47 protein-coding genes and 1 pseudogene (2 of these 48 only partly in view) are annotated in these 56,823 nt (G+C 69.8%); 19 read left to right on the top strand and 29 right to left on the bottom strand.

What is annotated here, in order from left to right; translation table 11 throughout:
* Positions 1-482: the 3' portion of a hypothetical protein gene (locus ACZ5MC_RS09005; protein ID WP_464517572.1), read on the top strand. 94 nt of this gene lie to the left of the window's left edge; the window shows 482 of its 576 coding nt (coding positions 95-576); its start codon lies beyond the left edge, outside the window; the stop codon is at positions 480-482.
* A 209-nt stretch (positions 483-691) separates the two neighbouring features.
* Here the strand turns inward: ACZ5MC_RS09005 and mddA are convergent, their stop codons facing one another.
* Entirely contained in the window at positions 692-1,432 is a 741-nt protein-coding gene (mddA, locus tag ACZ5MC_RS09000; protein WP_373432539.1) for a methanethiol S-methyltransferase, read from the bottom strand.
* 124 nt (positions 1,433-1,556) lie between these two features.
* Between mddA and ACZ5MC_RS08995 the strand changes: the two genes are divergently transcribed.
* From ACZ5MC_RS08995 to ACZ5MC_RS08975, 5 genes are all read left to right on the top strand, one after another.
* A complete protein-coding gene (locus tag ACZ5MC_RS08995; RefSeq protein ID WP_464517571.1) occupies positions 1,557-2,390 on the top strand; it encodes an SDR family oxidoreductase in 834 nt (277 codons plus the stop codon).
* A 44-nt stretch (positions 2,391-2,434) separates the two neighbouring features.
* Complete coding sequence (gene polA / locus ACZ5MC_RS08990; RefSeq protein WP_306599993.1) at positions 2,435-5,239, top strand: DNA polymerase I; 2,805 nt, start codon at positions 2,435-2,437, stop codon at positions 5,237-5,239.
* Between the two features lie 26 nt (positions 5,240-5,265).
* Positions 5,266-6,420, top strand: coding sequence for an iron-containing alcohol dehydrogenase (locus tag ACZ5MC_RS08985; RefSeq protein ID WP_306599992.1), 1,155 nt, complete (start codon positions 5,266-5,268; stop codon positions 6,418-6,420).
* Positions 6,421-6,603: 183 nt separating this feature from the next.
* Positions 6,604-9,582, top strand: a complete 2,979-nt coding sequence (locus ACZ5MC_RS08980; protein ID WP_464517570.1) for a ligand-binding sensor domain-containing diguanylate cyclase — start codon at positions 6,604-6,606, stop codon at positions 9,580-9,582.
* Between the two features lie 300 nt (positions 9,583-9,882).
* Complete coding sequence (locus tag ACZ5MC_RS08975; protein WP_464517569.1) at positions 9,883-10,356, top strand: transposase; 474 nt, start codon at positions 9,883-9,885, stop codon at positions 10,354-10,356.
* Positions 10,357-10,806: 450 nt separating this feature from the next.
* Here ACZ5MC_RS08975 and ACZ5MC_RS08970 read toward each other — a convergent pair whose 3' ends face one another.
* Entirely contained in the window at positions 10,807-12,018 is a 1,212-nt protein-coding gene (locus ACZ5MC_RS08970) for a pseudouridine synthase (protein ID WP_464517568.1), read from the bottom strand.
* A 195-nt stretch (positions 12,019-12,213) separates the two neighbouring features.
* Here ACZ5MC_RS08970 and ppdK point away from each other — a divergent pair, with 195 nt between their 5' ends.
* Together ppdK and ACZ5MC_RS08960 are read left to right on the top strand one after the other, a co-directional pair.
* Positions 12,214-14,937, top strand: coding sequence for a pyruvate, phosphate dikinase (gene ppdK / locus ACZ5MC_RS08965; RefSeq protein WP_464517567.1), 2,724 nt, complete (start codon positions 12,214-12,216; stop codon positions 14,935-14,937).
* A gap of 101 nt (positions 14,938-15,038) precedes the next feature.
* Positions 15,039-15,638 (top strand): 5'-methylthioadenosine/S-adenosylhomocysteine nucleosidase family protein, encoded by a 600-nt coding sequence (locus tag ACZ5MC_RS08960; RefSeq protein WP_306602322.1) that lies wholly within the window; start codon positions 15,039-15,041, stop codon positions 15,636-15,638.
* Positions 15,639-15,806: 168 nt separating this feature from the next.
* Here the strand turns inward: ACZ5MC_RS08960 and ACZ5MC_RS08955 are convergent.
* Positions 15,807-17,936, bottom strand: a pseudogene (locus tag ACZ5MC_RS08955) (ComEC/Rec2 family competence protein); the annotation flags it as partial.
* A gap of 61 nt (positions 17,937-17,997) precedes the next feature.
* On the opposite strand from ACZ5MC_RS08955, the gene ACZ5MC_RS08950 reads away from it, so the two are divergent.
* Both ACZ5MC_RS08950 and ACZ5MC_RS08945 read left to right on the top strand, forming a co-directional pair.
* Positions 17,998-18,687, top strand: a complete 690-nt coding sequence (locus tag ACZ5MC_RS08950; protein WP_306599987.1) for a hypothetical protein — start codon at positions 17,998-18,000, stop codon at positions 18,685-18,687.
* 39 nt (positions 18,688-18,726) lie between these two features.
* A complete protein-coding gene (locus ACZ5MC_RS08945) occupies positions 18,727-20,517 on the top strand; it encodes a hypothetical protein (RefSeq protein WP_306599986.1) in 1,791 nt (596 codons plus the stop codon).
* Here the strand turns inward: ACZ5MC_RS08945 and ACZ5MC_RS08940 are convergent, their stop codons facing one another.
* The 19 genes from ACZ5MC_RS08940 to ACZ5MC_RS08850 all read right to left on the bottom strand — a co-directional run bounded on the left by ACZ5MC_RS08940 (position 20,518) and on the right by ACZ5MC_RS08850 (position 40,390).
* On the bottom strand, positions 20,518-21,501 hold the full coding sequence (locus ACZ5MC_RS08940) for a DUF2344 domain-containing protein (protein ID WP_464517566.1): 984 nt from the start codon (positions 21,499-21,501) through the stop codon (positions 20,518-20,520).
* Between the two features lie 336 nt (positions 21,502-21,837).
* Positions 21,838-22,902 carry a hypothetical protein gene (locus ACZ5MC_RS08935; RefSeq protein WP_306599984.1) on the bottom strand — a complete coding sequence of 355 codons (1,065 nt, stop codon included), beginning with the start codon at positions 22,900-22,902 and terminating at the stop codon, positions 21,838-21,840.
* A gap of 1 nt (position 22,903) precedes the next feature.
* Positions 22,904-23,719, bottom strand: a complete 816-nt coding sequence (locus tag ACZ5MC_RS08930) for a helix-turn-helix domain-containing protein (RefSeq protein ID WP_306599983.1) — start codon at positions 23,717-23,719, stop codon at positions 22,904-22,906.
* Entirely contained in the window at positions 23,716-24,654 is a 939-nt protein-coding gene (locus tag ACZ5MC_RS08925) for an AAA family ATPase (RefSeq protein WP_464517565.1), read from the bottom strand. Before ACZ5MC_RS08925 ends, ACZ5MC_RS08930 begins: the two co-directional genes overlap by 4 nt.
* Positions 24,654-25,865, bottom strand: coding sequence for a sigma-54-dependent transcriptional regulator (locus ACZ5MC_RS08920; RefSeq protein WP_306599981.1), 1,212 nt, complete (start codon positions 25,863-25,865; stop codon positions 24,654-24,656). Before ACZ5MC_RS08920 ends, ACZ5MC_RS08925 begins: the two co-directional genes overlap by 1 nt.
* A gap of 3 nt (positions 25,866-25,868) precedes the next feature.
* Positions 25,869-27,230 carry a bifunctional type I 3-dehydroquinate dehydratase/shikimate dehydrogenase gene (locus ACZ5MC_RS08915; protein ID WP_306599980.1) on the bottom strand — a complete coding sequence of 454 codons (1,362 nt, stop codon included), beginning with the start codon at positions 27,228-27,230 and terminating at the stop codon, positions 25,869-25,871.
* Complete coding sequence (gene mazG, locus ACZ5MC_RS08910) at positions 27,230-28,027, bottom strand: nucleoside triphosphate pyrophosphohydrolase (RefSeq protein WP_306599979.1); 798 nt, start codon at positions 28,025-28,027, stop codon at positions 27,230-27,232. The genes ACZ5MC_RS08915 and mazG overlap by 1 nt, the downstream gene beginning before the upstream one ends.
* 28 nt (positions 28,028-28,055) lie before the next feature.
* Positions 28,056-30,188 (bottom strand): TonB-dependent receptor, encoded by a 2,133-nt coding sequence (locus ACZ5MC_RS08905; protein ID WP_464517564.1) that lies wholly within the window; start codon positions 30,186-30,188, stop codon positions 28,056-28,058.
* A complete protein-coding gene (locus tag ACZ5MC_RS08900; protein WP_306599977.1) occupies positions 30,185-30,880 on the bottom strand; it encodes a tetratricopeptide repeat protein in 696 nt (231 codons plus the stop codon). The genes ACZ5MC_RS08905 and ACZ5MC_RS08900 overlap by 4 nt, the downstream gene beginning before the upstream one ends.
* Positions 30,881-30,967: 87 nt before the next feature.
* Positions 30,968-31,720, bottom strand: coding sequence for a LytR/AlgR family response regulator transcription factor (locus tag ACZ5MC_RS08895; protein ID WP_306599976.1), 753 nt, complete (start codon positions 31,718-31,720; stop codon positions 30,968-30,970).
* Positions 31,711-32,697, bottom strand: coding sequence for a sensor histidine kinase (locus ACZ5MC_RS08890; RefSeq protein WP_464517563.1), 987 nt, complete (start codon positions 32,695-32,697; stop codon positions 31,711-31,713). The genes ACZ5MC_RS08895 and ACZ5MC_RS08890 overlap by 10 nt, the downstream gene beginning before the upstream one ends.
* A 77-nt stretch (positions 32,698-32,774) precedes the next feature.
* Entirely contained in the window at positions 32,775-34,163 is a 1,389-nt protein-coding gene (locus tag ACZ5MC_RS08885) for an FAD-binding oxidoreductase (RefSeq protein WP_464517562.1), read from the bottom strand.
* Positions 34,164-34,175: 12 nt separating this feature from the next.
* Positions 34,176-35,189: a DUF1338 domain-containing protein gene (locus tag ACZ5MC_RS08880; protein WP_306599973.1), complete on the bottom strand. Its 1,014-nt coding sequence runs from the start codon at positions 35,187-35,189 to the stop codon at positions 34,176-34,178.
* A gap of 61 nt (positions 35,190-35,250) precedes the next feature.
* Positions 35,251-37,170: an aconitase family protein gene (locus tag ACZ5MC_RS08875; protein ID WP_306599972.1), complete on the bottom strand. Its 1,920-nt coding sequence runs from the start codon at positions 37,168-37,170 to the stop codon at positions 35,251-35,253.
* A gap of 69 nt (positions 37,171-37,239) precedes the next feature.
* Complete coding sequence (locus tag ACZ5MC_RS08870; RefSeq protein WP_306599971.1) at positions 37,240-37,611, bottom strand: hypothetical protein; 372 nt, start codon at positions 37,609-37,611, stop codon at positions 37,240-37,242.
* 52 nt (positions 37,612-37,663) lie between these two features.
* Complete coding sequence (locus ACZ5MC_RS08865) at positions 37,664-38,365, bottom strand: flagella basal body P-ring formation protein FlgA (RefSeq protein WP_464517561.1); 702 nt, start codon at positions 38,363-38,365, stop codon at positions 37,664-37,666.
* 2 nt (positions 38,366-38,367) lie between these two features.
* Positions 38,368-39,156: a flagellar basal-body rod protein FlgG gene (gene flgG / locus ACZ5MC_RS08860; protein WP_306599969.1), complete on the bottom strand. Its 789-nt coding sequence runs from the start codon at positions 39,154-39,156 to the stop codon at positions 38,368-38,370.
* A gap of 25 nt (positions 39,157-39,181) precedes the next feature.
* On the bottom strand, positions 39,182-39,922 hold the full coding sequence (locus tag ACZ5MC_RS08855) for a flagellar hook-basal body protein (RefSeq protein WP_306599968.1): 741 nt from the start codon (positions 39,920-39,922) through the stop codon (positions 39,182-39,184).
* A gap of 48 nt (positions 39,923-39,970) precedes the next feature.
* Entirely contained in the window at positions 39,971-40,390 is a 420-nt protein-coding gene (locus tag ACZ5MC_RS08850) for a molybdenum cofactor biosynthesis protein MoaE (protein WP_464517560.1), read from the bottom strand.
* A 59-nt stretch (positions 40,391-40,449) separates the two neighbouring features.
* Between ACZ5MC_RS08850 and lat the strand changes: the two genes are divergently transcribed.
* Positions 40,450-41,814 carry an L-lysine 6-transaminase gene (lat, locus tag ACZ5MC_RS08845; protein ID WP_464517559.1) on the top strand — a complete coding sequence of 455 codons (1,365 nt, stop codon included), beginning with the start codon at positions 40,450-40,452 and terminating at the stop codon, positions 41,812-41,814.
* Positions 41,814-42,257 carry a ribonuclease HI gene (gene rnhA / locus ACZ5MC_RS08840; protein WP_464517558.1) on the top strand — a complete coding sequence of 148 codons (444 nt, stop codon included), beginning with the start codon at positions 41,814-41,816 and terminating at the stop codon, positions 42,255-42,257. Before lat ends, rnhA begins: the two co-directional genes overlap by 1 nt.
* Here the strand turns inward: rnhA and ACZ5MC_RS08835 are convergent.
* Together ACZ5MC_RS08835 and ACZ5MC_RS08830 are read right to left on the bottom strand one after the other, a co-directional pair.
* Positions 42,254-42,862, bottom strand: coding sequence for a DUF5655 domain-containing protein (locus tag ACZ5MC_RS08835; protein ID WP_306599963.1), 609 nt, complete (start codon positions 42,860-42,862; stop codon positions 42,254-42,256). The genes rnhA and ACZ5MC_RS08835 overlap by 4 nt on opposite strands.
* A 2-nt stretch (positions 42,863-42,864) precedes the next feature.
* Entirely contained in the window at positions 42,865-43,335 is a 471-nt protein-coding gene (locus tag ACZ5MC_RS08830; RefSeq protein ID WP_306599962.1) for a YqgE/AlgH family protein, read from the bottom strand.
* A gap of 115 nt (positions 43,336-43,450) precedes the next feature.
* On the opposite strand from ACZ5MC_RS08830, the gene ACZ5MC_RS08825 reads away from it, so the two are divergent.
* From ACZ5MC_RS08825 to ACZ5MC_RS08815, 3 genes are all read left to right on the top strand, one after another.
* The gene (locus ACZ5MC_RS08825; protein ID WP_464517557.1) at positions 43,451-44,134 is read left to right on the top strand and encodes a hypothetical protein; all 684 of its coding nucleotides are present in this window, start codon (positions 43,451-43,453) and stop codon (positions 44,132-44,134) included.
* A 91-nt stretch (positions 44,135-44,225) separates the two neighbouring features.
* Complete coding sequence (locus ACZ5MC_RS08820; RefSeq protein WP_464517556.1) at positions 44,226-46,244, top strand: PAS domain-containing hybrid sensor histidine kinase/response regulator; 2,019 nt, start codon at positions 44,226-44,228, stop codon at positions 46,242-46,244.
* Positions 46,245-46,732: 488 nt separating this feature from the next.
* Positions 46,733-46,996: a FlxA-like family protein gene (locus ACZ5MC_RS08815; protein WP_464517555.1), complete on the top strand. Its 264-nt coding sequence runs from the start codon at positions 46,733-46,735 to the stop codon at positions 46,994-46,996.
* Positions 46,997-46,999: 3 nt separating this feature from the next.
* Here the strand turns inward: ACZ5MC_RS08815 and ACZ5MC_RS08810 are convergent, their stop codons facing one another.
* A complete protein-coding gene (locus tag ACZ5MC_RS08810) occupies positions 47,000-48,157 on the bottom strand; it encodes an NAD(P)/FAD-dependent oxidoreductase (RefSeq protein WP_464517554.1) in 1,158 nt (385 codons plus the stop codon).
* Complete coding sequence (locus ACZ5MC_RS08805) at positions 48,157-50,292, bottom strand: FAD-dependent oxidoreductase (RefSeq protein ID WP_464517553.1); 2,136 nt, start codon at positions 50,290-50,292, stop codon at positions 48,157-48,159. Before ACZ5MC_RS08805 ends, ACZ5MC_RS08810 begins: the two co-directional genes overlap by 1 nt.
* A 137-nt stretch (positions 50,293-50,429) precedes the next feature.
* Here ACZ5MC_RS08805 and ACZ5MC_RS08800 point away from each other — a divergent pair, with 137 nt between their 5' ends.
* From ACZ5MC_RS08800 to hydE, 3 genes are read left to right on the top strand one after another with little or no spacing between them, the layout of a single operon-like run.
* Entirely contained in the window at positions 50,430-51,833 is a 1,404-nt protein-coding gene (locus tag ACZ5MC_RS08800) for an aspartate ammonia-lyase (protein ID WP_464517552.1), read from the top strand.
* The gene (gene hydF, locus ACZ5MC_RS08795; RefSeq protein ID WP_306599955.1) at positions 51,830-53,056 is read left to right on the top strand and encodes a [FeFe] hydrogenase H-cluster maturation GTPase HydF; all 1,227 of its coding nucleotides are present in this window, start codon (positions 51,830-51,832) and stop codon (positions 53,054-53,056) included. The genes ACZ5MC_RS08800 and hydF overlap by 4 nt, the downstream gene beginning before the upstream one ends.
* Complete coding sequence (gene hydE, locus ACZ5MC_RS08790) at positions 53,043-54,080, top strand: [FeFe] hydrogenase H-cluster radical SAM maturase HydE (protein WP_464517551.1); 1,038 nt, start codon at positions 53,043-53,045, stop codon at positions 54,078-54,080. The genes hydF and hydE overlap by 14 nt, the downstream gene beginning before the upstream one ends.
* Before the next feature lie 285 nt (positions 54,081-54,365).
* Here hydE and ACZ5MC_RS08785 read toward each other — a convergent pair whose 3' ends face one another.
* The 3 genes from ACZ5MC_RS08785 to ACZ5MC_RS08775 form a co-directional block, all read right to left on the bottom strand.
* Positions 54,366-54,875 (bottom strand): GNAT family N-acetyltransferase, encoded by a 510-nt coding sequence (locus ACZ5MC_RS08785; RefSeq protein WP_464517550.1) that lies wholly within the window; start codon positions 54,873-54,875, stop codon positions 54,366-54,368.
* Entirely contained in the window at positions 54,863-55,384 is a 522-nt protein-coding gene (locus ACZ5MC_RS08780; RefSeq protein WP_464517549.1) for a hypothetical protein, read from the bottom strand. Before ACZ5MC_RS08780 ends, ACZ5MC_RS08785 begins: the two co-directional genes overlap by 13 nt.
* Positions 55,385-55,462: 78 nt before the next feature.
* Positions 55,463-55,939: a hypothetical protein gene (locus ACZ5MC_RS08775; protein WP_464517548.1), complete on the bottom strand. Its 477-nt coding sequence runs from the start codon at positions 55,937-55,939 to the stop codon at positions 55,463-55,465.
* Between the two features lie 478 nt (positions 55,940-56,417).
* Between ACZ5MC_RS08775 and ACZ5MC_RS08770 the strand changes: the two genes are divergently transcribed.
* Positions 56,418-56,823: the start of an amino acid permease gene (locus ACZ5MC_RS08770; RefSeq protein ID WP_464517547.1), read on the top strand. The gene runs 1,166 nt beyond the window's last position; only the first 406 of its 1,572 coding nucleotides appear in the window; its start codon is at positions 56,418-56,420; the stop codon falls past the right edge of the window.

The raw sequence follows: 56,823 nt of genomic DNA, 5'->3' as shown, positions 1-56,823 counted from the left end.
CGTTCCAGGTCCTCGTCACGGTCCTCCTCGCGTCCACCCTCTTCATCGCGTGGCGGCGCCGCCCCTACGACCGGGCCCGCCTGGGCTTCCTCCTGACCCACCTCGGCCCCGCGCTGCTGCTGGCGGGCCTCGCCGGCCCCCGCTGGGCGGTGGTTCCGGGCCTGGCCTGCCTGGCCGTGGGCATCCCCTGGATGTTCTGGATCAAGCCGCTCCTGAGGCCGAAGAAGGACAAGGCTCCGCCTCCGGCCTGGGAGCGCCTCACCCTCCAGGGCACGCGCATCCTCTTCCTGGCCTGCGGCGCCGCGCTGGCGGTCCCCGCCCTGCGCAAAGCCGCGCCGGCGCCGTGGCTCCTGACCTCCTGGCTCATCCTCGCCGTGGCCCTGCACCTGCACCATGTAAAGGCGCTCAAGGGCCGCAAGGCCCAGTTGGCAGGGTTGGCGGGGTGGGTGCTCTGCATGGCCGCTTTTCTGACCCTTCGCTGATAGGTTTTGGCCCGTCGAGGGTGGGCAGCCGTCTATTAATTGCCTTTCTCGGCGATCCTCGGTTCCTCGGCGGCTCGGCGATAGGTTTTTTGCTAAATTTGCCTCAACGATTGGGCAATGAACAAACGGTTCGGCCGCTCATAAAAAGTGCTTATCGCCAAGGAACCGAGGATCGCAGAGGAAGAAAATCATACCCTATGTTGTTCGGTTCATTCCTTCCCCGCCCGGCGCCAGGGCACCGGAAAGAATCGGGGCACTTCGCGCCTGTAGGCCGCGTAACGGGACCCCAGGGACCGGAGGAGGTCCTTCTCCTCCAGGGCCGTGCCCACGAGGATGTAGACGGTCATGGCCCAGGCGAAGACCAGGTGGCCCACGGTCATGCGGGGGGTGGCCCAGAAGGTCGCCAGGAAGCCGAGCATCAGGGGATGGCGGACCCGGGCATAGAAGGCCGTGAGGCGGAAGGCCGCCTCCTGGTGGGGGACCCCCCGGAACCGCGCCCAGACCTGGCGCAGCCCGAAGAGGTCGCCGTGGCTGATCAGGAAGGTGCTCGTCACCACGAGGGCGGCTCCGGCGCCGAATCCCGCCTGGACCGCCAGGCGAAGGACAGGCTGCCGCAGGTGCCAGACCTCCGCGGGCAGGGGCCGCCACAGCCAGAAAAGCAGCGCCAGGGCGGCGCTGGAGAGAAGAACGTAGGTGCTCCGCTCCAGGTGGGGCGGCACGAGCCGCAGCCAGGCCCGCTTGAAGCCCGGGCGGGCCATGAGGCTGTGCTGGCAGCCGAAGACCGCCACCAGGGCGAAGTCCACGGCCAGGGCCTGCCACCAAGGGCCCGCAGGGCCTACCGAGACGGATCTTGGAACGCCGAAGTCCCCAACGAAGGCCATGAGATAAAAAAAAGAACCCAAAAATACCAAATAACAGAATAATCCATAAATAAGTGACGCAAAACCCATCCGCCCTCCAGAACGAAGCCATTCTAGGTCCTCCCGGGGGGCCTCGCCAGGGGTCCCGCACCGGGTTCATGCGGAACCCGTCCGCAAATCCACGCTACCCTGGCCGCATCTCCTTGGAGGACGCATGCGGCGCTGGGTGCTGATCACGGGTTGTTCCACCGGCATCGGCCGGGCGCTGGTGGAGGCCTGCCGGCGGACCGGCTGGAGCGTGGTGGCCACGGCCCGGCGCCTGGAAAGCCTGGCGGACCTCCCGGACGGGGAGGACCTGCTGCGCCTGCCCCTGGACATCACCGACGCCGCCAGCCTCGCCTCGGCGGCGGAGGCCTGCAGGCCCCTGCGGCTCACGGCCCTCATCAACAATGCCGGCTACGGGCAGATGGGGCCCCTGGAGCTGCTTCGGGCGGATGAGATGCGGGCCCAGTTCGAGACCAATGTGGTGGGCCTGCACGCGGCCACGTGCGCCTTCCTGCCCCTGATCCGGGCCGCCGCGGACCCCGGGGAGGGCCGCATCGTCCACGTGGCCTCCATCCTGGGCCGCATGAGCGTGCCCATGGCGGGGGCCTACAGCGCCTCCAAGCACGCGGTGGTGGCCCTGGCCGAGACCCTCAGGCTGGAGGTGGCCCCGGCGGTCCGGGTGATCCTGGTCGAACCGGGGGCGGTGCGGTCCGGGTTCCGGGAGACCCTCGCCCGGGCCATGGGCGACCTGCCCGCGAGGATCAAGGGGACGCCCTTCGCGCCCGCCATGGAGGCCTACCTGGACCGCCAGCGCACCCACGCCGCCAGCCACGGCCTCAGCGCCCAGGCCTGCGCGGCCCGCATCGTCTCGGCCATGGAGCGGGCGGATCCGCCCCGCCGGATCCTCATCGGCAGGGACGCCTTCTGGGCGACCCTGGGCAAGGCGCTCCTGCCCGGCGCCGCCTGGGACTGGGCGGTGCGCAAGGCCTTCGGCCTTTCCTGACCAATCCAGGTGACAGGCCGGGGCCGCGCGACCAAACTATCCCCATGTCCGAAGACCGCCTCTACCTGATCGACGCCTTCGCCCTGATCTTCCGTGCGTACTACGGCAACCTCCGCATGAAGAACGGCGCGGCCCTGACCATGGCCCGCATGCTCCTGGCGCTGGTGGCCCAGCACAAGCCCACCCACATCGCCGCCGTCTTCGACCGGCCCGAGCCCACCTTCCGCCACGACATCTACCCGGAATACAAGGCCAACCGGGCCGAGATGCCCGAGGACCTGCGGCCCCAGGTGCCGCTCATCCGGGACCTCATCAAGGCCCTGAACATTCCCATCGTGGAGCTTTCGGGCTTCGAGGCCGACGACGTCATGGGCACGCTGGCCCGCCAGGCCTGCGCGGCGGGGCTTCCGTCGGTGATCGTGAGCCCGGACAAGGACCTCCTGCAGCTGGTGGACGACGCGGGCTGCATCCAGGTCCTCAACAACCGCGACGGCGAGGTGTGGATCGACCGCGCCGGGGTGAAGGAGCGCTTCGGCGTGTGGCCCGAGCAGGTGGTGGACGTGCTCACCCTCATGGGCGACGCGAGCGACAACGTCAAGGGCGTGGAGGGCATCGGCGAGAAGGGCGCCCGGGACCTCGTGGAGCAGTACGGGAACCTGGACGCCATCGTGGAGCACCGCGCCGAACTCAAGCGCAAGGCCCACCGGGAGGGCCTGGAGGCCGCCCTGCCCCGCCTGGAGCTGGTGCGCCGCCTGGTGACGGTGGTCACGGACCTCGTCCTGCCGGTGACCCTGGAGGACCTCGCCTACAAGGGCGTGGACCAGGCCCAGGCCCGGGCCGCCTTCAAGGCCCTGGGCTTCGAGCAGCTCACCAAGGAGTTCACGGAGGTGGGCAGCGCCAGCGCGCCGTCGGCGGCCCGCGCCTACCGCGCCGCGGCCACGAAGGCCGACCTGGTGGAGGCCGTGGCCCGGTGCCGGGAGGCCGGCACCTTCGGGCTGGACACCGAGACCACCTCCATCGACCCCACGCGGGGCCACATCGTGGGCCTGAGCCTCGCCTGGAAGCCCAATGACGGCCTCTACGTGCCCCTGGCGCACCTCAAGCCCGGCTCCGAGGACACCGCCGGGTCCCTGCCGGGGCTCCTGCCGGACTCGGGCCTCCCGGAGGGCCTGCTGGACCTGCGGGGCGAGCCCGGCGCCTTCTTCCGTGAACTGGCCCCCTACCTGGACCCCCGCAACATCCCCTTCGAGGAGGCCCTGGAGGTGCTGGGGCCCCTCTTCCTGGACGTGTCGGTGGGCAAGGCCGGCCAGAACCTGAAGTACGACCTGCAGGTGCTCAAGCGCCATGGCATGCCGGTGCGGGGGCTGGCCGACGACAGCATGGTGCTCAGCTTCCTGGTGGACTCCCGCCTGCGCCACAACCTGGACGACCTCTCCTCCCGCCACCTGGACCTGCGCCCCATCCCCTTCGAGGCGGTGGTGGGCAAGGGCAAGGCCCAGAAGCGCTTCGACGAGGCCGACTTCGGCCAGGCGGTGCAGTACGCCGCCGAGGACGCCGACCTGGCCCTGCAGCTCTGCCGCAAGCTCAAGCCGCTCCTGACCCCCGACATCCTGAGGCTCTACGAACAGGTGGACCTGCCCCTGGTGGAGGCCCTGGCGGACCTGGAGCTTGACGGGGTGCGCCTGGACGTCGGGGTCCTCGAACACCTGGCCAAGGCCATGCGCGTGGACCGGGACGCGGCCGCGGACCGCGCCTTCGAGCTCGCCGGCGAGGCCTTCAACCTCAACAGCCCGACGCAGCTGGGGAAGATCCTCTACGAGAAGCTGAACCTGCCGGTGCTCAAGCGCACCGACAAGACCAAGGCCCCGGCCACGGACGAGGACGTGCTGACCGAACTGGCCCTGCGGGAGGACGGGGAGATCGCCCGGGTGCTGCTGCGCCACCGCCAGACCCAGAAGCTCCTCTCCACCTACGTGGAGGCCCTGCCGCTGATGGTGAGCCCGGTCACGGGCCGCCTCCACACCCGGCTCCACCAGGCCGCGGTGGCCACGGGGCGCCTGGCCTCCTCCGACCCCAACCTCCAGAACATCCCCGTGCGCACCGAGGAGGGCCGGGCCATCCGCGGCGCCTTCGTGCCCAGGAAGGGCTGGGTCTTCCTGGACGCCGACTACAGCCAGATCGAACTGCGGGTGGTGGCGGCCCTGGCCGGGGACCCCGTGCTCCTGGGGGCCTTCTCCCGGGGCGAGGACATCCACCGCCGCACGGCCTCGGAAGTGATGGGGGTCGACATGGAGGCCGTCACCTCCGGGCAGCGCAGCGCCGCCAAGGCCGTGAACTTCGGCCTGCTCTACGGCCAGGGCGCCTATGCCCTGTCGGCGAGCCTGGGCATCAGCTTCAAGGAGGCCAAGGCCTTCATCGAGCGCTACTTCGAGCGCATGCCCAAGGTCGCCGAATGGATCGAGGCCACCAAGGCCAGGGCCGTGGAGGAGGGCCTGGTGCGCACCCTCTGGGGCCGCGTCCGGCGCATCCCCGACCTGCAGTCCCCCAACCAGGGCCTCAAGGCCCAGGCCCTGCGGGAGGCGGTGAACACCGTGGTGCAGGGCACCGCCGCCGACCTCATGCGCCGGGCCATGGTGCGCCTGCACCGGTCCCTGGAAGCCGGGGGCCTGGAGTCGCGGCTCCTGCTGCAGGTGCACGACGAGCTCCTGGTGGAGGCGCCCCCTGCCGAAGCCGATGCCGTCTCCGCCCTGCTCAAGGACGCGATGGAGGGCGCCGACGACCTGGGCCCCCTGGGCGTGAAGCTCGCGGCCGAAGTCCGGCGCGGAAACAGCTGGCTGGAGTGCAAGTGAACCGTTGAACCCATTCGCGAGGCACCATGCAGAACTTCACCTTCCACAACCCCACCCGCATCCTCTTCGGAGCCGGCCAGATCGGCTCGTTGCGCCGCGAGGTGCCCCACGGCGCCCGCGTCCTCATGACCTACGGGGGCGGCAGCATCAAGGCCAACGGCGTCTACGACCAGGTCCGCAAGGCCCTGGAGGGCTTCGAACTGCTTGAATTCGGCGGCATCGAGCCCAACCCCACCTTCGAATACCTCATGAAGGGCGTGGAGCTGGCCCGGGCGGAGAAGGTGGACTTCCTGCTGGCCGTGGGCGGCGGTTCCGTCATCGACGGCACCAAGTTCATGGCCGCCGCCGTGCCCTGGCAGGGCAATGAGTGGGACATCGTGAGCCGCCACATGGCCCCCCGCGCCACCCTGCCCCTGGGGACCGTCCTCACCCTCCCCGCAACCGGCACCGAGTCCAACTGCTTCGCCGTGGTGACCCGGGCCGCCACCCGGGACAAGATCGCCTTCTCCTCGCCCCTGCTCTTCCCGAAGTTCTCCATCCTGGACCCCGAGACCACCTTCACCCTCTCCCCGCGCCAGATCGCCAACGGGGTGGTGGACGCCTTCGTGCACACCGTGGAGCAGTACCTCACCTACCCGGCCGACGCGCCCCTCCAGGACCGTTTCGCCGAGGCCATCCTGCGCACCCTCATCGAGGAGGGGCCCCGGACCCTGGCCGACCCCACGGACTACGCGGCCCGGTCCAACGTCATGTGGTGCGCCACGCTCGCCCTCAACGGCCTCATCGGCTCCGGGGTGCCCCAGGACTGGGCCACCCACACCATCGGGCACGAGCTCACCGCCTTCCACGGCCTGGATCACGCCCAGACCCTGGCCATCGTCCTTCCGAACCTCCTGTGGGTCCAGCGGACGGTCAAGCGGGAGAAGCTCGTCCAGTACGCCACCCGGGTGTGGGACTTCCACGACGGCAACGAGGCCGTCCGGCTGGAAAAGGGCATCATCGCCACCCGGACCTTCTTCGAGGCCATGGGCAATCCCACCCACCTGAACGCCTATGCGGTGGGGGAGGAGCGATTCGGGGAGATCGTCGACCGCCTCCAGGCCCGCAAGGCCCTGCCCATGGGCGAACGGAAGGACATCACCAGCGAGAAGGTCCTGGAGATCCTCGCCCTGGCCCGGTAGGCCCACTTGAACATCCCGCTGAAGGCAAGTATGTTCTTCTTGAACAATATCCCAACCGATCCCGCCCTCCCGCCACGCAACTGAACCCCAAGGAGGTCATCCATCCGTACGGTCCTGGGCCGCGCAGTCGCAGGCTCGATCCTCCTGCTGCCCCTCCTCGGAGCACCCGCCGCCGGGCGAAAGGTGCCGCCGGGGGTCTTCTCGTTCCAGAGCTATGGGGTCGAGGACGGGCTCACCAACCTCAGCGTCTACAGTTTCACCCAGGACGCCGAAGGCTACCTGTGGGCCGGCACCGAGGACGGGCTCTACCGCTACGACGGACACCACTTCCAGCTCTGGGGCCAGAGTCTCAAGTCGAGCATCATCTGGGAGATGGCCGCATCTCCCACCGGGGGCCTGTGGGTCGGCACGGATGACGGCATCTTCCGGCTGGAAGGCCGGGACCTCAAGCCCGTGGAGGGCCTGCCCCGCCAGCGGTCCCCGTTCCTGGCCCTGGGCTCCAACGGGAATGCCGTGGCCGTCCAGGGCAAGGCCGTGTTCGGAAGGCACGGGAACGAGCCCATGGCCGTGGTGAAGACCCTGCCCGACCAGATCACGTCCGGATGGGCCTCCCGGGACCTGCGGACCCTGCTCCTCACCACGGAGACCCAGCTCTGGCGCCGGCTCGCGGGCGCGTGGAGCAGCCTGGACCTGCCGCCCACCTTCCACGGCACCGGCTGCCGGATCCTCCAGGACCGCTCGGGCCGGATCTTCCTCCGGGACCGCAAGAGCCTCTGGCGCCGGAACGGCTGGGACGCCTCCTGGGTCGACCTCTCCTCCAAGCTGCCCAGCAACACCTACAACCCCTACCCCCCCATCGAGGACAGCGCGGGCCGGATCTGGGTGGGCACCTCCAAGGGACTGGTGTGCTTCGACGGGGACGAGGCCTGGACCCTGGGCGAGTCCAAGGGCCTTCCCGGCGGCTGGGCCTCCCTCACGTACCTGGACCGGGAGGGCAACCTCTGGGTGACCAGCGAGGGTATCCACAAGCTCAAGGGGCGCTCCCTCTGGACGAACTTCGGCCTCCACCAGGGCCTGCCCTCCCCTTCGGTGTGGGACATCGGCCACAGCGCCGACGGAAGGGTCTTCGCCTGCACCGACAGCGGCGTGGCCGTGCTCAAGGGCGAGACCTGGAGCGTGCTGCACGGCACGGAGGGCCGCACCCTCCTGTCCGGGGGCGGCAACGGCCGCGAAGCCCTCTGGTTCGGCGGATCCGGAAAGAACGAGGACTTCAACACCGTCTTCCGCCTGGACCTCAAGACGGACCGCGTGGAGAAGATCTCGATCAAACCCTGCAAGACCAGCAACCTGATCCTCACCATCGCCAGCGCCCCGGAGGGCGGGGCCTACCTGGGTTCGCGCACCGACGGCGTCTACCAGGTCTCCCGGGACAGGTGGGGCTGGAAGACGGAGCACCTGCCCTTCCCAGGCCACCAGGCCGAGGAGAGGGTGAATTCCCTCCGCAAGGACCTGGGCGGGGGCCTCTGGGCCGCCGGCGAGCACGGCCTGTATTTCCTGGAGAACCGCAAATGGACCCGCCTGGGCCGGGAGCAGGGCCTGCTCGGCACCAACTGCGCCAGCCTGGCCCGGGACCCCCGGGGCTTCATGTGGGTCTCGTACCTCGACGCCAAGGGCATCAGCCGCCTGGCCCGCGTGAACGGCGCCTGGCAGGTGGCGGAGTCCCGCACCCAGCCCGAAGGCCTTTTCAGGGACAGCATCCTGAGCATGGGCTTCGACCCCAAGGGCATCCTCTGGCTCGGCACCGGCGGGGGCATGAAACGCTGGGACGGCAAGGACCTCGATGTCTTCAGCAAGAGCGACGGCCTCATCAGCCAGGACCCCATGGCCAACGGCCTCACCATCGACCCCGACGGAGGCCTCTGGCAGGGGTTCGCCAACGGCATCTCCTACTTCCAGCCCCGGGCCTACCAGGGCCCGCCCCCGCCCCCCGTGGCCAAGATCCAGGAGATCACCGACCTGCGCCGCGAGCACGCCGTGGACGAAGCCAGCCCCCGGATCCCCTACGCGAACCGCACGCTCTCCTTCCACTTCTCCGGCCTCTCCTTCCAGAACGAGAGCCGCATCAGCCACGAGGTGCGTCTGGTCGGCCTGGAGAACGAGTGGCGCGAGACGCGGATCTACGAGGCGCGCTATCCCGCCCTGCCGGCCGGCAACTACCGGTTCGAGGTGCGCAGCCGCTTCAATGACGGCCCCCCCGGGCCGGTGGCCGGGTTCTCCTTCCGGATCCTCCCGCCCTGGTGGGGAACCTGGTGGTTCCGCACCCTCTCGGCCCTCGCGGCCGGAGGCGTGGTCCTCCTGGGCTTCCGCCGGCGCACCGCCCAGCTCCACCGGCGCAACGCCGCCCTGGAGGCCATGGTCGCCACCCGCACCGAGGCCCTGGAGGCCTCCAAGAAGCAGCTGGAAAAAGCCAACCGGGCCCTGGAGGAGGCGTCCCTGGTGGACCCCCTCACCGGCCTCCACAACCGCCGCTTCCTGGACCTCTCCCTGCCCACCGACGCCCTCCAGGCCCAGCGGGCCTTCCGGGAACACCTGGACACCGGCCAGGACCCCCTCCTCAACAAGGAGGACATCCTCCTGTTCCTGATGGACATCGATCACTTCAAGTCCGTCAACGACACCCACGGCCATCTGGCCGGGGACCTGGTGCTCAAGCAGCTCTCCGAGATCCTCAGGGCCAACACCCGGGCCACCGATTCCCTGGTGCGCTGGGGCGGCGAGGAATTCCTGCTGGTGGCCCGGCGCACCCGGCGCAGCGGCGCCCCCGCCATCGCCAACGGACTGCTGGAGGCCATCCGTGCCTGCACCTTCGTGCTCCCCGGCGGGGTGGAATTCCAGAAGAGCTGGTCCATCGGCTTCACCGCCCTCCCCGTCCACCCCCACCACCCCGAGCTCGCCGACTGGCAGCAGGCCCTGAAGCTGGCCGACCAGTGCCTCTACGCCGCCAAGAACACCGGCCGCGACCGCTGGGTGGGGGCCCTCATGCCCCCCGACGGCGATGTCTCGCTCCTGGAGGGCATGAAGACCTGGGATGTGGGCTGGGCCGCGTCAAAGGGCCTGATGGACGTGACCAGCTCGGAGCCCGGCTTCGTGTGGCCTGGCTAGTTCGACTGTGGCGTCCGGAAGCCGGGTGGGCCGGGTCCCCCCATTTCGCCCGGTTTCGTTGTCGCCGGCAAGCCGGCGCCGACGGAGAGATCCCGACCTGGGACGCGAGGAGCATGTTCACACCCACCAACTCCGATGGGTGCCTCTGGCCGCTGCATGAGCGTTGGCTCCCCGGGCTGGCCTATGGTTTTGAACGCCAGCTGCGAGTGGAGCAGGGTTCAGTCCGGGTCGCGCCGACGCTGATTTGGATTTGGGCGCCCGGTCTCTCTCCTGTCGCTGAGCCGGCCCCATGGGGAACCCATGGGGTTGGGTTCACCCAGAAGGTCCACCACGGAGGGGATGATGGAGGCACTGGACCCTGAAAGCGAGGCCCGGTTCGACGCCTTTTCGAACCAAGTGGCCGAAGCCTTGCGCTTGTCCGGATGGTCCGGTTCGCAAGGAGCTTTGTGCGGGTATTGCAGTGGGCTCCTGCTTCCCGGGGAGCGCAAAAGCATGGAGCCCATCGCGGCCAGACTGGATCCGGGGCGCACTGAAGCCTGCTATGCCTCCATCCAGCGGCTCATCACCGACTCAGAGTGGGATGCCCAGGTCGTGCTGGATTTTAGCCGGGCTTATGCCCTGCCATTCATCTCCTCCAGGGGCCGAATCGAGGCGTGGATTGTCGATGACACGTCCTTTCCCAGGCAAGGCCGACATTCCGTGGGTGTGGCCCACCCATACTGCGGCTGCCGGGGAAACCATCAGAACTGCCAAGTGGCGAAAACGTTTCGCTGACCAATCACGTCGCGGCGCTGCCCGTGGCCTATCGACTCTACCTGCCTGAGGCCTGGACGCGAGATCCCTCCCGATGTCGCAAGACTGGCGCACCTCATCCGAATGCTGATCCTGCGGTTACCCCGATGCCCTTTCTCCGGCCGCACCGGCACACCCCGTTCACCACCTCGATCCTGGACCGTCGCTTAGTTCGGCATGGCCATGGCCTAATCAGCGTCGGCGCCTTTGGCATTCGCCAGACTCAACTCGCAGCAGGCCCTCCGAGCCATAGGCCGGCCCGGGGAGCCTGTGCCGGCAGGGCTGCTTCGGCAATCCATCGGAGTTGGCAGGTGCCAACACAGGCCTCCAACCTGGTCGATGGCTTTCCGTTGGCGCCGGCTTGCCGGCGACAACGAATCGGGGCGCGATGGGGGGACCCGGCCCACCCGGCTTCCAGACGCCACAGTCGAACTAGAGGGCCTTCAGCGCCGCGAGTTCCTGGGGATTCAAGAACTTCCACTCGCCGGGCTTGATCGCGGGATCGTCCAGGGGACCGAACTGGATGCGGCGCAGCTTGGACACCGGGTGCCCCACTGCGGCAAACATCTTGCGGATCTGCTGGTTCTTGCCTTCGATGAGGGTGACGCGCAGCCAGGGGTTGTCCGCCTTCTCGGCGATCTCGATGCCGCAGGGCTTGAGCCGCCGCCCGTCCAGGCGGAACCCCTCCCGGAACTCGTCCAGGGTCTCGGGCTTGGGCATGCGGTGGATCTTCACCAGGTAGACCTTGGGCACATGGAACTCGGGCGCCATGAGCCGCTGCGCCAGGGCCCCGTCGTTGGTGAGCAGGAGCAGCCCTTCGGAATTGAAATCCAGTCGCCCGACGGGATACACCCGCGCGTCAACCCCGTGGATGAGCGCCATGACCGTGGGCCGCCCCTGGTCGTCCTTCACGCTCGTGACGTAGCCCTTGGGCTTGTTCAGAAGGATGTAGACCAGGTTCTCCCGGGTGATGGGCTGGAGGTCCACCGTGATCTCGTCCCGGCGGGCATCCGCTCGGGTGCCCAGCTCCGTGACGGTGACCCCGTTCACCTGGACGCGCCCGTCCAGGATGATCTGCTCGCAGGCCCGCCGGGAGTCCACCCCCGCCGCGGCGAGGATCTTCTGAAGGCGGTCGCCCGATTGGACGGTTTTGGGCTTGGCGCCCGGCTGGGCCTTGGCGCGGGGCTTGAGGCCGGATTTGGCCGGGGCGCCGCTGCGCGAGGCAGGCCGCTCGCCGGTGCGGGTCGCAGGCCGCTCGCCGGTGCGGTTCGCAGGCCGCTCGCCAGTGCGGGTCGCAGGCCGCTCGCCAGTGCGGGTCGCAGGCCGCTCGCCGGTGCGGTTCGCAGAACGCTCGCCGGTCCGGTTCGCAGAACGCTCGCCGGTCCGGGAGGAGGGCTTGCCCTCGGGGCGGGATGCGGGGGTCTCGTCAGGCCAGTAGGCAGGGTTCACTTCGTTCCGGAAGTCGGGTTTGGCGGCGGTCCGGGGGGCCGGCCTGGAACCGGTCCTGGGCGCGGGCTTGGCCCCCGTCCGGGAAGGGGGCTTGGAACCGGCCCGGGATACGGGCTTGCCACCGGTGCGAACCGGTCCCCCAGGCTTCTTTGCGCTCACTCGCTTCTTCGAGTCCTTGCGGGGGGGGGTCGCCATGGGTGTGCCTCCAGCGTCATCACGACGCGAATCGATCATCATCTCACATCCAGCGCCTTCCTCAAAGCGTTATTTACCAACCTAACCCTGCTGTTCGGAGCAGTTATGACGACTGCCCGGTCCGGAATTAAGGCAGGACTTTTCCCGTCAGTCGGCTAGACTGGAGCCTAATTTGGTTTTTTCTCCGAGGAGCTTATGACAAAACACGTATACACCTTTGGCGGAGACCGGAACGAGGGCAACGCGACCATGCGTAACCTCCTCGGCGGGAAGGGCTGCAACCTCGCCGAAATGGCCGGCCTCGAGATCCCCGTGCCCCCCGGTTTCACCGTCACCACCGAGGTCTGCACCCTCTACATCGCGGGCGGCCAGACGCTTCCCCAGGACGTCAAGGCGCAGGTCCTGGAGTCCCTCAAGTGGCTCGAAGGCAACCGCGGCCGCAAGCTGGGCGACGTCGAGAACCCCCTCCTCCTTTCCGTGCGTTCGGGCGCCCGCGTCTCCATGCCCGGCATGATGGACACCGTCCTGAACCTGGGCCTCAACGACCAGACCGTCGAAGGCCTGGCCAAGGCCAGCAACAACCCCCGCTTCGCCTACGATTCCTACCGCCGCTTCATCATGATGTACTCCGACGTGGTCCTGGGCGTTCACAAGGACCTCTTCGAGCATGAGATCGAGAAGCTCAAGGCCAGGACCGGCAAGAAGCTCGACACCGCCATCACCGCCGAGGAGTGGAAGGACCTGACCGTCGTCTTCAAGGCGATCGTCCAGAAGGAACTCGGCAAGCCCTTCCCCCAGGATCCCATCGAGCAGCTCTTCGGCGGCATCTGCGCCGTGTTCGACAGCTGGGAGACCGACCGCGCCAAGATCTACCGCCGCCTGAACCGCATCCCCGACGACTGGGGCACCGCCGTCAACGTCCAGACCATGGTGTTCGGCAACATGGGCGACGACTGCGGCACCGGCGTGGCCTTCACCCGCGACCCCGGCACCGGCGAGCCCTACTTCTACGGCGAATACCTGATCAACGCCCAGGGCGAGGACGTGGTCGCCGGCGTGCGTACCCCCCAGCCCATCACCAAGGCCCAGGCCGAGGGCACCGGCCACACGTCCTTGGAAGTGGCCATGCCCGCGGCATTCACTGAACTGCTGGCCACCTGCAACCGCCTTGAGCGCCACTTCAAGGATATGCAGGACATCGAGTTCACCATCGAGCGCGGCAAGCTGTTCATGCTGCAGACCCGCATCGGCAAGCGCACCGCCCTGGCCTCCATCCGCATCGCCATCGACCTGGTGGACGAGGGGATGATCGACAGCAACACCGCCCTGACCCGCATCGATCCCGACAGCCTCAACCAGCTGCTGGCCCCCGTGTTCGATCCCAAGGAGAAGGCCTCCTTCAAGAAGGACGGCAAGCTGATGGCCAAGGGCCTGAATGCCGGCCCCGGCGCCGCCGCCGGCCGCATCGCCCTGAGCGCCGAGCAGGCCGAAGAGCTGGCCAAGACCGGTCCCGTCGTCCTGGTCCGCATCGAGACCTCCCCCGAGGATCTGGCCGGCATGGTCGCCGCCAACGGCATCCTCACCGCCCGCGGCGGCATGACCAGCCACGCGGCCGTGGTCGCCCGCGGCATGGGCAAGCCCTGCGTCTGCGGCGCCTCCGCCCTGAACATCGACGTCAAGGCCGGCACGGTCAACGTCGGCGACATCACCCTCAAGGCCGGCACCGACTTCATCTCCATCGACGGCTCCACCGGCGAGATCTTCGCCGGCCAGCTGAGCGCCTTCCCCTCCGAAGTGAACCAGGTGCTCGTCGAGAAGAAGCTCAAGGCCGAGGACAGCGAGCTGTTCGGCCGGTTCATGAAGATCATGACCTGGTCCAACGCCGTCCGTAAGCTCAAGGTCCGCACCAACGCCGACACCCCGCACGACTCCGACGTGGCCCGCGCCTTCGGCGCCGAGGGCATCGGCCTGTGCCGCACCGAGCACATGTTCTTCGAGGGCGAGCGCATCATCGCCGTGCGCGAGTTCATCCTCGCCAAGGACCTGGAGGCCCGCAAGGAAGCCCTCAAGAAGCTCCTGCCCATCCAGCGCCAGGACTTCGAAGGCATCTTCGAGGCCATGAACGGCCTGCCCGTCACCGTGCGCCTCCTGGATCCCCCCCTCCACGAGTTCGTGCCCCACGACGAGGCCGGCCAGCTCGAAATGGCCAAGGTCATCGGCGTCAGTGCCGCCGAGGTCAAGCACCGCGTGGAGAAGCTGCACGAGTTCAACCCCATGATGGGCCACCGCGGCTGCCGCCTGGGCATCACCTACCCCGAGCTCATCCGCATGCAGATGCGCGCCATCAGCGAGGCCGCCATCGCCGTGGGCCGGAAGGGCATCGTCGCCCTGCCCGAGGTCATGGTTCCCCTCATCGGCACCGTCAAGGAGCTGGCCTTCACCAAGGCCGAGATGCTGGACGAGCTGGCCGCGGTGAACAAGGAGCAGGGAACCGATTTCAGCTGCCCCATCGGCACCATGATCGAGATCCCCCGCGCCGCCATCACCGCCGACAAGGTCGCCACCGAGGCCGAGTTCTTCTCCTTCGGCACCAACGACCTCACCCAGATGGGCTTCGGCTACTCCCGCGACGATTCCGGCTCCTTCCTGCCCGAGTACGTCTCCAAGAAGATCCTCGAGGACGACCCCTTCCAGAGCCTCGACCAGGAAGGCATCGGCGAGCTGGTCCGCATCGCCTGCGAAAAGGGCCGCTCCACCCGCCCCGGCATCAAGCTGGGCGTCTGCGGCGAGCACGGCGGCGACCCCCGTTCGGTGAAGTTCTTCCACCGCGTGGGCCTGAACTACGTCAGCTGCAGCCCCTACCGCGTGCCCATCGCGATCCTGGCCGCCGCCCAGGCCGTCCTGGAAGAGAAGAAGTAGTTCCTGCGGCAGACAGATGAAAAGGGGCGCCCAGGCGCCCCTTTTCATTTGGGGGCCAGGAGACCGGAGCAACCCGCAAGGCCCTGTCGTACCATGGGCCCATGCCCCCCCGCCCCTCCCTCCTCCTCGCAGCCTTCCCCCCCGAACTCGCCGGGTGGGACGCCACCCCTCCCGCCGGCTGGCGGGTGGCCTGCACCGGCGTCGGGGCGCTCACGGCCGCGGTGGCGACCGTTCGGTTGCTGTCGGAGCTGGATCCGGAACGCGTCCTGTTCGTGGGCACCTGCGGGTCCTACGACGCGCGGCTCCAGCCGGGGGACGCCGTCTGGGCCTCGGAGGCCCTGGCCATCTCCCTGGATGAGCTGGAGGGGCGGGCCTACCGGCCGGCCATCGAAGTCGTCCGGTGGCCCGCGACCCTCGTGCCGGCCCTGCCCTTCCCGGCCCATTCCGTGGCGGTGCCGCCGGGAATTACGCGCACGGAGGAGGGGGCGCGGCGCCTGGGGGAGCTGGCGGCCGTGGAGCACCTGGAGCTCACGGGGGTCTTTGCGGCCTGCGCGGAGGCGGGCGTGCCCTGCGGGGCCGTGCTGGCGGTGGCGAACCGCGTGGGGCCCGAGGCGCACCGGGAGTGGCGGGAGAACCATGAGCGGGTGAGCCGGGAGCTGATGGCGCGCCTGGCTGGGCTGGGGGTCTTCGGGGGGCGGTGAGGCCAGGAGGAGGCTCCGGCCCCTGCCCGTCTCCACGAGCCAGCCCGCGGGCACGGCCTCGGCGCGGATGCCCAGGCAGTCCCCGGTGACGAACAGGTGGGCGCCGGCCAGGGCTTCCAGGGCCTCGGGGTGGGGGTGGCCGAAGACGTTGCCGCGGCCGGCGCACACCAGGGCCAGCCGCGGGTCCAGGGCCGCGGTCCAGGCGGATCCGGAGGCGCTGCGGCTGCCGTGGTGGCCGGCCTTCAGGAGCCGTCCGGGGGCGGGGGGACCGGGGTCCCCCAGGTCCAGGAGGTCGCGCTCCTGGGTGGCCAGGGCGTCGCCCATGAGCCAGAGTTCCCGGCCGCGCCAGGCCACGCGCAGGACGAGGGAGTTCATGTTCACGTCCCGCAGGGCCATGGGGCCCGGCGGCCACCGCACGGAGAAGGAGGCCCCGCCGCGGTTCCACGCGTCGCCGCGGCGCAACGGGAGGGCGCGTAGCCGGGAGGGCGCGGCGCCGAAGGGCTCCCACTTCGCCGGGGCCATGGCCGGCCGGCTCACCGAGGCCAGGGGCCAGAGGCTCTCCAGGGCCTCCCACCCGCCGGCGTGGTCCTGATGGGGATGGGTGAGGATGAGGTGGAGGGGCTCCCGGACGCCGCGCCGGGCCAGGACCCGCGCGATCCTCCGGGCGGAGCCGGCGTCGGGGCCGGTATCCACCAGGGTGGCGTCGCCGCCCGGGACGCGGATCAGGAGGGCATCGCCCTGGCCGACGTCCAGGGCCTCGATGCTCAGGGCGCGGGGAGGGCTTCCGGTGCCCCTGGAGGCCAGCAGACCCAGGGAGCCCGCCACCAGGGCCGCGGTGAGCCAGCGGGTGCGGCGGAACCCGGCATGGAGCTGCGCCAGGAGGACCCAGCCCAGGCCCAGGGCGGCCCAGGGCCAGAGGGTGCCCGTGGCGAGGGGGACGACGCGGGCGAAGGCGGGCACCAGGGTCCCGCCCACCCAGGCCAGGACGTGGCCGAGGGGCGCCACGGCCCAGGGCGCCGGCAGGAAGACCAGGGCGAGGCACAGGAGCGCCAGCACGGCCACCACGGGAAGGAGGGCCAGGTTGGCGGCGGCGGACCACAGGGGAGCGCCCCCGTGGAACAGGGCCAGCAGGGGCAACGTGGAGAGCCAGGGGGCCAGCACCCTCGCCAGGGGCCCGGCGAATCGCCCCGCCAGCGGCCCCAGGAGCCCGGCCAAGGGGCGGCTGCCCCACAGCAGGCCGGTCAGGGCGAGCCAGGACAGGAGGAAGCCGGGATCGCACCCGGCCGCGGGGTGGACCAGGAGCCACGCCACCAGCGCGCCGTGGAGGGTCACGACCTGGGGGACCTTCCACCCGGTGCCCCTGGCCGCGGCCCAGGCGAGGCCCATGAGGAAGCCGCGCCACACCGGGGCGGTGAACCCCACCAGGGCGCAGTAGGCCAGGCCCCCCGCCATGGCGGCGGCGGGGCTGCCGCGGCCCAGGGCGCGCCGCCACAGGGCCTCCAGGCCCGCCATGACGAGGGACACCTGCAGTCCGGAGACGACGAGGGTGTGGATGGTCCCGCTCTGGACGAAGGGGCTGAAGGCCTCCCCGTGGGCGGGAGGGATGCCCAGGGTGAGGGCGCCCCAGAGGTCCCGGGCCGGGGCGGAGAGCGGCAGCGCGAGGAACCTCGCGTGGACCCAGGCGCGCAGCGCCAGCAGCGGGGAGGGCCGGGGCGGGCCCAGGACCTCCAGCACCAGGGACGAGGGCAGGCGCAGCCTCCGGGGGGCCCCCGCCTCCCGGGCGCGCCACCGCGGGCGCTCGGCGAGGAACCCGGGGCCTGCCTCCACCCGCTGGAGGTCGGCCCCGAAGGCCACGGGGGTGCCCGGCGGGGGCGGCGGCACGCCCGAGGCGGGAAGGTCCAAGGGAAGCGCCAGGCCCCGCAGGGCCTCCGGCGCTTCGACGCGCAGGGCCCCGGCCCGGGAGCGGCCCCGCAGCGCCCAGGGCGCCGCCAGGACGCCCCGGATCCGCGCGGGCCCCGCGGGAAGCGCGCATTCCCACCGGGCCAGGCGCCCCAGCCCGCCCAGGGTGCCCCAGGCCAGGGCGATGGCCAGGCAGAGCCCGATCCAGCGCCGGCGCGGCGCCAGGGGCAGGGAACAGGCCACGGCGGCCCACCCCGCCAGCCGCGCCCCCAGGGGGAGCCTGCCGTCCCAGGCTTCCGGCAGGGCCCACGGAACGGCGCAGGCGGCCCCCAGGGCCCAGGGAAGGGCCCAGAAACCGTCGCCGCTCAGGCGCTGCCAAAGTTCGTCCCGGGAAAGCATGGAGCCGAGTCTACGCGAGGGGGCGATCCATGAGAAAATGGCTGTTCATGCGGGATTCCAAGTGATCCGAAACCACCTTTTCAACGTCGCCGCCTGCCTCGCCGTGTCTTGGGCCTCCCTGGGCGCCTGGAGCCCCGCCTTCCATGAAGTGCAGACAGGGCGGGCCGCCCGGCTCCTGCCCAAGCGCATGGCGGCCTTCCTCGCCACCCACGCGAGGGAGCTCGTCAGCGGCGCGCGGGGGCAGGCCAACGACCAGGTGCCCACCGTGGAGGACGTGGAGGAGCAGTTCCGCCGCATCGTGGCCCTCACGGAGGATCACAAGCGGCCGGAGCGCATTGCCAGGGAGCTGGGCGTCCTGGCCCACCAGGTCCAGCTCCTCATGGACCCCTCGGCGGTGGTGGGCGTATCGTCGCTGCGGGAGTCGTTCCAGGCCTACGGCGACGAGAAGCTTCCGAAGCTCGTGCTGAGCCGGGAGCCCTTCTGGGCGGTCACGTCTCCCCTGGACCCCCGGCCCAGGCTGGTGCAGTGGGCGCAGGTCAAGTTCGACCGCAACCAGGCGCTCCAGGAATGCTTCGACGAGGCGACCGGGCGCAGGAAGGGGGGATGGGACGAGCTTTCGGTGCCCTTCGCCCAGCTCCAGCTTTCCTATTCCAATGGGATCAACGGCACCGCCAATATCTGGATCCAGTTGTGGCGGGCCGTCGGCGACCAGTGGGACGCCCCCGGCGATGAAAGCATAGCCAGGGACTAGTCTTTTCGATATCTTCCTATCATCACCATGGAGACAGGAATGGCCTCGTATACCCGGCTCGGCTCGTACATGCTTTCCAGTGAACTCACGGCCGACCCCATCGGCAGGATCCACCGCGGGCTCTCCCTTTCCGGCAGCGCCTTCGAGAAGCACCACCTGCTGCGGACGTTCACCGACGAGCTCGTGGACGCCGGCATCGGCGCCCGCATGGGGGAGGCCGCGCGGGTGGCCGGAATCCTCGCCGGCAGCCGCGGCTTCGGCGCCAACTACCATGCCGAGCCCGGCAGGACGCCCCACGTGGTCTGCGACTACGTGCCCGGGCGCAGCCTGGCGCAGGTGCTGAGGAAGACCCGCGAGGAGCAGATCCCCCTGGGGGTGGACCATTCCCTTTCCGTGATCCAGGGCCTGGCCATGTCCCTCATGGCGCTGGCCGCCAAGGATCTCCACCACGGCGCCCTGAGCCCCCACAGCATCTGGGTGAGCTTCGAAGGCGCCACGCAGATCGTCGACGCGCCCTACGCCGGCATCCTGGCGGGGCTCCTGCCCAAGGCCAAGGGGCTGGAAAAGGAACTCGCCCCCTACCGCGCGCCGGAAGCCAGGAGCCCGCTGCAGCAGGACCTCTTCGCCCTGGGCGCCGTGCTCTTCGAGCTGCTGACCCTGGAGAAGCTCCCCGCGCCTGAAGCCATCCCCGCGGCGCTGTCCCGCGCCACGCTGAAGGCGGCCATGGAGGACGGCCCCCTTCCGGCCGAGATCGCGGGCCTCCTGAACCGGCTGCTGGTGGACCCCTCCGCCTTCCCTTCCATGGGCGAATTCAACAAGGAGCTCGAGCGCGTCCTCTACGACGGCGACTACAGCCCCACCACCTTCAACATGGCCTTCTACATGCATACGCTCTTCCGCGAGGAGGCCGAACAGGACGGCCAGTCCATGAAGGCGGACCAGGGCGTGGACTACACGCCGTTCCTGCCTTCCGAGGGCGCGTCGCGCAGCGTCCTGGTCAACGCCGACGGGCAGAGCCGGGTGAAGTACTTCGTCTACGCCGGCGCGGCCGCCGTGGCCATCCTCGGATTCTTCGGCTACAAGTACCGCGAGCTCCGGTCCGAGAACAACGCCATCCAGGTCAAGCTCGCCGAACTCCAGCAGCTGAAGGCGGCGAACGAGAACAAGCTCATGGACATCGCCAAGCAGGAGGAGTCCCAGAGGATCCTGCAGGAGCAGCTCGCCAAGAAGGCAACGGAGGCCAAGACCACCGAGGAGCGCGCCAAGGCGAAGAAGGACCTGGAGGAATCCAAGGCCAAGGCCCTGGAACTGGGCCGTCAGAAGGACGAGGCCCTGAAGAAGCAGCAGGAGTTGACCAACCAGGGCAACACCATCGCCCTCAACGCCCAGAAGGCCGCGCCCGCGCCGCAGCCCGCGCCGCCGCCGGCGCCGGCCCCCGCCAAGCAGGAAGCCCCGGCCCCGGCGGTGGTGGCCACTCCCGCGCCCCAGGCGCCGCCCCCCGCGGCCGCCGCGCCCGCGCAGCAGGAGGCGGTGGAGACGCCCGCCGCCCTCGTGCGCCGCGTCAGCCCCACGGCGCCCCGCATCGCCAACAAGGCCTTCCTGCCCGCCAATGTCCGGGACAGCGACATCAAGGTGATCCTGAAGATCTTCGTGGACGCCCAGGGACACCCCGTGAAGGTGGTCATCGTGCAGGGCGTGGCCGGGCCCTTCGGCTACAACGACGCCGCACAGAACGCCGCCCTGGCCTCGGGCTACGCCCCGGCCACGAAGAACGGCAAGCCCACCACGGGCTGGATGACCCTCGAATACAACTTCGGCAGGGCGAAGTAGCTACCCGCCCAGGATGATCGGATCGTCGTCGTCCCCGTCCACGATGCGGATGTGGGACCCGGCGTCCAGCAGGACGGCGTCCTCGAACATGTTGTGCAGCTTGGGTTCGTAGCGGTCGGCGTCCAGGAGGCGCGGGTCCGCGGCCAGCTGCAGCCCGGTGCGCTCCAGGGAGGCGACGCCGGCGGGATCGACTCCCAGGATCGCCCCCAGGAGCTTCTGCGGATTGGGGGCCTGGCCGGAGGCGATGCGGGTGGTGAAGGCCAGCGCGCCGTCCTTCCAGGCCATGGCCTCCACGAGGGAGCGGATCTCCACGCGCTTGACGCCCTTGTGGCCGCCGGTCTTGCCGGATTTCTCCATCTCGAAGCGTTCGGAGGCCATGAATTCCGCGGTGGCGAAGAGGGCCCGCTCGAGCAGGTCCGCAGGGCACTGCCAGCGCCAGGAGGCGGAGCGGCACAGGTCGGACACGGGCGACGCGTAGTTGGGGACGATCTCGCACTGGAGGACGGTGAGGCCCGCCGGCGCGTGGGCGTTGATGCAGCCGGGCAGTTCCGAAAGCGGCATCCCGGCCCCATGGGCCAGCACCGCGTCGGCCCATTCCCCCCGGCCGGGAACGCCCAGGGGCAGCGGGTGCCCCAGATGCAGGGCGGGCCGGGGCACCTTCTCGAGGCCCATGGCAAGCGGGAGCCCCGCGTCCAGGATGGCCCGGGCCAGCTGGGACGCCAGGGCCGGCGGGTGCTGCCCGCACGCGGGCTCCGAGACGGCGAAGCGGAGCCGGAGGGTCCTTCGGTTGGGATCCGTCTGCCAGCGGTTCATGCGGCGGGCCCTGGAGGTGGCCACGTCGGCCCGGAGCCGCGCGCGCACGGGCTCCCAGGCCGGCCCCGCGAGGCGGAGGAGGGCCAGGGCGTGTTCGAGCTGGCCTTCCAGCTCAAGCATTTTCAGAACCCGGTCCAGGGCGGCCGCTTCGGGCGGTCCGGTGGAAACCATGTCCTGGAAGGCCTTCAGCGGCGCATGTGCGGAATCTCGGGAGGCCTCGTCCATAGCGTTCCAGTGTAACCAGGGCTGGTGGCGGGTCCAGGGTCCGGGTTTTCCGCGAAGGCTGCTGATTTCTCGGTGGGGAATTCCAAAGTCGCCATGAGAATCAGGTAAGAGAAGGACTGCTGCGTTCTTTGTGCAGGGAAAATATTCACGGGTGGGATGGCCCAATTCCCTAATGGATACGCCATTCTTCCCAGATTTCCCCCGGATGATACAAGGCTCCGGGAAAAAATTGCCACGATTCACATCATGAATCGATGTTCACAGTGGCCAGGGGAAGCCGCGTCACTTGGGCTGCTTGGATTCCAGGAAGCGCTTGGCCTCCCGCCGGAGGATCTCGGCGACGCCCTTGTCCCTCATGAGGAGCTTCAGGTCCATGTCGATGAGGCGCTTGAGGAGGTTCAGGGAAAGGGCGATGGGCGTCTTGGGGTTGAGCACCAGGGCCTTCACGATGACGTATTTCTTGAGCCAGTCCCGGTTCGTGGCGATGATCCGGATGACTTCCTCGTTGATGGTGCGCATCTGCGCGATGAAGGCGATCTCCCCCTCGGTTATCCGCGGATTGCGGATCACGTTCACCTGGATGAGGCGGTTGGCCTCGCGGATGAGGAGGGTCCGCTCCTCCTTGCCGCCCTTGATGGCGAGCATGATCTTCTGGTTGGTGCGCAGGCGCATCACGCGCTTGGTGAGCGAGAGGGGGATCTCGTTGCCCTCTTCGTCCAACACGGGCGCCAGAATGGCCCGCACGGGGGCTTCCAGCTCCTCGGGCGTCTCCACCGGAAGGGGCAGCTCGGCCCAGGCCTTGTCGAGCCTGCCGGCCTCCACCTCGTCGATGATCTCCAGGCGCTCCTCGGCGACCTCCTTCGTCACCAGGCGCAGCACGTCCCGCCGGAACTCGTTGACCCGGCGCTTGATCTGGTACTCGGCCTCCGGATGGGTCTCCAGCAGATCCAGGATCACCGGGCGTTCCAGCCAGAGCACCTGGTTGTTCAGGGGGATCTCCAGCACGGCCCCCGGCAGGAACGGCACCACCCGCTCCATCCAGGCGGAGTTCATGTCCGGGTGCAGCAGGGCCGTCTCCAGCAGGGCCGGCTCCTTGCGGTGGATGAGGATGAGTCCCAGGGGATCGGGCGGATCCTGGGGCCCGAGGATGGCGTTGGAGAGCAGGCTCTCCGGCATGGCCTTCACGGTCTCCACCGCGGTGTCGGCGAAGGGGGTCTCCTTGAAGACGGCGTGGCTCAATGCCTGGAGCAGGTCGATGGGCGGAACCGGGAGATTGCCCGCCACCAGGGACCTGGCCATCGCCTCGGGCAGCTGGCCATCCACGAATTTCTGAACGATCAGATGCACGTCATTCCCCTTCCTGGTCGGTCTCCGGAGCCGTGGGCGGGTTCCTGGCCTCCGTGCTCTCGGGGACGATCCATTCCCCATTCTCGCCGAATTTCCCCGTCCACGGTTCGCCGACGGCGGTTCCGTGGCGGATCCTGCGGCCCGCGACGTCCAGCACCACGACGCCGCCGTTGTCCACGGTGATGGAGAAGGGCCCCTTCACCCGCAGGCGCCAGGGGTCCGACACGCGCAGGCTGCGCTTCTGGGCGGGGGCGCCGCCGGGGGCGACGGTCACCTCGCAGGTGTCCTGGGCGCGCAGGGACACCAGCACGCCCTCCTCGTTGACGGGCACTTCGGGCAGGACTTCGCCCACCACGGGATAGGGGCCCTCCGGCTCGGCGGGCTTCCAGCGCGCGGGGCCGGTGCGGTCCACCTGCACCTCGGCCTGGCCCCGGGGGCGGCGCAGGTTGCGCCCGGGCACCACGAGCCAGAGCACCAGCAGGAGCGTGCCGGCGCTGAGCGCGCCCATGAGGATGCGCTCCTGGTGCTCACGGCGCGGGTCGGGCGGTTCCTGCTCCACCAATCCGGGAAGCTGGTTCCACTGTTCGGAGTAGGCCTCGGGGTCCACCCCCAGGCGCTCGGCGATCTGGCGCGCGTAGGGCCGCTCCCGGCCCGGCGGGACCCGGTCCCAGGCCTCGGCCTCCACCGCCTCGAGGACACGCACGCTGAGGTTCAGGTCGAAGGCCAGGGCATGCAGGGAGAGCCCCTGGGCGATGCGGGCCTGCCGGATGGCGTCGCCGATGCCGGTGGCGTGGGGCGCCCCCTCCGGCCCGCTCAAGGCTTCCAGCCCACGGGGACCTCGGCCACCATCCGCCCCAGCTGCTCGCGCCGCTCGTCACGGTTGAGACGGCGGTCGTCCATGGTCCCGCGGTGGGCCATGGCGTCGCCCAGGGTGGACTGGAGGTCGTCGGGCGTCACGAAGTCCCTGCCGTCGAGCCAGGCCTCCGCCCGGGACAGCGCCAGCCAGTGCCCCGCGGCCCGGGTGGAGCAGAAGCCCCGGTTCTCGCGGATCCGCGCCACCACGCGCTCGGCGTAGTCCAGCGCGCCGTCGGAGGCCCGCACCTTGCGCACCTCGGCCCGGGCCCGGCGCCAGCCGTCCAGATCCATGGCCGGTTCCAGGGACTCCAGGATCCCGGAGCCGGCCTCGCCCCGCAGGACGAGCCGCTCCGAGACCGGATCGGGGTAGCCCAGGTGGAGGACGCAGGCGAAGCGGTCCATCTGGCTTTCCGGAAGGGGGAAGGTGCCCGAGGTGTCCATGGGGTTCTGGGTGGCGATGACGAAGAAGGGGTCGGGGAGCCGGTACGTGGTGCGGTCGAGGGTCACCTGGCCCTCCACCATCACCTCCAGCAGGGCGCTCTGGGTCTTGGGCCCGATGCGGTTCAGCTCGTCCAGGAGGACGACGTTCGCGAAGATCGGGCCCTGCTGGAACCGGAACGTCTGGCCCGCGGCCTCCCACAGGTGGATCCCCAGGAGGTCCGAGGGCAGGAGGTCGTTGGTTCCCTGCACCCGCTGGTAGGACCCGCCCAGGAGCCGGCTGAGGCCCTTGGCCAGGGTGGTCTTGCCCACGCCGGGGAGGTCCTCCAGCAGGAGGTGGCCGCCCGAGAGCAGCACGGCCACGGACCGGCGCACCGGCCCGTCCTTGCCCACCACCACCCGGGAGAGGCCCCGCAGGCCCGCCCTCACGAGCTCCCTCACGTCGTCAGGTCCGCTCATCAGTCGTCCTCCAGGGGAATGCCGTGCTCGCGCAGGGCCTTGGCGAGGGCCCTGGGCGTGAGGCCCAGCTCCCGGGCCAGGGCGGCCGGGTCGGACGCGCGGCCCTCCATGGCCCTGCGCAGAAGGACGCCCTCTGCGGCCCGGGACACGACGCCCAGCATGGCCTCCAGCGTGCCGGGCCCGGGAAAGGGCAGCACCATGGAGCTGCCGCGCCTGGCGCCGTCGGGCGGCAGCGCGGCGAGCACCGAACCCGCGGTGCCGCCCAGGGCCTGGGTCAGGCCCCAGGTGAGCTGCCTGAGGTTGCCGGGCCACTCGCGGTGGAGGAGGTCCTTCTCCATGGCCCGCTCCACGATGGGCACGGGCCGCCCCTCGCGCCTGGCGTGCAGCTCCAGGAAGGTGCGGAAGAGGGGCAGGATGTCCTCCCGGCGCTCGCGCAGGGGCGGCAGCCGGAAGGTGAGGACGCCCATGCGCAGCCGCACGGGCTCGGGCAGCGCCTCCGGGCTCCCGCAGCCGCCCATCCAGTGGACGCCCTGCCCCTCCGCGCCCTCCATGGCCGCGATGAGGGCGGGCGCCGGGAGCCCTTCCAGGCCTGCCACGTAGACGCTGCCGCCCCGGAGCAGCGCCAGCTCCGCGGGCCCGGGGGCGCCCTGTGCGCCATCCCACGCGAGGAAGGGGGCCTGGGGATGGCGCAGGGCATGGAGCCGGCGCGCCGCCCGGGCCTTGCCGGTGCCGGGTTCGCCGTGGAAGAGGACAGGCTCGGCGGAGCCCGCGGCCTTCACCAGGCCGCGCTCCAGGGCCGCCATGGCCGGGGAATGGACGACCCAGGGTTCCCGGGGGTCGGGCGGCGGGGCCATGCGCAGGCTGCGCAGGCGGTCCAGCACCGCGCCGAAGACATCCAGGTCGAAGGGCTTGGGCAGGAAATCGTCGGCGCCCCAGCGGATGGCCTCGACGATGTCGGCGGGCTCCCCGAAGGCGGACATGACCACGGCCCGCAGCGCGGGCTGGGCGCGCTTGGCGGCCTTCAGCAGCTCCAGGCCCGACATGGCCGGCAGCCGGAGATCGGTCACGAGGATGTCGAAGGCGCCCCCGGCCAGGGCCTGCAGGGCCTCCCGCGGGTCGCCCACCGCCGTCACCTCCCAGGGGCCGCTCTCCAGGGCCTGCACCAGCATCCTGCGGAAACTGTCCTTGTCCTCCACCAGCAGCACGCGCATGGCTCACCCGCCCCCGCAGCCGCGGATGAAGAGGTCCGACTGGGCCCGGGCCTGGCCCTCGAAGAGCGCGGCGCCTTCCACCAGGGGCAGCCCCGCCTCCCGCGCCCAGGCGGCAAATGCCGTGTCCTCCTTGTAGATCCATTCCACCGCCCACTTCGCGAAGGGCCGCGCGGCCTCCAGCAGTTCAGGGAAGGGCGCGGGATCGCCGGGCGCCATGCCCAGGGCCGTGGCCTGCACGATGCCCGCGGGGGCGAAGGCCTCCACGTCCCTCGCCGCCGTTCCCGGCTTCCGGGAGGCCTGCAGCACGGGCCAGCCGCGCTTCTCGAGCACCGCGCGGGTGGTGGCGGCAACGCCCCCGTCCCCCAGCACCAGCACGGGTCCGCGGGCCAGCCCGGCAAGGGCCGCGTCCAGGGCCTGGGCGTCGGTGTTGGCGGCCTCCCAGGGGGCGCCGGGGCCGCGCCGGAAGAGGGTGTTCAGCGGCGCGGGGAGGCCGGCCAGGGGCGGCAGGGTCTCCTTCAGGGGGGCGGTCAGGCTCGCGCCCAGCACGGGCAGGGCCTCCAGGGCCTCCAGGGCCTCCGCTGCGTCGCCGCATTCCAGGGGCAGGTAGAGCAGGTCCTTGAAGGCGGCCTGGAAGCGCGGGTTGTGGAAGGCCGGGCCCCGGGAGTGGAGCACCGGACTGCCCAGCACGCCGCACAGGCCGTGGCCCGCGTGGAGCCTGTGGCACCGCCACGCCAGCATCCGGGACAGGGGCACCTGGCCCGGCGCCGCGGCGGGGGCGTCGTCGGCGGCGGCGTAGGTGAAGGCGCCCCCCCAGGCGAACTGCAGGCAGCGGCTGGGGATCCCTTTGGGCCCCATGAGGAAGGCCGAGAGGATGACCTCGTGGTCGCGGGCCCAGGCCAGGGGGCCCTTGACCCGCGCGTTGTCGGCGAGGCGCCCGGCGCGGCCCACCCACTTGTAGGCGTCCCCGTCGGGCAGGTCCCGCAGGCGCGCGTCCAGGTCGAACACGCCCTCGCCCACGTGCACGGACCGCAGGATCCGAAGGTGGGAGCGGGCCTCCTCCAGCAGGGGGGGAATGGGCAGCTCCCATTCCAGGTCCAGCCACGCCGGACGGCTGCGGGCGGCCTCCACGAGGCGTTCGATCCGGGAGGCCTCGTCCCCGTCCCAGGCGCCGCCGTCCTCGCGGCGCCGGCAGGTCACCAGGCACTTCCGCCCCAGGGACCGCACCATCGCCTCGGCCGGGATGTCCGGGTAGAGGTCCAGGCGCACCTCCGGCAGGGCCTCGTCGGGGAGCCTGCGGCCGCAGGCCTCGGCGTCCTTCCAGTCGGGGTGGGTGAGGGTGACGAAGTAGGGCGGCGGGAGGGCCATCAGGACCCCTCCGCGGCCTTCTTGGCCCCCTGCCACGCGGCCTCCAGGCCGTCCAGGTCCTGGGCCTGCCACCCGCCGTTGCCCTCGGCGAAGTCCTCGACGGCGCGGAAGCGCCCCCTGAAGCGGTCCATCTGGCGGCGCAGGGCCCGGTCGGGGTCCACGCCCTTCTTGCGGGCCCACTGCACGAGGCTGAAGAGCACGTCGCCGAACTCGGACTCCACGCGGTCCAGGTCCGTTTCCGCCTGCAGCTCGCCGATCTCCTCCCGCACCTTGTCCAGCACGCCGTCCAGGTCGGGCCACTCGAAGCCGACCTTGGCGCAGCGCTTGCCGATCTCCATGGCCTCGTCCAGGGGGGAGAGGCTGGCGGGGATGCCCTCCAGGAGCCGCTTGCGGGTGTCCTGGCCGCGCCCGGTCTTCTCGTCCTTCTTGATGGCGGCCCAGTTCACCAGCACGTCGGCGGCGTTCTCCACCTCGACCTCGGCGAAGACGTGGGGGTGGCGGCGCACCAGCTTCTCCACCACCATCGCCTCCACGTCGTGGAGGTCCCAGGCGCCGCGCTCCTGGGCCAGCTGGGCGTGGAAGGCCACCTGCAGCCAGAGGTCGCCCAGCTCCTCGCAGAAATGCCGCTCCTTCTCGGGGTCCCCCGGCACATGGGCCGCCAGCGCGTCCAGGACCTCGGCGGCCTCCTCCCGGAGGAACCGGGCCAGGGACTGGTGGTCCTGCTCCAGATCCCAGGGACAGCCCGTTACGGGGTTGCGGAGGGCCTGCATCACGGCGCGGAGGGTGGTGGGCGTCATGCCCTAAAGGTACCAGAAATGCCGGGGGTCACCACGACAGCGAGAACCCCGCGACCAGGATCCTGCGGCTGAAGTAGCTCTCGTGGGCCCTGCGCACCGTGAAGTCGGGGTTGTAGCTGTAGCTGGCCACGTTGTGCCGGTCCAGGAGGTTCATGACCTCCAGGAAGGCCACGGCCCTTCCGGAACCCAGCGGGAACAGCCGCGTGAGCCGGGAATCCACGCGGGCGTATGCCGGCAGCCGTTCGCCGTAGCGGGCGCCCTCCAGGGGCGTGAAGCCTCCCTGGCCGTCGGGGAGGCCCCCCTCGACGGGGGTGAACGGGGCTCCCGTGGCGTAGCGCCAGGAGCCGGACCATTCCCACCCCGGGCGGATCGTCCAGGTGCCCACGGTGGTGAAGCTGTGGGGGACGCTGGTGGGCACGGGGCCCAGGGCGTACTGGTCGTCCTCGCGCCGGCGGGTGTCCAGGTAGCCGTAGCCAAGCTGGCCCCGGAAGGCGCCCTTGCGCGCCTTGAGGAGCAGGTCCAGCCCCCGGGCCACCCCGCGCCCGGTGCTCGCGTAGTGCAGCAGGGGGTCCCTCACCACCAGCGAGCCGTAGTCCTTCCGGTAGAGTTCCAGCCGGGCCTGCCAGGGCACCGGTGCGCCGTCGTCCCGCGCGTCGGCGCTCAGCACGGCGTGGGTGGCCCGCAGGGCGCGCAGGGCCGGGTTCCCCTGGTGGGGATCCAGCTGCGTGAGCGCGGGCATCTGGTGGAAGGTGCCCCCGGCGGCGAGGAGCGTGAGGCGGGGCCCCGCCTTGAAGGAGAGGGTGGCCCGGAGGTCCCGGGTGTTCTCGCCCAGGAGGCCGTAGCGGTCGGCGCGCCCGCCCAGGGACAGGCCCCAGCGTTCGCCGAGCAGGAACCGGAGCGTCAGGTAGCCTCCCGTCCGGGTGCCCTCGAAGCCGTAGCCGAAGGTCCTGGGGGCGGCCCCGGGACCCCAGTTGGACGTGTCGTAGGGAACCTGGCCCCGGGGGTCGAGGGAGGTGCGCGCGGCGTCCGCCCCGAATTCGAGGCCCAGGAGCGGGGAAGCCTGCACGACGACCTCGGCCCTGCCGAAGGTCTCCCCCTCCACCTGGTCCACGCCCCAGCGGTCGAAGGTCCAGGTCGAGGCGAAGCGGGTGTGGGAGGCCGCCAGGTTCAGCACGGCCAGGCTCCCCAGCCCCTGGGTCCAGCTGGCCGACAGGAAGCGCGTGTCGCTGCGGTTGGCGTAGACCGCCTCCAGGTTCTGGATCCGGTAGTCGAGGCCCAGGTGGTCCCGGGAGAGCAGGACGGTGGTGGAGAGCCTGCCGGTGGCCCCGAAGCTCCGCTGGTAGGACAGGTGCAGATCCTGGGAGGTGGGCGCCTCGGTGAAGTTCGCCGCCAGGCCGTACCACTTGTCCAGGGGCGTGGTGTCGGCATGGCGGTACGAGCCGCGCAGGATCCCTCCGGCCAAGGGTTCGTCCACCATGAGCCCCTGCCCCGCCAGGTCCAGCAGCAGGGTGCCGCCCCGGACCCGGGAGGCCGTCTCCGTGGACAGCTCCATCACCGCCGACAGGGCGTCCCCGTAGCGCGCCGAGAAGCCGCCCGGGACGAAGTTGAGGTGGGTGACCAGGGCCGTGTCCACCGAGGAGAAGATCCCCCCCTGGGTGCTCGGGTGGTGGAAGGGATGCTGGAGGTGCCCGCCGTTCAGGTAGATGCCCACCTCGCTGGGATTGCCGCCCCGCACGAAGAGCTCAGCGCCCTCGCTGGCGTTGCTCACTCCGGGCAGGGCCTTCACGCCCTGGAAAACATCGGCGGCGGCCCCGGGCGTGGTGTAGATCTCCAGGCGGGTGATGGCCGAGCCGGGGCCGTCGGTGCCGTACCCGGCGCCTTCCACCACCTCCACCACGGCCTCCTTCACTTCGGGCTCCAGGAGCACCAGGAGGGGCTTGCCGGGGACGATGGCCCGCACCTGGGGCTCCATGCCCCGGGCGGTGAAGGTGGCGGTGGCGTCCCCGCGGGTCAGGGGCAGTTTGAACCGGCCCTTGGCGTCGCTGCGGACGGCGTGGGCGCCCACGGTGACCACGGCGCCGGACAGGGGCTTGCCCCCCGGGCCCATGACGACGCCGGCCAGTTCCAGGGCGGCCTGAAGGACCTGCGCCGCGAGCATCATTTGGCGCCCACCTGGGGCAGCACGACGAACCGGGCGAAGCCGTAGGCCGGGTCCAGGGCCAGGGCCTTGTCCAGGTTCGCCCTGGCCTCCCCGGCCCGGCCCGCCTTGTGGAGCGCCAGCGCGAGCCAGGCGCGGCTCTCGGCCCGGCCCCAGCAAGGCGCCCAGGGATCCGCTGGGGCCTGCTCGCCGTCGGCGGCACGGGCCGCAGCCTCCAGGATGGGCAGGGCCTTTTCCGGACCGCCTCCGGCGAAGGCCGGCGTGTGGAGCGCGTGGATGCCCTGGAAGAGGAGCGCCCGCGGATTGCCCGGGGCGGCTTTCAGGGCCTGGGTGAACAGGCCGCTGGCCTGGGGCGAGAGGGTCATGCCCAGCATCGGCTTGAACCCCAGCTTCAGGCCGAGGCAGGCCCCGGCCAGGGCCAGGCTCTCCGCGTCCCTGCGGGGCTCCAGGGCCTTCAGGGTGCGGTCGAGGAGGGCCTCCATGGCCTTGGGCTCCTTGGCGCCCAGCTGGCTCACCAGTGCGTAGGCAAGGCAGGCGTCCCAGTAGGGACGGTCCTGGCCGGAGGCGGCCAGCTCGCCCTGCAGGGCGCGGATGGCGTCGGCCGGGAGCCGCTGGGCCCCCTGGAGGCGGACCGGGAGGTCCTGGGCGGACAGGGTCAGCACCAGGGCGGGTGCGAATGATGGAAGGTATCGCATGGGGGGCTCCTTGCCGCCCAGCTTGGCCCGGGGCCGGCGCCCCGGAAGGCACGAAGGGACCGGAGGCCGGAAAATCCCTCCGAAGGGCTACCCCAGCCTCCGGCGCAGCCCGGCCATGCGGTCCCGGCTCACGGGCACCCGGTCCCCGGTGTCCAGGCGGACCTCCCCGTTGCCTTCGGCCTCGGCCCGCAGCTCCCGCACCCGGGCCAGCGCCACCATGGCGCCCCGGTGGCAGCGGTAGAAGGCGGGCTGCAGGAGCGTCTCCAGCTCCTCCAGGGTGCGGCCCAGCATGAAGCGCCCCTCCGGGGTGTGCACGAAGAGCAGCCGGTTCTCGGTGACCAGATGGCTCACGTCGGCCCAGGCCAGCACCCGCAGGCCGCCCTTGGCCTGCACGGTGAAGCGCTCCGGGGCCTCCTGGCGGCGGGTGGCGGCCAGGGCCTGGAGCAGCGGGGCGAGGTCCCGGGCGGGCTCGAGGCGCGCTTCGACGCGGGCGAGGGTCTCCTCCAGGCGGGGCCGCGCCACGGGCTTGAGGAGGTAGTCCCAGGCCGCCCAGCGGAAGGCCTCCACCGCGTAGTCGGCGAAGGCGGTGACGAACACCACCGGCGGCAGGGGGAGCCCCTCGGCCGCGGCCTGCTCCAGGAGGCCGAAGGCCCCGGCCGGGGGGAACTCGATGTCCAGGAAGAGCACGTCGGGGCGGCACATGCGGAGCAGGTGCAGCCCCGCCCCGCCGTCCTCCGCCTCGGCCAGGCACACCGAGCCCGGGCGGAGTTCGCGCAGCAGGGACTTCAGCCTCAGGCGCCCCGGGGCCTCGTCCTCCACCAGGGCGTAGGTCAGGGGCACAGCCGCACCCATGCGACGCAGCCGGCCCGGGCCTCGGGCCACTCCAGGACCCCGCCCACGGCCGCGAGGCGGCTGCCCACCGCCGCCAGGCCCACCCCCGCGGGCGCGCCGGGGGCCCGGCCCACGCCGTCGTCCTCCACCCTCACCCCGGTCGCGTCCGCCGAGACGCTGAGGACGCAGGGCCCAACCTTGGGCCGGAAGCCGTGCTTCAGGCTGTTCTCCACGAGGGGCAGCAGGAGCAGGGGCGGGATCTCCCGGTCCGCCTCGGCCTCGGGCAGGTCCAGGCGCACCGCGAGGCGGTCCCCGAACCGCGCGCGTTCCAGGTCCAGCAGGAGCCCGATGAGGTCGAACTCCTCGCGCAGGGTCCAGCGGTCCCGGCCCAGGGCCTCCAGCATCCGGCGCAGGAAGGCCGAGAGGGTCTCCACCGCGGCCTCCGCCCCGGCGGGATCTCCCGGGATGAGGGCGGCGATGGCGTTCAGGGCGTTGAAGAGGGTGTGCGGGCTGAGCTGGGCCTTGAGGATCAGGATGTTGGCCTCGCCCCGGGCCCGCTCCAGGGCCCGCTCCGCCTCGGCGAGGCTCCGGGCCGTGTGGTAGGTGACGATGGAGCTCGATATGGAAAAGCCCAGGAGGTAGGACAGAAGGGCGGCGCCCGCGTTGTGGAAGAGGTTCACGCCCAGGACCGGGCGCACCAGGAGCCCGCAGGCCCCGAACAGCGCCGTGAAGAGCAGCAGCCAGCGCAGCTGCACCGAGACCAGGCTCGGCCCGGCCCGCCGAACCCACGCCGAGCCCAGTTCCAGGCCCGACCACATCACCAGCGTGAAGATCAGCCCCACCAGGCAGGACACCAGGGTCCTGCGCGGGGTCATGGGGGTCTGGAGCAGCGCGAAGGGAAGCCCGCTGAGAAGCCCCAGGGGCACGGCCTTGAGGAGCCACCGGAGGGGGACCTTCCGGATGGAGTTCGGGCTGCGGTCATCCATGGAGGAAGCCTACTTCCGAAGGCAGGAGGCTGGCGCGGGGAATCGTACCGGAGGCGGAAAACCGCCGACGAACGGCCTCACCAGAGCCGGGTGATGCCCAGGAGGCCGGCGGGGTCGAAGTGATCCCGGAGCGCGGCGCCCGCCGCCTTGACGGCCGGGGGGGTGTAGAGGTCGTGGTACTGCTGGTTGTGGGGTCCCACGCCGTGCTCGGCGCTGTAGCTGCCCTTGTGCTCCAGGACGGCGAGGTCGTAGACCTTGCGCTGGACCAGGGGCACCAGCTCGGCGGCCGGGACGGGGCTGTCGGCCTCGCGCCACACCAGGTTCAGGTGGGTGCCGCCGTCGCCCCAGTGGCCGAAGTCGCAGACCCGCATGAAGGGGTGGGCCTCCGCCAGCCAGCCCTTCACGGCCTCCGTGAAGGCGGGAAGGCTGGACCGGGGCACGGCGATGTCGAAGGCCAGGACCTTCCCCTCGCCGCGCAGGCTCTCGGAGACGTGGTGGCGGATGGCCCAGAACTCCGCGGGCTTGCCGAAGCGTGCGTCCAGGACGCCCTCGCCGTGGGCCTCCATGTGGGCTCCCAGGGCCTCCTCCAGGAGGGAAGCCAGGTCGAGGCTCGCCTCCGGCAGGGAGCTGGCCAGCTCCACCAGGGCCGTGTAGGGCGGCACCTCGTCGAAGGGGTTGCGCAGGGATTCCTGGTGCCGGAAGACGGCGGCCATGGCCTCCCCGGAGATGACCTCGTAGGCGGTGAACACCTCGAAGAGCCCGCCCTCCAGGCTGCGCAGCAGGTCCAGCACCGCCTCGCCGCCGGCCAGCGCCACCAGGGCCACGGCCCGCTGCCTGGGCAGGGGCGCCACCTGCAGCACCGCCCCCGTGACCACGCCGAAAAGGCCCGAGGTTCCGGTGAAGAGCTGCTTGAAGTCCAGGCCCGTGTTGTTCTTGCGCAGGGCCGAAAGGGTGTCGACGACGGTGCCGTCGGCCAGCACCACCTCGAGGCCAAGGAGGTTGCGGCGCACGTCGCCGTACCGCAGGAGCCGGGTGCCGCCGGTGTTGGTGGCGATCATTCCCCCGATCTGGGGGTCGGCCCCCAGGTCCACGGGGAAGTGCAGGCCGTGCCCGGCCAGGGCCTCGTTGAGGGCGCTGAGGAGGACGCCGCCGTCCACCAGGGCCGTGCGGTCCGTGGGGTCGATCTCCAGGCGCCGGTTCAGGCGCTCCAGGCTGAGCACCGCCATCTCCCCGCCGGCGTCGGGCACCGAGGCGCCCACGAGGCCCGTGTTGGCCCCCTGCACGATGACGCGCAGGCCCCTGGCGTGGCAGAACGCCATGAAGGCCGACACTTCGGCGGTGGTGGAGGGCCGCGCCACGAACCGGGCCCTGCCCTTCCCGTAGCGCCAGCCGGTTTCGTACTTCTCGAGTTCGGAGGGGTCGGCGAGCACCGCGCCCTGGCCCAGCAGGGCGGTGAGGTCATCCATCAATGCGTCCACTCAGAAGCTCCCGGGTGCGGTCATCTTGAATATAGCCTGGGCGTTGCCCGTGTCGAAGCCCAGATCCAGGCCGCCGCCGGGCAGGGGCCGGCGGGTGATGAACTCGAAGAACGAGCCCGGCACCGTCTTCAGCACCAGGTGGCCCTCGATGTCCCGGAAGGGCCGCTCCACCGGATCGGCCTGGAAGGCGGTCTGCAGGACCCGGCCGGTGGAGGAGACCTCGACGGTCTCCTTCATGGCCCGGCCCAGCTCCTTCTGCGCCACGGCCAGGGCCTCCACGTCGGCCACGCGGTCCGTGGCGTGGTTGAAGGCGTTGCCCTCGGTGGCGATCCAGGCCATCTCCGCGCTCTCCAGGTAGAGGATCCGGTAGTCGGCGAGGCTGGGGGCCGCGTGCTGCCGGTCGAAGCACGCCACCAGGTCGGGCAGGAGGGCCCGGGCGTCCTCCGGGGCCAGGCTCCCCTCACCGGCCAGCTCCGCCAGCCGTTCCAGGGCCCGGGGCGGCAGGGGGTCCCGGGAGGTGCCCAGCACCCGGGCCACGGCCGCCTGGAAGGCCGGGCTGAAGCTTTCGGGGTGGAGCTCGCTGAGGAAGAACTGGGGGATGTCCTCCGGCAGGTCCTGGTGGCAGTAGGCGCGGCCGGTCATGGAGAGCCGGTCCAGGGGGTAGACGTCGGCCAGGGCGTAGCCCAGGGGCCCCAGCACCCGCGTGATGGCGGCTTCCCCGGGGGGCAGCGGGCCGCTGGCCGCCAGGACGGTTCGCAGGGCGCCGTGGTCGAAGACCACCTTGCCGCCGCCGGCGACCACGTCCAGCACGTAGGCCCTCGCCGAGGGCACCCGCTCCTGCAGGTCCCGGAGGAGGGCGAGGTTCATGGCGAAGGCCAGCTGGGCCCGGGAGACCCTGGGCTCCCCCGGCGCCAGGAGGGCCTCCGGCACCGCCACGGAGGCCAGGAGGTCCCCGGTTCGGCGGGCGCCCAGCAGGGCTTCCAGAAGGGTCCGCAGGTTGGTGTCTGATTGCATTGAATGCTCCACAAGGGGGCCCGCGCGGGCCCCGTCCCTGTTTCTTCGATGCCGGTGGCGCCTAGGGGGTTCCCGCGAGCGCGTCGAATCCGCAGATGGCGCCGCGCAGGGCGCTGGCGGCCACCGTGGCCGGGCTCGCCAGCCACACCTGGCCGGGGCCGCTGCGGCCTGGGTTGTTGCGGTTGATGGCGCTGATGGTGACCTGTTCGGCCCGGGTGGAGACGCCGGGGCCGGCGTTGATGCAGGCTCCGCAGCCGGGGCCCAGGATGCGCGCGCCGGCCTCCTCGAAGGCGGCGAGCCAGCCCTGGGCCTCGGCGTGGGCCCGCACGTCCTCGCTGCCGAGCTGGATGAAGAACTGCACCTGCAAAGGCACCGTGAGGCCGTGGTCCAGGCCCCACCTCACCACCTCGTAGACCTTCTGCAGGTCGGCGCGCTTGGCGCCGGTGCAGCTGCCCACGTAGGCGATGTCCACGGGAACCTCGCGCTCCAGGGAATCCAGGGGCAGGCCGTTGCCCGCGAAGCCCGGCGACGCCAGCATGGGCACGACCTGGGAGCAGTCCACCTCCAGGCGGTCCGCGTAGGCCGCGCCGGGGTCGCTGGCCATCCAGGGCTCCAGGGCGATGCGGGCGCCCCTGCGCTCCTCCACGAAGCGGACGGTTTCCGCGTCCGGGGCCATGACGCCCGCGAAGGCGCCGAAGTCGGCGGCCATGTTGGTGAGGGTGGCGCGCTCGTCGATCTGCAGGGCCCCGAGGGCCTCGCCCGCGTATTCGATGATGTTCCCCCGCACGTGGCCGTCCCTGAAGAAGGGCAGCGTCAGGAGGTGGAGCACCAGGTCCTTGGCGTAGACGCCGGGCCTGAGCTTGCCGTCGAGGCGCACCAGGACGGTGGGGGGCACGGTGACCCGCACGTCCCCGGTGACCCAGGCCGAGGCGATGTCGGCGGCCCCCACCCCGAAGGCCAGGGCGCCCAGGGCGCCGCTGTGGGGGGTGTGGGAGTCGGTGCCCACGATAACCTGCCCGGGCAGGGCGTACCGCTCGGCCATGAGGACGTGGCAGATGCCCTCGCACCCGCCCTCGGTGACGTCCCCGTGGAGGCGGATGGCGTTGGCGGCGCAGAACTCCTCCTGGAGCTTCTTGATGCGCCGGGCCACTTCCATGAGCCCGGGCTGCCCTTCGTCCTGCGTGTAGAACCGGCCCATGAAGGTGAGGTGGTCGCGGAAGGCCAGGATGGTGCCGGGGTCCGCGAAGGGGATGCCTTCGCCCAGGCCCTTGCGGAGCATCGCCACGGCCAGCGGCGTGACGGTCTCGTGGGAGAAGCGCCAGTCCGCCTTCACCAGGAGCCCGTCGCCGGCGGCCACCGCGGGCAGGCCCTGGCCTGCCGCGGTCCGGGCGGCCCGGGCCAGGATCTTCTCCCCGTACGTCATGGGCCCGGGTTCACGGGCCGGCACGGGGATCTCCGCCGTCCCCTCGAGCCGGGCCCGGGTGAAGTCGAAGATCCCGCCATGGCGGACGATCTCGGCGGTGAGCGGGTCCAGGCCCTCGGTGAAGGCGGCCATGGGGATGGCCTCCCCTGCGCGGATGCGGTCCACCAGGGTCATGTCCGTGGAGGTGAGAAGGCCCAGGGAATGGCAATAGAGGCGGTAGCCGGGGTCGAAGCTCTCGGCGATGACGATGCGGATGCCCGAGGCGCGCTCGGCGTAGGGACCGGCCTCCCGGGGACTGCCGATGCCGTGGCGCTTGCCGGAAACCGCAACCTCGAACCCGCCCCGGCGCACGAAGCCTTCATGGACGGGGAAGGCCCCGTCGCAAAGGAGGCCCAGGTAGGGGAAGTCCTCCAGCCGCTGGCCGAAGTAGTAGCACACCCAGCCCGGGGCGATCTCGTCCACGGACACGTAGTCCCGCAGGCGGACCTGCTCCAGGGGGAGATCCTCCCCCTGGAACTGTCTCTGCAGACCGGCGGGGTCTCCGCACAGGAGAAGCACCCGACCCTTGGTCTTTACAGAATCCGTCCTCATGTCACAAGAATGCCACAGATGACGAGGTGGTGGTGGCTATTTGCCTTCCTCTTCCTCGAGCTTGGCGGAGAGTTCGTCCAGGTGGGCCAGGAGCCGCTGGGCGAACGCCTCGTCCTCGAGGATGGTGAAGTCGTCGCCCTTGACCTCGAAGATCTCGATGGTCAGGTTGCTGTCGCCTTCGGTGTCCTCGCCGGCTTCGCCGGCCTCGGAATACGCCTGGACCTCGGCGAGGGGGGCCATGATGGCGAAGTGGCGGTCTTCGAAATCCACTTCCTCCAGGATGGCGAACTCCTCCTTTTCACCGTTTTCGTCCTCGAGTTCGACTACCTCGATTTCATCGGCATGGTCCTCGTCGTGGCCGCAGCCGCACGCGTGATTGGGGTCTTTGTGATCATGGTCGTGGGCCATGGCGGGCTCCTGTCAAGGCTCCAGACTATTGTCTTTGGCCCTCCCCCGCCACCTATTTCGATCCGGCCCACTGGACGCGCGCCTCTCCGGGGCCGGTGACCACGGCCTGGACCATCCTGCGGGTGGTGGGCATTTCCAGCCTAACCTTGTCCCCGGCGGCGCCTCCGGACCGGGCCAGGGCGTCCACCGTGATGGACAGGTCGCCGTCCACCAGCGCCAGGCGCACCGGGTCGCCGGCGTTGATGAGGGGGATGGCCTCCAGGTCCGTGCGCACCAGCACCTTGCCCTGGATCACGGGCCCGCGCAGCCGGCAGCCCTCGGGCACCGCCCGCAGCGCCCCGGCCGGGGGGACGCCCTCGAAGTCGAAGGCCTCGAGCTGGCCCGGCTCCGGCACGGCCCGGCGCGGCAGGGCGCTCCGGAAGCGCAGGAGCTGCCCCTTCCACTGGCCGTCCATGTCCACCCGCACCATGCCCAGGGTGCGGCCCGCGGCGATCGCGTTGAAGGACACGTAGAACCGCCCGGTCAGGTCGGGCCGGCTCAGGTGGGCCGGCTCGAAGGTCAGGGGCCCCTTCGGGGACTTGGGCAGGAGCGGGGGGGTGACCACCCTGAACGTGTAGGTCCCGTCCCGGCCCGCCACCTGGGCCTCGGCGTAGGCCAGGGCCTGCGCGTGGAGGCGGTCCCCGGCGGGGAGCGCGACGTCGGGCTCGGCCCCGAGGAGGGCGGCGCCCAGGAGGAATGCGGCCAGGAGGCGCACGGCTAGCGCTTGAGGCCGGCCACCAGCTGCAGCATGCTGTCGGCGGTCTGGATGGTCTTGGAGTTGGCCTCGTAGGCGCGCTGGCCGATGATCATGTTCACCATCTCCTCGGCCATGTCCACGTTGGAGACCTCGAGGAAGTACTGCTGGATGGTGCCCAGGCCGGTGAGCCCGGGGGTGCCGTCGATGGCGTCGCCGCTGGCCAGGGTGGGCTGGTAGAGGTTGTGGCCCAGGGCATTGAGGCCGTTGGGGTTGATGAAGTTCGAGATGGTGATCTGGCCCACCTGCTGGGGCGTGGACTGGCCGGGCTGGGTCACGGAGATGGTGCCGTCGGTGGCGATGGTGACGCTGAGGGCGTCCTGGGGGATGGTCACCTGGGGGTCCAGGGGATTGCCGTTGGCGTTCACGATGTTGCCGTTCTGGTCCAGGCTGAACGAGCCGTCCCGGGTATAGGCGAAGGTGCCGTCGGGCATGGTCATGCGGAAGAAGCCCGAACCCTCGATGGCCATGTCGAACTGGCTGTTGGTGTTCTTGAGGCTGCCGGTGGTGAACTCCTTCACCATGGCCGCCAGGCGCGCCCCGTGCCCGATCTGGATGTTGCCCGGATAGGTCGTGGAGGTGGACGTGTTGGTGCCGGCCGTGTTGATGGTCTGGTAGAGGAGGTCCTGGAACTCCGCACGGGACTTCTTGAACCCGGTAGTGTTGATATTGGCCAGGTTGTTGGAGATGGTGTCCATGTTCGTCGTCTGCACGTTCATGCCGGCGGCGGCGGACCACATGGCTCTCATCATGGGAGGCTCCTAGGATCGGGGGGTTTCAGCGCGGGGCGACGTCGGAGATGCTGCGGCTGTCCATGTCGTTGGTGATGGTGGACGCCACCTTCATGCTCATTTCGAAAAGGCGGTTCAGGCGGATCATGTCGATCATGCAGGTGGCCGTGTCCACCGAGCTCTGCTCCAGGGACCCCTGCACCACCGTGGCCGTGGCGGCCCTGGTGGCCGAACCGGCGGGGTCGAAGCGGTTGGAGCCCATGCGCTGGAGGGAATCCGGGCTGGCGAAGTCCCGGATCTCGATCTGGCCCTTGGCCTCCGTGCCCTGCATGACCGTACCGTCGGCCAGGACCGTGAAGGCGGGGTCGTTGACGTCCAGGAGGATGGGTTGGCCATTTTTGCCCAGCACCTGGGCCCCGTCCAGGGTCTGCAGCTCCCCGGTCTTGGAGAGCCCCAGGCGCCCGTCCCGGGTGGCCAGGACACCCGCGGCGGTCCTGACCATGAAGAATCCGGAGCCCTCCAGGGCGAGGTCCATGTTCCGCCCCGTGGTCTTGAGGGTGCCCTGGGAAAAATCCGTGCCCCTTGAGGCCAGGACCGTGCCGTCGTTCAGGAACCCGGAAAGGGGCAGCCCCGAGCCTTCATTCACGGCCTTGTTGAACACCGCGAAAAAGCTCTTCTCGGGCTTGTAGCCGATCGTCGCGGCATTGGCCAGGTTGTTGGATACGGTGTCGAGCTGGAAGGAACGGGCCTTCAGGCTTCCGGCTGCGACATAGTATGCGGGATCCATGGGTGGGCACCTCTGGCCTGGGTCAGTGCAGAGGTCGTGCCAAAAACCTCAGGCCCGGTTCTCCCCCTCCACCCAGGCCTTCTCCCCGTCCCTGTAGTTCTCGCGCTTCCAGATCGGCACCGACTCCTTGATCCGGTCCATGATCCAGGCCACGGCCTCGAAGGCCTCCCTGCGGTGGCCGGAGGAGACGCCCACGACCACGGCGGCCTGAAGCAGCGGCACCTCGCCGGTGCGGTGGTGGATGGCGCAGCGGATCAGCGAGAAGCGGGCCATGGCCTCCTCGCGGATGCGGGAGAGTTCGGCCAGGGCCATGGGCGTGTAGGCCTCGTAGGCCAGGAGGTCGACGCTCCGGCCCTGGTGGTTGTCCCGGGCGCAGCCCTCGAAGACCACCACGGCGCCCGCGCCCGGGTCCAGCAGGGCCTCCCGGATCCGCGCCGCGTCAAGGATTGCGTCTGTGACATCGATCATACTAAGCAACGTAAGCCTCCCGGGACCCCATGGTAGTCTGGCTTTTTGCCGAGGCCGCCATGAAAAAAGCGCAGGAAACCCATGTACTCCCCGCCGAGGTCTTCGACGTCCTCGGGCGCCACCTCCTCGTCGACGGCTTCCACATGGTCATGGACCTGGAGAAGTCCTACGGTTCCTGGATCGTGGACGCCCGGGACGGCAAGAAGTATCTGGATTTCTACACCTTCTTCGCCACGGCGCCCCTGGGCCACAACCACCCCAGCCTCCGCGACGCGGCCTTCCAGGCCAAGCTGGGCTCCATCGCGGTGAACAAGCCCGCCAACTCCGACATCTACACCACCGCCTACGCCGAATGGGTGGAGGCCTTCGCCACCAAGGCCGCGCCCTCCTACCTGCCCCACCTGTTCTGGATCGACGGCGGCGCCCTGGCCGTGGAGAACGCCCTGAAGGCGGCCTTCGACTGGAAGGTGCGCAAGAACCTGGAGAAGGGCCTGCCCGAGAAGGGCTCCAAGGTCATCCACTTCAAGGAGGCCTTCCACGGGCGCTCCGGCTACACCCTCAGCCTCACGAACACCGCCGACCCGAGGAAGTACCAGTACTTCCCCAAGTTCGACTGGCCCCGCATCTCCAACCCCAAGATCACGTTCCCCCTGGACGCCGAGAACCTCGCCAAGGTCGAGCAGATGGAGAAGGTCGCCGTGGCCCAGATCGAGGCCGTGATCGCCCAGGATCCCGCCGAGATCGCCTGCCTCATCGTCGAGCCCATCCAGGGCGAGGGCGGCGACAACCACTTCCGCACCGAGTTCCTGCAGGCCCTGCGCGACCTCGCCGACAGGCACGAGTTCCTGCTCATCTTCGACGAGGTCCAGACGGGCTTCGGCGCCACCGGCAGGTGGTGGGCCCACGAGCACCACGCCGTGCGCCCCGACATCCTCGTCTTCGGCAAGAAGACCCAGTGCTGCGGCATCGCCGCCAGCGCGCGCCTGGACGAGGTGGAGAGCGTGTTCAAGGTGCCCAGCCGCATCAACAGCACCTGGGGCGGCAACCTCGTGGACATGGTCCGCGGCACCCGCATCATCGACATCATGGTCGAGGAGAAGCTGGTCGACCACTGCGCCGTCCAGGGCGAGCGGCTCCTCAAGGGCCTCCACGAGATCAACGCGGAGTTCCCCGAGTTCACCAGCAACCCCCGCGGCAAGGGCCTCTTCTGCGCCCTGGACATGGCCACCCCGGCCCTGCGCACCGCCACGGTGTCCAAGGCCCAGGACCTGGGCATGATCATCCTCTCCACCGGCCACAACGGCCTGCGGTTCCGTCCCGCCCTGAACCTGGCCACCGCGGACCTGGACCTGGGCGTCGAGCTGCTGCAGAAGAGCATCAGGCTCGCCGTGGAAGCCACCCGCCCCCACATGGCGAAGGTCTAGTGCAGGTCGAGCTCTACTGCGACGGCGCATGTCTCGGGAACCCCGGCCCCGGCGGCTGGGGCTTCCTGCTGCGCGTGAAGACCACCGACGGCACCAGGGAGAAGGAGGGTTCCGGCGCCGAGGCCGGGACCACCAACAACAAGATGGAGCTCACCGCCGCCATCGAGGGCCTCAAGCTCCTCACCAAGCCCTGCTCCGTGGCCCTCTACAGCGACAGCCAGTACGTCGTGAAGGGCATCCAGTCCTGGATCAAGGGCTGGAAGGCCAAGGGCTGGCGCAAGGCCGACGGCAAGCCGGTGCTCAACATCGAGCTCTGGAAGGAACTGGACGCGCTCTGCCTGAAGCACCGGGTGGACGCCCACTGGGTGAAGGGCCACGCGGGGCACCCCGAGAACGAGCGGGTCGACCAGCTCGCGTCGGACGCCGCCAAGAGCATCGCCTAGACGTCCAGATCGTAGGCCCGCCTCAGCCAGCCCTCCAGGTCCCCGTCGAGATCGGCGGCCGACCGCACCTCGAGCTTCAGGGTGATCCGGTCCTTCTTCGCGAAGCCGCCGGTGTCGACGAGGCGCGGCGCGCGGCCCGCGAGCTTCGCGGGGTCGCCCAGCACCAGGCCCAGGTCCAGGCGCGAGGCGAAGGGCTTGACCTCGGCGAACACGCGCCTGCGGTAGATGGAGACCAGGGTCCGGCAGGGGCAGGCCGTGACGTCGGCGCCCAGGCCGTAGGCGGCGTCCAGGATCCGGTCCAGGAGGGGGCGGAGGGCGGCCCTGGCGCCGGCGTACTGGGCGTCCAGGTAGCCGGGGCACTTGGCGAGGTAGCTCTCCGGGGTTTCCGGCTCCTGGCCGGCCGCCATCTCGGCCAGCCAGCCGGCCGCGGACATGCCGAGGCCCCGCTCCCGGAAAAAGGCCCGGGCCGCCTTGAGGTCCACCGCTCCGGCCTCCCGGGCCAGGGCCAGCCAGGCCTCGGGCCCCCTGCCGGAGTTCCGCTCGAGATTCGCGAGAATGGCCGCCCCGTGGGCGACGCCGGGATGGATGCCCCAGGGCCGCCCCACGGCTAGCCCGTGATGGACTGGATCGCCAGGGACCAGAGCTCCTGGGGGTCCTCTGGCATGAGCCATTCGGGATTCAACGGCACGCGGACCCAGGCCCCGTCCTGGATCTCCTGGTCCAGCTGCCCGGCGCCCCAGCCCGCATAGCCGAGGAAGAGGCGGAAGGTGGATCTCGGCTCGACCAGCAGGGACTCCAGCAGGTCCTTGCGGTAGCTGATGAAGTCGGTGAAGTCCAGGACCGTGTCGTCGGCCTCGGGAAGCCCGCCGCGCACCAGGATGATGCCCCGCTGGGGATCCACGGGGCCGCCGCGCCAGGCGGTTGCATCCTCGTCCCCCGTGAAGGCCAGCCGGCTCTCCTGGCAGATCTGGCGCAGCGTCACGGGCAGCGGGCGGTTGAGGATCACGCCCATGCCGCCGGCCTCGTCGTGCTCCACGAGGAGCACCACGGAGTGGAGAAAATTCGGGTCCAGGAGCATTGGACTCGCCACAAGCAGACATGGGGCCAGTTGACTCATGCCCAAGATCATAACGCGCTACTCTCAGAGAATGATCAAGTCACCCAAATCCGATCTCGCCAGCTTCTCCGAAGGGATGGCCTTCCTTACCCGCCGCCCCCTCGCCGCCCTGGCCCTGGCCGCCCTGGGCATGGTCCTCGCGGCCCTCCCGCCGCTGCTCCAGATCAAGGTGGGCCTGCCCGACGACGACCTGGTCCGGTTCGTCCTCACCTTCGCATGCCTGGTACCCCTGGAAATGTATTTCATCCCCCGGTTCCTGGCCGAGGCCGACGCCAGCGCGGGGGACCGGACCCTGAACCCCGTGGCGGGGTGGGAACGGCTCTTCGAGGAGCGCTGGGTGCCGGCGATGGCCGCCCGGATCCTCCTCTACGCGGGGGTCTTCCTGGGGATGGTCCTCCTCGTCGTGCCCGGCCTCATGATCCTGTTCGCCTTCGGGTGGGCGCCCCTGCGGGTCCTCCTGCGGGGCGAGCCGCTGCCCGTGGCGGCGCGGGCCAGCCTCCGGATGATGGTGCAGGCCTGGCGCCGGGTGATGCTGGTGGTCCTGGCCCTGGCGACCCTCTACCTGGTCTACATGGGCGTGCTCGCCCTGGCCCTCACGCCCCTGGGCGAGGCCCCGACGCCCTGGGTGCGCCTCACCCATCCCGGCATGTGGGTGGGGAATTTCCTGGGGACCCTGCTGAACCTCTGGACCAGCGCCACGGTGCTCGCCCTGTTCAGGCGGGTCGAAGGGTTCGCGGCGGAGCACCCGACAGGCAATTAACAATTGATTCCATTTCGGATGACCGGTTTTTTGACATTGAATCCGGGTCGCGGAGGGCCATACTCCTGGCAACGCCCCCCGGACGCGCCCCATGTGGAAACCCCTCCAGAAGCTCTTCGCCGACCCTGCGCCCCCCAGGGCCGAAGCCGAAGACCGGGAGCACCTCCAGGAGCGGTTCCAGCTCTTCATCGAGCAGGTCAAGGACTACGCCATCTTCATGCTGGACCCCCAGGGTAGGGTGGCCTCCTGGAACCAGGGCGCCCAGCGCCTCAAGGGCTACGAGGCCGGCGAGGTCCTGGGGCGGCACTTCTCCATTTTCTATGAGCCCGAGGACGTGGCCGCGGGCCTCCCGGCCCAGGAACTCGCCCTGGCGGGGGAGTACGGCACCTGCCAGCAGGAGGGCTGGAGGGTCCGCAAGGACGGCTCCCGCTTCATGGCCAACGTGGTGATCACCGCCCTGCGCGGCTCCGGGGGGGACCTGAAGGGCTTCGTCAAGGTCACCCGGGACGTCACGATGCAGAAGGACGCCGAGGCCCGCATGGCGTCCTTCGCCAAGGAACTGGAGGAGACCGTCGCGGCGACCACCCGCGGGCTCCAGGAAAGCGAGGTCCGCCTCCAGGGCTTCGTGCGCCATGCCACCGCGGCTATCGCCTTCAAGGGCGCCGACGGCCGCTACCTGCTCCTCAACCCGGCCATGGAGGCCCTCCTGGGCCTGCCCGCGGAACAGATCCTGGGCAGGACCGACCTGGACATCCTGCCGCCCCCCCGGGGCGAGGAGGTGACGCTCCTGGACCGCAAGATCCTGGGGGCGGCCCAGGCCGTGGAGGTGGAGGAGCGCTGGACCCACGCCGACGGGTCCGGCCACGACTACCTGTCCCAGAAATTCCCCCTGGTGGACGGCGAGGGCCGGAACTGGGGCATCGGGATCATCAGCACGGACATCACCGACCGCAAGCTGGCCGAGCAGGCCCGCCTCCAGAGCCAGAAGCTGGAGTCCCTGGGCGTCCTCTCCGGCGGGATCGCCCACGACTTCAACAACCTGCTGGGCGCCATCCTGGGCAACCTGGGCCTGGCCCAGATGGAGATCAACCCCGCCGCCTCCGCCTCCACCCGCCTCAAGACCATCGAGAGCCTCGTGGTCAAGGCCACCAACCTCACCCGGCAGATGCTGGCCTACTCGGGCCGGGGCACCTTCGAGATCAAGCCCCTCCAGCTCAACGCCCTGGTGGAGGAGATGACCCACCTGCTCACCATCTCCATTTCCAAGAAGGTCTCCATCCGCTACAGCCTGGACCGGACGCTGCCCCCGATCGAGGCCGACGCGAGCCAGCTCCAGCAGGTCGTGATGAACCTGGTGATCAACGCCTCCGACGCCATCGGGGACCGGCCCGGAACGGTCACCGTCCGCACCGGCGTCATGAGCGCGGACGCCGACTACCTGGAGCGCACCTTCCAGAGCCAACCCATGAAGCCGGGCACCTTCGTCACCCTGGAGGTGGCCGACGACGGCGCCGGCATGAGTCCCGAGACCATGAAGCGGATCTTCGAGCCCTTCTTCACCACCAAGTTCTCGGGCCGGGGCCTGGGCCTCTCGGCCATCCAGGGCATCATCAGGGGCCACGGCGGCGGCATCCGCGTCTACAGCGAACTGGGCAAGGGGACCACCTTCAAGCTCCTGTTCCCGGCCTCCGGCGCCGCCGCGGGCCCCCAGGCGGCCCCGGAGGCCCCCCAGGAGTTCCGCGGCGCAGGCACCATCCTGGTGGTCGACGACGAGGAGAGCATCCGCTCCATGGCCGCGGGAATCCTCGCCCAGATGGGCTTCGACGCCCTCCTGGCCGCGGACGGCATGGAGGCCCTGATGCTCTACGAGACCCACAAGGCCGACATCCGCCTGATCATCATGGACCTGACCATGCCCCACATGGACGGCGCCGAGGCCTTCACCGCCCTGCGCGCCCGGGGGCACGCCACGCCCGTGGTGCTCAGCAGCGGCTTCAACGAATCGGAGGCCGTGAACCGCTTCAAGGGCGAGGGCCTGGCGGGGTTCCTGCAGAAGCCCTACCGGGTGCAGGCCTTCATCCAGGCGGTGAAGGGGGCGCTGGAGAAGTAGGGTCGCGGTTGGCAAGGACCTTGATGAAATCGCTTGAGGTGCCAATTTCCAGTTTGAATTTTGCCTAACGCAATAGACTTCACCACTCAGGTGGTTATCGCTTCCCACCCATTTATGGAGCTGATTCAATCCAATTTTCCGTCTTCTGAAAAATATTGACCAAAGGAAGTCGAAGGGATGTCCCCATTCGAAATTTGATTTAGACCAAAGGATGCAAATAATGAAATTGTATTCGCGTCCTTCAGGCACATCTGGCCGGGCAAGAAATAGGTCCAGAAGCTGGGTCTTGAGGATGCCGGGCCTCCGTTCCGTTTTAATTCCACGCAGGGGCCCCCCTCGCGAACGCGTGAAAACAGGGCCGCGCGGCCTCCGGTGAACTCGCACGGGGAAAACCCCAATTCGGCGGTGTCTGAACCCGACTCGACGGTATTTCTGGCCCCTGGGCCATCCCCACCTATGCTGGACACTCATTCGGAAAAGGGGTTCCCATGGACATTACCGCCCTGACCGCCAGCACCGGAACCACGGCGACCACCGCGCTCCAGACCCAGCTCCAGGCCAGGCAGATGGAACTCCAGCGCGTCGAAACCAGCAAGATGGACGAGACCACCAAGGCCACGAAGATCCGCGAGATCAAGGCCCAGATCGAGGCCCTCCAGGCCAAGATCCAGCAACGGTCCCAGGCTAGGACGGCAAAGGCAGCAACGACTCTTGCGAACGCATCCACGGGATCCGTGGACGCGCTCGCCTAGGGCCTACTTCAGCGCCTCCACGCCTCCGAAGGCCCGAGCGGGGCTCAGCTCCTCCAGGATGGCGGCGTCGCCCTCCTGCAGGGAGTCCGTGGCCAGCCGCGCCACCAGGGCGCCCACGCCGGGGCCCAGCATGTAGCCCTGGCCGCACATGCCGATGGCGTCGATGTAGCCTTCCAGCGAGGCGGAACGGCCCACCAGCGGCGCGCCGTCGGGAGTCATGGGGTAGAGGCCGCGCCAGGTGCGGCGCACCTTCAGGTTGCCCAGCTTGGGCATGAGGTCCACCATGCGGCGGGCGATCATGGGCAGGTAGGCGCTGGTCTCGCGGCGGTCCGAGCCCACCACGGGGGGGTTGGGGGTGATGCAGAAGACCACCTGGCCGGGCTTGTGCTGGTAGAAGTAGAAGTTCTCGGAGCCGGGGGCGGGGCGGATGTCCACGACCATCGGGTCCAGGAAGGGGGCCACGGCCTCGCTGATGCCCGCCTCGTGGCAGTCCGGCACCACCGGGGCGTCGAGGCCGCCGGCCTGGGCCACGGCCCGGGCCCAGGGACCGGCGGCGTTGACGATGCACCCGGTGGCGTAGCCGCCCTTGTCGGTGCGCACGCCCACCACCTTGCCCTTGCGCCGCATGATGCTGGTGACCTTCTCGTTGAAGCGGCAGTCCACGCCCAGTTCCACGGCGCGGCGGTGGAAGCCCAGGCAGCTGCGCATGGGGGAGGCCGAACCGTCCTCGGGGGAGAAGGTGCCGCCCAGCAGCCCTTCCTCCCGCAGGCCCGGAGCCACCTGCAGCAGCTCCCCGCGGTCCTTCCACTCGATGTTCAGGCCGGCCTGCTTCTGCACGACCAGGAGGTTCTTCAGGAGCCGCTCCTCGTGGGGGCGGTAGGCCACGAAGGCGTAGCCGCCCCGCGCCCACTCGATGTCCCACCCGTGCTCCTCCTTCCAGTGGCCGAAGGTGCGCAGGCTGTCCAGGCAGAGCTTGATCTTGGCGGGGGACGAGTGCGTGGCGCGGATGCCGCCGATGGCGCACTTGTTGCTGCCCTGGCCGGGGGAGGCGAACTGGTCGAGGCAGAGCACCTTCAGGCCCTTTTCCGCCAGGTGCATGGCGGTGGGCATGCCGACGCTGCCCGCGCCGATGACGATGACGTCGTAGACGGCGGTGCTCATCACAGACCTCCCTGGAAGGCGCCTACCGCATGCGCGCGCGCCACGTCCTGCACGGGACCCTCCCCCGTCACCACGCCCGCGAAGGCCCCCAGGGGCACCTCCATGAAGATGGGGCGCTGGGTGAGCTCGGTGATCTCGGAATCCTTGACGCCCTCCTCCCGGAAGATGCGCCGGATGAGGCTGGGGCAGGTCTTGCCGCCGCAGGCGCCCATGCCGGCCCGGGTCGAGGCCTTCAGCTCGTTCATGTCCCGCACCCCGGCCCGGATCTGGGCCCGCACGTCCCCGGCGGTGACCCGCTCGCAGCGGCAGACGATCTCGTCGTCGGCCAGGCGTTCCACCTTCTCGGGCATCGGCTCGGAAACCCAGGGCTGCTGCACCCGGATGCCCGCGATCTGCTTGGCGATCTCGAAGGGCGCCCGCACCTTCACCAGCACCGCGTGGTCGGCGAACTTGGGCGAGCGCACCCGGTCCACCTTCACGTTGCCCAGGATCCGTCCCAGCGTGTCCAGCACCGTGACCGTGTCGCCGGCCTTGATGGTGGACCCGGGGAACTCGTAGGGGATCGACACCAGGACCTCGTCCCCGCCCCGGCGGTAGTCCAGGAGCGTGATGGCGAGTCCCGGGCACACCGCGACGCACTGCTCGCAGGCGATGCAGTCCTTCTCGTTGAAGGTGGGCACCCCCAGGATGTCGTTGCCCTCGATCATGATCGAACCCTGCGGGCAGATGCTGGTGCAGGGGTTGCAGGGGATCTCCTGGCTGCAGTGGAAGACGGGGAAGACCCCCTTCTCGTCCTCGGGGATCTCCTCGGTGATGGTGGCGCCCGGTCGGGACTTGAGGACGGCGGCGGTGCGGTGCCACTCCGTGGGCACTTCGCCCGTGTCCCGGCCCAGGGCCCGGGCGATCTCCAGGCCCCGGATCTTGCCGGTGAACATGGCCGCGGAGGCCTCGGCGATCTCCTCGGCGTCGCCCGCGGAGTAGACCGGCAGGCCGAACTCCTTGGCCTTGCCGAAGAACTCGTTCACCGGCTCCAGGCCCACGGCCACCAGCACGGTGTCGCACTTGAACGTCTTCTCGGTGCCCGGCACCACCTTCCAGGCCGCGTCCAATTTGGCGATGGTCACCGACTCCACCTCGCCCTCGCCGTTGGCGGAGATGACGGTGTGGCTGTTGTGGATGGGCACGCCCATGCGCACCAGCTTGTCCCGGTGCACCTTGTAGCCGCCGCACTCCGGCAGGGCCTCGCAGAGCCCGACCACCTCGATGCCGGCCTGCAGCGCGTGGTAGGCCGCGATCAGGCCCACGTTGCCGCCGCCGATGACGAAGAGCCGGTCCGACGGCTTGACCATGTCCCGGTTCACCAGGGTCTGGAAGGCGCCGGCCCCGTAGACGCCGGGCAGCGTGTTGCCCCGGAACACGAGCGACTTCTCCCGGGCGCCGGTGGCCACCAGCAGCACCTGGGGCTGGACGAGGACGTAGTGGCCCTCGCGCAGGATGCCCACCTTGCGGTCCGAGAAGACCGCCAGGGCATTGCTGTTGGCCCAGATGCGCACGTTCTCGAATTTCCGCACCTCGGCCTCGAGCTTGCGGCCGATGTCCATGCCGCGCGTGCCCGCGTGGCAGGCGTCGATGGACCCGAAGAACTTGTGGGTCTGCAGAACGAGCTTGCCGCCCAGGTCGGCCTTGTCGTCCACCAGCACCACGCCCACGCCCGCCTTGCCCAGCTCCACCGCGGCCGACAGCCCCGCGGGGCCGCCGCCCAGGATCAGGCACTCCACGTTGAGGGTCTCGATGTCCCGGAACGCCAGGTCGCCCTCGCCCACGTCGGGCAGGACGGGCTTGCCGTCCAGGGGGGCCACGGTCATGCCGTCGCGCACGGGGACCATGCAGGACTTCACCGGCAGCCCGTCGGCGATGACCGAGCACTGGGCGCACTGGCCGTTGGCGCAGAAGATGCCCAAGGGGGCGCCGTCCTTGTGGTGGTGGCCGAAGGTCCGGATGCCGCTGGAGAAGAGCGCCGAGGAGATGGTCTCGCCCACCCGCGCCCTGAGCTCCCTGCCCTGCCACGTGAAGGCCAGGGTGGGTTCCGCCGGGATGGGCAGAATCGGGTGTTCCTTGATCCGGTAGTCCGACATTCCTGAACTCCTCTCAGTCGCGCAAGCTTCAATTCAACCACCCCCGCGGCCGGGGCCGGGGCGAGTTGTGACCGGGGTCGCAGGGCTGCAACGGAATCTCAGGAACGGGGACCGCGCCGGTATCCTATCCTGGAGCCATGAGCGAGACCCGCCGGGAGAAGGACAACCTTGGAGAGCTGGACGTCCCGGCTTCGGCCCGCCACGGCGTCCACACCGCCCGGGCCCTGGAGAACTTCCCGCTGCTGGGCCGGCCCGTGCACCCCGAGCTGATCCACGCCTTCGGGGCCGTGAAGCTCGCCGCCCTGCGCACCAACCGGAACCTGGGCTTCCTTCCGGACGCCCTCAAGGCGGACGCCCTGGAGCGGGCCTGCCGGGAGCTCATGGACGGCCTCCTGGACGCCGACATCCCGGTGGATGCCCTGCAGGGCGGGGCCGGCACCTCCACCAACATGAACGTCAACGAGGTCCTGGCCAACCGGGCCCTGGAGCTGCTGGGCCTGTCCCGGGGCGACTACGCCGCCGTCTCCCCGCTGGACCACGCGAACCTCCACCAGAGCACCAACGACACCTTCCCCACCGCCCTGCGCATCGCCGCCATCCGGGGCCTCCGGGAGCTGGAGCGCCAGGTTCTGGCCCTCCAGGAGGCCTTCCAGGCCCAGGAGAAGGCGCTGGCCCACGTGGTCAAGGTGGCCCGCACCGAGCTGCAGGACGCCGTGCTGACGACCCTGGGCCGGTCCATGGGCGCCTACGCCGAGGCCCTCAACCGCGACCGCTGGCGCCTCGCCAAGGCCGAGGAGCGCCTGCGCGTGGTGAACCTGGGCGGCACGGCCATCGGCACGGGCCTGGCGGCGCCCACGGAGTACATCTTCCGGGTGGTCGACGAGCTGCGCGACCTCACCGGCATGGGCCTGGCCCGGGCCGAGAACCTCGTGGAGGCCACCCAGAACATCGACACGCTGGTGGAGGTCTCCGGCCTCCTGAAGGCCCTGGCCACCACCCTCGTCAAGATCTCCACGGACCTGCGGGTTCTTTCCAGCGGCCCCGAGGCGGGCCTGGGCGAGCTGAAGCTCCCTCCCCGCCAGGCGGGAAGCTCCATCATGCCCGGCAAGGTCAACCCGGTGATCCCGGAGGCCGCGACCCAGGCCGCCCTCCTCGCCATGGCCCACGACCAGGCCCTGTCCATGGCCGCTGCCATGGGCTCCATGGAGCTCAACCCCTTCCTGCCCCTGGCCGCCCACTGCCTCCTGGAGAGTTTCGACCTTCTGGCCCGGGCCTGCATGATCCTGCGGATCCATTGCGTCGAGGGCCTCACCGCCGACGAGGCCCGCTGCCGAGCCCAGGTGGAGAACGGCACCGCCGCCGCCACCGCCCTCCTGCCCCTGCTGGGGTACGACCGCGTCAGCGAACTGGTGGCCCGCGCCGCCGGCCGCGGGCTGCGGGCCACCGGCATCGAGGACGGCTACTTCACCGCGGCGCAGTTCGACGAGCTCACCAGCCCCGAGGCGGTGGGCCGCCTCGGCTTCAGGAAGCCCCGCCCATGACCCAGCCCGCCCCCCGCTCCCTCCGCCTGCACATTGGCTTGTTCGGCCGTCGCAACGTCGGCAAGTCCTCCCTTCTCAACGCCTTCACCCGGCAGCAGGTGAGCATCGTCTCGGACGTGAAAGGCACCACCACGGACCCCGTGGAAAAGCCCATGGAGCTGCTGCCCCTGGGCCCCGTGCTCTTCGTGGACACGGCGGGCGTGGACGACGAGGGCGCCCTGGGCGAGCTCCGCATGGCCCGCACCCGCGCCGTGCTGGACCGGGTGGACCTGGGCGTCATCGTCACCGAGGGCACCAGCTGGGGCGAGTTCGAGGCGGGGCTCCTGGCGGAGCTCCAGGCCCGGAAGGTGCCGGCCCTGGTGGTGCACAACAAGGCCGACCTGGGCGGCGACGCCGCCCCGCGCCACCCGGCGGAGATCCCCTTCGTGGCCGTGAGCGCGCTCCGGGGCACCGGCATCCCCGGCCTCAAGGAGGCCCTGCTGCGGCTCGCGCCGGCAGACTTCTTCGACAACCGGCGCCTGGTGTCCGACCTGGTCCCGCCGGGGGGCCTCGCGGTCCTGGTGGTGCCCATCGACAAGGAGGCCCCCAAGGGCCGCCTCATCCTGCCCCAGGTCATGGCCATCCGCGATCTCCTGGACGGGGAGTCCATGGTGATGGTGGTGCAGGAGCGCGAGCTGCGGCCCGCGCTGGCGCGGCTCAAGGAGCCGCCGTCGCTCGTGGTGACCGATTCCCAGGCCTTCCTGAAGGTGGCCGCGGACGTGCCCCGGGACATCCCCATGACCAGCTTCTCCATCCTCATGAGCCGCTTCCAGGGCGACCTGGCCGAGCAGGTGCGGGGAACCCTCGGCATCGAGCGGCTCAAGGGCGGCGACCGGATCCTGGTGGCCGAGACCTGCGGCCACCACCCCGTGGGCGAGGACATCGGCCGGGTGAAGATCCCCCGCTGGCTCACCCAGTACGTGGGTGCAAAGCTGGAATTCGAGCACGTCCAGGGCCGGGACTTCCCCGAGGACCTCACCCCCTACGGCCTCGTCGTGCACTGCGGCAACTGCACCGGCAACCGCAGGGAGATGCTCAGCCGCATCCACCGGGCCCGGGAGGCGGGCGTACCCCTCACCAACTACGGCCTGACGATCGCGTATTCCCTCGGGATCTTCGAGCGGGCCCTGGAGCCCTTCCCCGCGGCGAAAGCCCTCCTGGAGCAGGTTCATGCAGCGAAATGAGATCCTTCACTGGCTCATGGAGACCGACGAGGCCCGCCTGGAGGAGCTGTGGGCGCGCGCCGACGCCGTGCGCAAGGCCAACGTCGGCGACGAGGTGCACCTGCGCGGCCTCATCGAGATCAGCAACTTCTGCGTGCGCCAGTGCGCCTACTGCGGCATCAACGCCTGTTCCCAGGGAATCACGCGCTACCGCATGGAGCCCGCCGAGATCCTGGCCTGCGCCCGGGAGGCCCACCGCCTGGGCTACGGCTCCGTCGTCATGCAGTCCGGGGAGGACCCGGGCCTGAAGGTCGAGACCATCGCCGCCATCGTGCGGGAGATCAAGGCCACCACCCCCCTGGCCGTGACGCTGAGCCTGGGCGAGCGCGAGGACGACGAGCTGATGGCCTGGAAGGCCGCGGGCGCCGACCGCTTCCTGCTGCGCTTCGAGACCAGCGACCCCAAGCTCTACGACGTCATCCACCCCTCGCTGCCGGGCACCCTCTCGGACCGCATGGCCCAGCTGGACCGCATGCGGAGCTTCGGCTACGAGATCGGCACGGGCGTCATGGTGGGCATCCCCGGCCAGACCTGGGACATCCTGGCCCAGGACATCGACACCTTCCGCGGCTACGACATGGACATGATCGGCATCGGCCCCTTCCTGCCCAGCCCCCGCACACCCCTGGGCGGCCCGGACGCGGCAAGCTACCTGGCTCCGCCCGGCCAGCAGGTGCCCAACGACGAGCTCACCACCCTCAAGGCCGTGGCCCTCACCCGCATCGTCTGCCCCCAGTCCAACATCCCCAGCACCACGGCCCTGGCCACGATCGACCCCAAGGCCGGCCGGGAACTGGGCCTCTGCCGAGGCGCCAACGTGGTGATGCCCAACGTGACGCCGCCCGCGTACCGGGTCCTCTACGAGATCTACCCCGGCAAGGCCTGCGTGCACGAGACCGCGCAGGTCTGCCACGGGTGCATGGAGGCCCGGATCCGGTCCATCGGCCGGGTCATGGGCAAGGGCCCCGGAGGCCGCAGGGCATAGCCTTGAATTGGGCACCAGGCAGACTGGATCCTGCCGTCTCCACCGGAGGCATGCCCTTGACTCCGAGGGAAAGGGCGTCTTCAACCCCCTGTCACGGAAGTCGCGACCCCGGATGGCGGCTGGCGGCGACTCCCCGCCACAAGGGCTTTCCATGCCTCTTCACATCCATGGTTCCGAAGGTGCTTTTCGCCCAGCAGAACCCAAGATGTCCTACCGGCGTGGCACGAGCGGCAAACGTTTCCCTGGATGGCCTCCAGGGGGAGTCCCTCCGGCTTTCCAGGGCCGTCAGCCCTGCGCCGAGTCACGGAGCCCCTTTTTCAGGAACAGCGTTCCCGGAATGGGAGTCGCATAGTAGGGCGGGATATCCTGGAATCCGAGCCGACGGTACAAGGCGAGGGCGCCGGCCATGGCCGGCAGCGTATCCAGGACCACTTCGGCATAACCCCGGACGCGTGCGCCAGACAGGGCGGCATCCACCAATTGCGTTCCGGTCCCTGAGCGGCGGAATGCGGGGCGGACAAAGAGCCTTTTCAATTCGCATGTTCCTGGATGGAGGGGGCGAAGGGCCACCATGCCAACGGCGCGGTCATCGCTTAGGGCCAGGAAAATGGCCCCTCCCGGGGCGGCGTAGGCACCCGGAAGCAGATCCAGCTCCTTCTGGTAACCCTGGAACGACAGATCGATGCCCAGGCCTGCGGCGTACTCCTGGAGAAGTTCGCGGGCGGCACGGAAACCGGGTTCGGTGGTGACTTCCCGGATGCGGACCGGGCGGCTGCCGGATCCTACCTGACGCATGGACACCCCGGGCTCGCCTTCCTGGACATCCAACCGTGGCCACCCGCAAGGTGCTCGCCTCGGTCCGTGGCCACGACCGTATCGGGGCAAAGCAGATCCACATGGTACTGGGTCCAGGGCGTCAGGCCCAGCCCCCAGTGCACACAGCCCTGGTGATGGCCGTAGCTCTCATTCGGCGTGCGGTTGGCCGGGAGAGGAGTCATGGTCGTGTTGCTGCCGATACCTATTTCCCAGATGATCCGGTAGCGCGAATCCACCCTGAACAGGGCTTCCAGCATGGCCCTGGCGGTGCCGCTTCCGGCCCCACCCTCCCGGAGGGTCTGAATGCCCCCATTCTCAACGGTGGCGATCAAGGTAGAGCTCTCGAGGCACGCCAGTTCCCCGAAGATCCGGTCCTGGTCTTCCCGCAGGAACGAGAGGGTTCCGGAGTTCACGATCGGCAGGCCGCGCAGCGCCAGTTCCCCCGTGAGCGCAAGGCGCCGGGAAGGGTCGAATCGTCCATGAACCATGGGGAGAACACTTATTTCCCCTGCTGGGCAGAATTGCTGGCCACCCCAGTCCAGGGGTCCCAGCTGTTCGAACCACTCCTAGCCCTCGTTCAGGTGATCGAAACGCGCAAAGGTCCGTGCATCCTCGTCCGTGAAGGTCAAATATGACGCGGCTTCGCCAGCACGAAAAAACCGGTCACTCCAATCCTTCTGGGCCACGACATCCGTCGCCTCCATGGCGCCGAGGTAGTGCTGGATGTCCTCCTCCTCGATGGAACTGGAATTGCAGGGCAACACCAACAGTTTGCGTTCCCGGCCCAGCCGTTCGGGTGCCGGGGAGGAGAAGCCGGAATCGGGAGCAACCACGAGCAGGTGCGAGGGGCGCGGAAGCACTTCTCCTTCGAGAAGACCCGCCAGCTCGTCCTCGCACATGAACGTGACGACGCCTGTGGATTCGTAACGATCACTGTCTTCTATATGGAAGCTGGCTGAAAAACGGGGATTGGTCAGGAGCCTAAAGTGAACGCCCAGGGTGGCGCCGAGTTGCTGGTAGAGGTGTGGGCGCACATGGAGCACGAGAGCCTCCTGCGTGAAGCAATCAAGGGAGCTGCGTCCCTGGCGTCTCCCTTGATTCTGAAACAGGTTGAATCACCGGATAAGATTGCCAATATAGTTGCTATTAGTATTTCTACGCATGCTATCACCTCCTTTCCATAACCGGCCTGATGCTTCATCGCTCAAGAGCTTAAGGGCCTGCCCTGCGGACGCTGGATGGGACTCATAGGGGCCCATACCAACTGGCTGCCGAATTGATTTCAGAAGTTTCACATGAGTAAGCACATGCATTACTACACGATACGATAACAATCAGCACATCACATTTTGGGATCACATTATTATTTTATTAAATATTTCAACGAAACATCGATTCTGGATGGTGCATCAACTTTCCAGGATGCGCTCCTTGGCGTTGTCCAGCGTCATTCGCATAAGCTGAGTCGAAGCACATACTTATCCATCAGTGTCACGGCATGCCTTCGTCACGGGGGTGCATATGAAAAATCTATTCATCAAGAAGCCCATTTCAAATTCAAAGGTTGATATTGAACCATATTGTGACAATACCCATGGCACCAAAACGTTGAAACGCTCACTCGGTCCTTTTAATTTAGCAATGATCGGCATTGGGGCCATCGTTGGGGCTGGAATATTCACGATGACGGGAGCTGGCGCCGCCTACTATGCGGGGCCCGCCATAGCCTATAGTTTCGTGCTGGCGGGCCTGCTCTGTTTCCTCTCCGGGCTCTGCTATTCCGAAATGGCGGCGATGCTGCCGGTTTCCGGCTCCGCCTACACCTACTCGTATGCCACGATGGGCGAATTCATGGCCTGGATCATCGGGTGGGATTTGATCCTAGAATACACCTTCGGCGCTGTCATTGTCGGCCATGCCTGGGGCG

This window comes from Mesoterricola sp. JemC181 (assembly GCF_055384585.1).
This window is presented reverse-complemented; position numbering and strand designations above follow the sequence as displayed.

What these genes read in the sequence shown, in the direction of transcription:
- mddA (WP_373432539.1), bottom strand. Translation starts at nt 1,432, where the DNA reads ATGGGTTTTGCGTCACTTATTTATGGATTATTCTGTTATTTGGTATTT.
- ACZ5MC_RS08995 (WP_464517571.1), top strand. Translation starts at nt 1,557, where the DNA reads ATGCGGCGCTGGGTGCTGATCACGGGTTGTTCCACCGGCATCGGCCGG.
- polA (WP_306599993.1), top strand. Translation starts at nt 2,435, where the DNA reads ATGTCCGAAGACCGCCTCTACCTGATCGACGCCTTCGCCCTGATCTTC.
- ACZ5MC_RS08985 (WP_306599992.1), top strand. Translation starts at nt 5,266, where the DNA reads ATGCAGAACTTCACCTTCCACAACCCCACCCGCATCCTCTTCGGAGCC.
- ACZ5MC_RS08975 (WP_464517569.1), top strand. Translation starts at nt 9,883, where the DNA reads ATGGGGTTGGGTTCACCCAGAAGGTCCACCACGGAGGGGATGATGGAG.
- ACZ5MC_RS08970 (WP_464517568.1), bottom strand. Translation starts at nt 12,018, where the DNA reads ATGGCGACCCCCCCCCGCAAGGACTCGAAGAAGCGAGTGAGCGCAAAG.
- ppdK (WP_464517567.1), top strand. Translation starts at nt 12,214, where the DNA reads ATGACAAAACACGTATACACCTTTGGCGGAGACCGGAACGAGGGCAAC.
- ACZ5MC_RS08960 (WP_306602322.1), top strand. Translation starts at nt 15,039, where the DNA reads ATGCCCCCCCGCCCCTCCCTCCTCCTCGCAGCCTTCCCCCCCGAACTC.
- ACZ5MC_RS08945 (WP_306599986.1), top strand. Translation starts at nt 18,727, where the DNA reads ATGGCCTCGTATACCCGGCTCGGCTCGTACATGCTTTCCAGTGAACTC.
- ACZ5MC_RS08940 (WP_464517566.1), bottom strand. Translation starts at nt 21,501, where the DNA reads ATGGTTTCCACCGGACCGCCCGAAGCGGCCGCCCTGGACCGGGTTCTG.
- ACZ5MC_RS08925 (WP_464517565.1), bottom strand. Translation starts at nt 24,654, where the DNA reads ATGAGCGGACCTGACGACGTGAGGGAGCTCGTGAGGGCGGGCCTGCGG.
- ACZ5MC_RS08920 (WP_306599981.1), bottom strand. Translation starts at nt 25,865, where the DNA reads ATGCGCGTGCTGCTGGTGGAGGACAAGGACAGTTTCCGCAGGATGCTG.
- ACZ5MC_RS08915 (WP_306599980.1), bottom strand. Translation starts at nt 27,230, where the DNA reads ATGGCCCTCCCGCCGCCCTACTTCGTCACCCTCACCCACCCCGACTGG.
- mazG (WP_306599979.1), bottom strand. Translation starts at nt 28,027, where the DNA reads ATGACGCCCACCACCCTCCGCGCCGTGATGCAGGCCCTCCGCAACCCC.
- ACZ5MC_RS08905 (WP_464517564.1), bottom strand. Translation starts at nt 30,188, where the DNA reads ATGATGCTCGCGGCGCAGGTCCTTCAGGCCGCCCTGGAACTGGCCGGC.
- ACZ5MC_RS08900 (WP_306599977.1), bottom strand. Translation starts at nt 30,880, where the DNA reads ATGCGATACCTTCCATCATTCGCACCCGCCCTGGTGCTGACCCTGTCC.
- ACZ5MC_RS08890 (WP_464517563.1), bottom strand. Translation starts at nt 32,697, where the DNA reads ATGGATGACCGCAGCCCGAACTCCATCCGGAAGGTCCCCCTCCGGTGG.
- ACZ5MC_RS08885 (WP_464517562.1), bottom strand. Translation starts at nt 34,163, where the DNA reads ATGGATGACCTCACCGCCCTGCTGGGCCAGGGCGCGGTGCTCGCCGAC.
- ACZ5MC_RS08880 (WP_306599973.1), bottom strand. Translation starts at nt 35,189, where the DNA reads ATGCAATCAGACACCAACCTGCGGACCCTTCTGGAAGCCCTGCTGGGC.
- ACZ5MC_RS08870 (WP_306599971.1), bottom strand. Translation starts at nt 37,611, where the DNA reads ATGGCCCACGACCATGATCACAAAGACCCCAATCACGCGTGCGGCTGC.
- flgG (WP_306599969.1), bottom strand. Translation starts at nt 39,156, where the DNA reads ATGATGAGAGCCATGTGGTCCGCCGCCGCCGGCATGAACGTGCAGACG.
- ACZ5MC_RS08855 (WP_306599968.1), bottom strand. Translation starts at nt 39,922, where the DNA reads ATGGATCCCGCATACTATGTCGCAGCCGGAAGCCTGAAGGCCCGTTCC.
- ACZ5MC_RS08850 (WP_464517560.1), bottom strand. Translation starts at nt 40,390, where the DNA reads ATGATCGATGTCACAGACGCAATCCTTGACGCGGCGCGGATCCGGGAG.
- lat (WP_464517559.1), top strand. Translation starts at nt 40,450, where the DNA reads ATGAAAAAAGCGCAGGAAACCCATGTACTCCCCGCCGAGGTCTTCGAC.
- ACZ5MC_RS08830 (WP_306599962.1), bottom strand. Translation starts at nt 43,335, where the DNA reads ATGCTCCTGGACCCGAATTTTCTCCACTCCGTGGTGCTCCTCGTGGAG.
- ACZ5MC_RS08825 (WP_464517557.1), top strand. Translation starts at nt 43,451, where the DNA reads ATGGCCTTCCTTACCCGCCGCCCCCTCGCCGCCCTGGCCCTGGCCGCC.
- ACZ5MC_RS08820 (WP_464517556.1), top strand. Translation starts at nt 44,226, where the DNA reads ATGTGGAAACCCCTCCAGAAGCTCTTCGCCGACCCTGCGCCCCCCAGG.
- ACZ5MC_RS08815 (WP_464517555.1), top strand. Translation starts at nt 46,733, where the DNA reads ATGGACATTACCGCCCTGACCGCCAGCACCGGAACCACGGCGACCACC.
- ACZ5MC_RS08810 (WP_464517554.1), bottom strand. Translation starts at nt 48,157, where the DNA reads ATGAGCACCGCCGTCTACGACGTCATCGTCATCGGCGCGGGCAGCGTC.
- ACZ5MC_RS08805 (WP_464517553.1), bottom strand. Translation starts at nt 50,292, where the DNA reads ATGTCGGACTACCGGATCAAGGAACACCCGATTCTGCCCATCCCGGCG.
- ACZ5MC_RS08800 (WP_464517552.1), top strand. Translation starts at nt 50,430, where the DNA reads ATGAGCGAGACCCGCCGGGAGAAGGACAACCTTGGAGAGCTGGACGTC.
- hydF (WP_306599955.1), top strand. Translation starts at nt 51,830, where the DNA reads ATGACCCAGCCCGCCCCCCGCTCCCTCCGCCTGCACATTGGCTTGTTC.
- hydE (WP_464517551.1), top strand. Translation starts at nt 53,043, where the DNA reads ATGCAGCGAAATGAGATCCTTCACTGGCTCATGGAGACCGACGAGGCC.
- ACZ5MC_RS08785 (WP_464517550.1), bottom strand. Translation starts at nt 54,875, where the DNA reads ATGCGTCAGGTAGGATCCGGCAGCCGCCCGGTCCGCATCCGGGAAGTC.
- ACZ5MC_RS08780 (WP_464517549.1), bottom strand. Translation starts at nt 55,384, where the DNA reads ATGGTTCATGGACGATTCGACCCTTCCCGGCGCCTTGCGCTCACGGGG.